The sequence below is a fragment of the Paraburkholderia ferrariae NBRC 106233 genome, from assembly GCF_000685035.1.
Classification (GTDB): Bacteria; Pseudomonadota; Gammaproteobacteria; order Burkholderiales; family Burkholderiaceae; genus Paraburkholderia; species Paraburkholderia ferrariae.
Window position 1 is genome coordinate 1 of sequence record NZ_BAYB01000036.1, and the last position, 55,175, is coordinate 55,175.

At 65.3% G+C, this 55,175-nt stretch carries 53 protein-coding genes and 1 pseudogene (1 of these 54 running past the window's edge); 19 read left to right on the plus strand and 35 right to left on the minus strand.

The window, feature by feature from the left end:
- Positions 1 to 138: 138 nt before the first annotated feature.
- Together BFE01S_RS30205 and BFE01S_RS30210 are read left to right on the plus strand one after the other, a co-directional pair.
- The gene (locus BFE01S_RS30205; RefSeq protein WP_042339073.1) at positions 139 to 1,446 is read left to right on the plus strand and encodes a chloride channel protein; all 1,308 of its coding nucleotides are present in this window, start codon (positions 139 to 141) and stop codon (positions 1,444 to 1,446) included.
- Between the two features lie 71 nt (positions 1,447 to 1,517).
- Entirely contained in the window at positions 1,518 to 2,147 is a 630-nt protein-coding gene (locus BFE01S_RS30210) for a hypothetical protein (protein WP_156967206.1), read from the plus strand.
- A 43-nt stretch (positions 2,148 to 2,190) separates the two neighbouring features.
- Here BFE01S_RS30210 and BFE01S_RS30215 read toward each other — a convergent pair whose 3' ends face one another.
- The 5 genes from BFE01S_RS30215 to BFE01S_RS30235 form a co-directional block, all read right to left on the minus strand.
- Positions 2,191 to 3,042, minus strand: coding sequence for a carbohydrate ABC transporter permease (locus BFE01S_RS30215; RefSeq protein WP_028228713.1), 852 nt, complete (start codon positions 3,040 to 3,042; stop codon positions 2,191 to 2,193).
- Between the two features lie 10 nt (positions 3,043 to 3,052).
- Positions 3,053 to 4,024: a carbohydrate ABC transporter permease gene (locus tag BFE01S_RS30220; RefSeq protein WP_028228714.1), complete on the minus strand. Its 972-nt coding sequence runs from the start codon at positions 4,022 to 4,024 to the stop codon at positions 3,053 to 3,055.
- Positions 4,025 to 4,094: 70 nt separating this feature from the next.
- Positions 4,095 to 5,348, minus strand: a complete 1,254-nt coding sequence (locus BFE01S_RS30225) for an ABC transporter substrate-binding protein (protein ID WP_028228715.1) — start codon at positions 5,346 to 5,348, stop codon at positions 4,095 to 4,097.
- A 110-nt stretch (positions 5,349 to 5,458) separates the two neighbouring features.
- Positions 5,459 to 7,462 (minus strand): beta-galactosidase, encoded by a 2,004-nt coding sequence (locus tag BFE01S_RS30230; RefSeq protein WP_028228716.1) that lies wholly within the window; start codon positions 7,460 to 7,462, stop codon positions 5,459 to 5,461.
- Positions 7,463 to 7,474: 12 nt separating this feature from the next.
- Positions 7,475 to 8,638 (minus strand): ABC transporter ATP-binding protein, encoded by a 1,164-nt coding sequence (locus BFE01S_RS30235; RefSeq protein ID WP_028228717.1) that lies wholly within the window; start codon positions 8,636 to 8,638, stop codon positions 7,475 to 7,477.
- 183 nt (positions 8,639 to 8,821) lie between these two features.
- Here BFE01S_RS30235 and BFE01S_RS30240 point away from each other — a divergent pair, with 183 nt between their 5' ends.
- Positions 8,822 to 9,856: a LacI family DNA-binding transcriptional regulator gene (locus BFE01S_RS30240; protein WP_028228718.1), complete on the plus strand. Its 1,035-nt coding sequence runs from the start codon at positions 8,822 to 8,824 to the stop codon at positions 9,854 to 9,856.
- Here BFE01S_RS30240 and BFE01S_RS30245 read toward each other — a convergent pair.
- From BFE01S_RS30245 to BFE01S_RS30255, 4 genes and pseudogenes are all read right to left on the minus strand, one after another.
- The gene (locus BFE01S_RS30245; protein ID WP_028228719.1) at positions 9,848 to 10,918 is read right to left on the minus strand and encodes an alpha/beta fold hydrolase; all 1,071 of its coding nucleotides are present in this window, start codon (positions 10,916 to 10,918) and stop codon (positions 9,848 to 9,850) included. The two genes, BFE01S_RS30240 and BFE01S_RS30245, sit on opposite strands and share 9 nt — an antisense overlap.
- Positions 10,919 to 11,137: 219 nt before the next feature.
- Complete coding sequence (locus BFE01S_RS30250; protein ID WP_028228720.1) at positions 11,138 to 12,091, minus strand: LysR family transcriptional regulator; 954 nt, start codon at positions 12,089 to 12,091, stop codon at positions 11,138 to 11,140.
- A 219-nt stretch (positions 12,092 to 12,310) separates the two neighbouring features.
- A pseudogene (locus BFE01S_RS46675) lies at positions 12,311 to 12,427 on the minus strand (MFS transporter); the annotation flags it as partial.
- 95 nt (positions 12,428 to 12,522) lie between these two features.
- Positions 12,523 to 13,455 carry a LysR family transcriptional regulator gene (locus tag BFE01S_RS30255; RefSeq protein WP_028228721.1) on the minus strand — a complete coding sequence of 311 codons (933 nt, stop codon included), beginning with the start codon at positions 13,453 to 13,455 and terminating at the stop codon, positions 12,523 to 12,525.
- Positions 13,456 to 13,699: 244 nt separating this feature from the next.
- Here BFE01S_RS30255 and BFE01S_RS30260 point away from each other — a divergent pair, with 244 nt between their 5' ends.
- Positions 13,700 to 14,131, plus strand: coding sequence for an OsmC family protein (locus tag BFE01S_RS30260; protein WP_028228722.1), 432 nt, complete (start codon positions 13,700 to 13,702; stop codon positions 14,129 to 14,131).
- Between the two features lie 99 nt (positions 14,132 to 14,230).
- Here BFE01S_RS30260 and BFE01S_RS30265 read toward each other — a convergent pair whose 3' ends face one another.
- Positions 14,231 to 15,709, minus strand: a complete 1,479-nt coding sequence (locus BFE01S_RS30265) for a cytochrome-c peroxidase (protein WP_028228723.1) — start codon at positions 15,707 to 15,709, stop codon at positions 14,231 to 14,233.
- 120 nt (positions 15,710 to 15,829) lie between these two features.
- Entirely contained in the window at positions 15,830 to 17,509 is a 1,680-nt protein-coding gene (locus BFE01S_RS30270; protein WP_028228724.1) for a phospholipase C, read from the minus strand.
- Positions 17,510 to 17,877: 368 nt separating this feature from the next.
- Here BFE01S_RS30270 and BFE01S_RS44720 point away from each other — a divergent pair, with 368 nt between their 5' ends.
- Complete coding sequence (locus tag BFE01S_RS44720; protein WP_156967207.1) at positions 17,878 to 18,045, plus strand: hypothetical protein; 168 nt, start codon at positions 17,878 to 17,880, stop codon at positions 18,043 to 18,045.
- Between the two features lie 107 nt (positions 18,046 to 18,152).
- On the opposite strand, the gene BFE01S_RS30280 is transcribed toward BFE01S_RS44720, so the two are convergent.
- From BFE01S_RS30280 to BFE01S_RS30330, 11 genes are all read right to left on the minus strand, one after another.
- Positions 18,153 to 18,557, minus strand: a complete 405-nt coding sequence (locus BFE01S_RS30280; RefSeq protein WP_028228725.1) for a DUF302 domain-containing protein — start codon at positions 18,555 to 18,557, stop codon at positions 18,153 to 18,155.
- Positions 18,558 to 18,674: 117 nt separating this feature from the next.
- Positions 18,675 to 19,214: a spermidine N1-acetyltransferase gene (speG, locus tag BFE01S_RS30285; protein WP_028228726.1), complete on the minus strand. Its 540-nt coding sequence runs from the start codon at positions 19,212 to 19,214 to the stop codon at positions 18,675 to 18,677.
- A 204-nt stretch (positions 19,215 to 19,418) separates the two neighbouring features.
- On the minus strand, positions 19,419 to 20,690 hold the full coding sequence (locus tag BFE01S_RS30290) for an ABC transporter substrate-binding protein (RefSeq protein WP_156967212.1): 1,272 nt from the start codon (positions 20,688 to 20,690) through the stop codon (positions 19,419 to 19,421).
- A gap of 226 nt (positions 20,691 to 20,916) precedes the next feature.
- Positions 20,917 to 21,675, minus strand: coding sequence for a GolD/DthD family dehydrogenase (locus tag BFE01S_RS30295; protein WP_028228728.1), 759 nt, complete (start codon positions 21,673 to 21,675; stop codon positions 20,917 to 20,919).
- An 87-nt stretch (positions 21,676 to 21,762) separates the two neighbouring features.
- Positions 21,763 to 22,539 (minus strand): L-iditol 2-dehydrogenase, encoded by a 777-nt coding sequence (locus BFE01S_RS30300; protein ID WP_028228729.1) that lies wholly within the window; start codon positions 22,537 to 22,539, stop codon positions 21,763 to 21,765.
- Positions 22,540 to 22,666: 127 nt separating this feature from the next.
- Positions 22,667 to 23,950, minus strand: a complete 1,284-nt coding sequence (locus BFE01S_RS30305) for a D-tagatose-bisphosphate aldolase, class II, non-catalytic subunit (RefSeq protein ID WP_028228730.1) — start codon at positions 23,948 to 23,950, stop codon at positions 22,667 to 22,669.
- Positions 23,943 to 24,878, minus strand: coding sequence for a tagatose kinase (locus tag BFE01S_RS30310; RefSeq protein WP_245621231.1), 936 nt, complete (start codon positions 24,876 to 24,878; stop codon positions 23,943 to 23,945). The genes BFE01S_RS30305 and BFE01S_RS30310 overlap by 8 nt, the downstream gene beginning before the upstream one ends.
- Positions 24,879 to 24,921: 43 nt before the next feature.
- Entirely contained in the window at positions 24,922 to 25,926 is a 1,005-nt protein-coding gene (locus BFE01S_RS30315) for an ABC transporter permease (protein ID WP_028228732.1), read from the minus strand.
- Positions 25,923 to 27,509 carry a sugar ABC transporter ATP-binding protein gene (locus tag BFE01S_RS30320; protein ID WP_245621232.1) on the minus strand — a complete coding sequence of 529 codons (1,587 nt, stop codon included), beginning with the start codon at positions 27,507 to 27,509 and terminating at the stop codon, positions 25,923 to 25,925. The genes BFE01S_RS30315 and BFE01S_RS30320 overlap by 4 nt, the downstream gene beginning before the upstream one ends.
- Entirely contained in the window at positions 27,506 to 28,405 is a 900-nt protein-coding gene (locus tag BFE01S_RS30325) for a substrate-binding domain-containing protein (protein WP_028228734.1), read from the minus strand. Before BFE01S_RS30325 ends, BFE01S_RS30320 begins: the two co-directional genes overlap by 4 nt.
- A gap of 21 nt (positions 28,406 to 28,426) precedes the next feature.
- Positions 28,427 to 29,242 (minus strand): DeoR/GlpR family DNA-binding transcription regulator, encoded by an 816-nt coding sequence (locus BFE01S_RS30330; RefSeq protein WP_028228735.1) that lies wholly within the window; start codon positions 29,240 to 29,242, stop codon positions 28,427 to 28,429.
- Between the two features lie 254 nt (positions 29,243 to 29,496).
- Between BFE01S_RS30330 and BFE01S_RS30335 the strand changes: the two genes are divergently transcribed.
- Positions 29,497 to 30,114, plus strand: coding sequence for a LysE family translocator (locus BFE01S_RS30335; RefSeq protein WP_028228736.1), 618 nt, complete (start codon positions 29,497 to 29,499; stop codon positions 30,112 to 30,114).
- A gap of 48 nt (positions 30,115 to 30,162) precedes the next feature.
- Here the strand turns inward: BFE01S_RS30335 and BFE01S_RS30340 are convergent, their stop codons facing one another.
- Positions 30,163 to 31,566 carry an aminotransferase-like domain-containing protein gene (locus BFE01S_RS30340; RefSeq protein WP_028228737.1) on the minus strand — a complete coding sequence of 468 codons (1,404 nt, stop codon included), beginning with the start codon at positions 31,564 to 31,566 and terminating at the stop codon, positions 30,163 to 30,165.
- A 150-nt stretch (positions 31,567 to 31,716) separates the two neighbouring features.
- Between BFE01S_RS30340 and BFE01S_RS30345 the strand changes: the two genes are divergently transcribed.
- Both BFE01S_RS30345 and BFE01S_RS30350 read left to right on the plus strand, forming a co-directional pair.
- The gene (locus BFE01S_RS30345) at positions 31,717 to 33,045 is read left to right on the plus strand and encodes an aspartate aminotransferase family protein (protein WP_028228738.1); all 1,329 of its coding nucleotides are present in this window, start codon (positions 31,717 to 31,719) and stop codon (positions 33,043 to 33,045) included.
- Positions 33,046 to 33,275: 230 nt separating this feature from the next.
- The gene (locus BFE01S_RS30350) at positions 33,276 to 33,524 is read left to right on the plus strand and encodes a hypothetical protein (RefSeq protein WP_028228739.1); all 249 of its coding nucleotides are present in this window, start codon (positions 33,276 to 33,278) and stop codon (positions 33,522 to 33,524) included.
- Between the two features lie 57 nt (positions 33,525 to 33,581).
- Here the strand turns inward: BFE01S_RS30350 and pcaC are convergent, their stop codons facing one another.
- From pcaC to BFE01S_RS30375, 5 genes are all read right to left on the minus strand, one after another.
- Entirely contained in the window at positions 33,582 to 33,974 is a 393-nt protein-coding gene (pcaC, locus tag BFE01S_RS30355) for a 4-carboxymuconolactone decarboxylase (RefSeq protein WP_028228740.1), read from the minus strand.
- Positions 33,971 to 34,762, minus strand: a complete 792-nt coding sequence (pcaD, locus tag BFE01S_RS30360) for a 3-oxoadipate enol-lactonase (protein ID WP_028228741.1) — start codon at positions 34,760 to 34,762, stop codon at positions 33,971 to 33,973. The genes pcaC and pcaD overlap by 4 nt, the downstream gene beginning before the upstream one ends.
- Positions 34,763 to 34,767: 5 nt before the next feature.
- On the minus strand, positions 34,768 to 36,147 hold the full coding sequence (locus BFE01S_RS30365) for a 3-carboxy-cis,cis-muconate cycloisomerase (RefSeq protein ID WP_042339080.1): 1,380 nt from the start codon (positions 36,145 to 36,147) through the stop codon (positions 34,768 to 34,770).
- A gap of 122 nt (positions 36,148 to 36,269) precedes the next feature.
- Positions 36,270 to 36,929 carry a 3-oxoacid CoA-transferase subunit B gene (locus tag BFE01S_RS30370; RefSeq protein WP_028228743.1) on the minus strand — a complete coding sequence of 220 codons (660 nt, stop codon included), beginning with the start codon at positions 36,927 to 36,929 and terminating at the stop codon, positions 36,270 to 36,272.
- A gap of 11 nt (positions 36,930 to 36,940) precedes the next feature.
- Positions 36,941 to 37,642: a 3-oxoacid CoA-transferase subunit A gene (locus BFE01S_RS30375; protein WP_028228744.1), complete on the minus strand. Its 702-nt coding sequence runs from the start codon at positions 37,640 to 37,642 to the stop codon at positions 36,941 to 36,943.
- Positions 37,643 to 37,968: 326 nt separating this feature from the next.
- Here BFE01S_RS30375 and BFE01S_RS30380 point away from each other — a divergent pair, with 326 nt between their 5' ends.
- Both BFE01S_RS30380 and folE read left to right on the plus strand, forming a co-directional pair.
- A complete protein-coding gene (locus BFE01S_RS30380; RefSeq protein WP_028228745.1) occupies positions 37,969 to 38,922 on the plus strand; it encodes a LysR family transcriptional regulator in 954 nt (317 codons plus the stop codon).
- Between the two features lie 67 nt (positions 38,923 to 38,989).
- Entirely contained in the window at positions 38,990 to 39,667 is a 678-nt protein-coding gene (gene folE, locus BFE01S_RS30385) for a GTP cyclohydrolase I FolE (RefSeq protein WP_028228746.1), read from the plus strand.
- Positions 39,668 to 39,739: 72 nt separating this feature from the next.
- Here folE and epsC read toward each other — a convergent pair whose 3' ends face one another.
- Positions 39,740 to 40,669 carry a serine O-acetyltransferase EpsC gene (epsC, locus tag BFE01S_RS30390; protein ID WP_028228747.1) on the minus strand — a complete coding sequence of 310 codons (930 nt, stop codon included), beginning with the start codon at positions 40,667 to 40,669 and terminating at the stop codon, positions 39,740 to 39,742.
- A gap of 194 nt (positions 40,670 to 40,863) precedes the next feature.
- Positions 40,864 to 41,097 carry a hypothetical protein gene (locus tag BFE01S_RS30395; RefSeq protein ID WP_028228748.1) on the minus strand — a complete coding sequence of 78 codons (234 nt, stop codon included), beginning with the start codon at positions 41,095 to 41,097 and terminating at the stop codon, positions 40,864 to 40,866.
- Between the two features lie 345 nt (positions 41,098 to 41,442).
- On the opposite strand from BFE01S_RS30395, the gene BFE01S_RS40770 reads away from it, so the two are divergent.
- Together BFE01S_RS40770 and BFE01S_RS30405 are read left to right on the plus strand one after the other, a co-directional pair.
- Positions 41,443 to 41,805: a DUF3005 domain-containing protein gene (locus BFE01S_RS40770; protein ID WP_052421028.1), complete on the plus strand. Its 363-nt coding sequence runs from the start codon at positions 41,443 to 41,445 to the stop codon at positions 41,803 to 41,805.
- Between the two features lie 448 nt (positions 41,806 to 42,253).
- The gene (locus BFE01S_RS30405) at positions 42,254 to 42,958 is read left to right on the plus strand and encodes a helix-turn-helix transcriptional regulator (RefSeq protein WP_028228749.1); all 705 of its coding nucleotides are present in this window, start codon (positions 42,254 to 42,256) and stop codon (positions 42,956 to 42,958) included.
- On the opposite strand, the gene BFE01S_RS40775 is transcribed toward BFE01S_RS30405, so the two are convergent.
- Positions 42,942 to 43,265: a helix-turn-helix domain-containing protein gene (locus BFE01S_RS40775; protein WP_042339084.1), complete on the minus strand. Its 324-nt coding sequence runs from the start codon at positions 43,263 to 43,265 to the stop codon at positions 42,942 to 42,944. The genes BFE01S_RS30405 and BFE01S_RS40775 overlap by 17 nt on opposite strands.
- A gap of 174 nt (positions 43,266 to 43,439) precedes the next feature.
- On the opposite strand from BFE01S_RS40775, the gene BFE01S_RS30415 reads away from it, so the two are divergent.
- A complete protein-coding gene (locus BFE01S_RS30415; RefSeq protein ID WP_028228751.1) occupies positions 43,440 to 44,030 on the plus strand; it encodes an acyl-homoserine-lactone synthase in 591 nt (196 codons plus the stop codon).
- A gap of 156 nt (positions 44,031 to 44,186) precedes the next feature.
- Here the strand turns inward: BFE01S_RS30415 and BFE01S_RS30420 are convergent, their stop codons facing one another.
- A complete protein-coding gene (locus BFE01S_RS30420) occupies positions 44,187 to 45,713 on the minus strand; it encodes an MFS transporter (RefSeq protein WP_028228752.1) in 1,527 nt (508 codons plus the stop codon).
- A gap of 315 nt (positions 45,714 to 46,028) precedes the next feature.
- On the opposite strand from BFE01S_RS30420, the gene BFE01S_RS30425 reads away from it, so the two are divergent.
- The 3 genes from BFE01S_RS30425 to BFE01S_RS30435 all read left to right on the plus strand — a co-directional run bounded on the left by BFE01S_RS30425 (position 46,029) and on the right by BFE01S_RS30435 (position 48,891).
- Positions 46,029 to 46,493 carry a universal stress protein gene (locus BFE01S_RS30425; protein ID WP_028228753.1) on the plus strand — a complete coding sequence of 155 codons (465 nt, stop codon included), beginning with the start codon at positions 46,029 to 46,031 and terminating at the stop codon, positions 46,491 to 46,493.
- 280 nt (positions 46,494 to 46,773) lie between these two features.
- A complete protein-coding gene (locus BFE01S_RS30430; protein ID WP_028228754.1) occupies positions 46,774 to 47,430 on the plus strand; it encodes a helix-turn-helix domain-containing protein in 657 nt (218 codons plus the stop codon).
- A 180-nt stretch (positions 47,431 to 47,610) separates the two neighbouring features.
- Positions 47,611 to 48,891, plus strand: a complete 1,281-nt coding sequence (locus tag BFE01S_RS30435; protein WP_028228755.1) for an SUMF1/EgtB/PvdO family nonheme iron enzyme — start codon at positions 47,611 to 47,613, stop codon at positions 48,889 to 48,891.
- A gap of 70 nt (positions 48,892 to 48,961) precedes the next feature.
- On the opposite strand, the gene BFE01S_RS30440 is transcribed toward BFE01S_RS30435, so the two are convergent.
- The gene (locus BFE01S_RS30440; RefSeq protein WP_028228756.1) at positions 48,962 to 49,168 is read right to left on the minus strand and encodes a hypothetical protein; all 207 of its coding nucleotides are present in this window, start codon (positions 49,166 to 49,168) and stop codon (positions 48,962 to 48,964) included.
- Positions 49,169 to 49,379: 211 nt separating this feature from the next.
- On the opposite strand from BFE01S_RS30440, the gene BFE01S_RS30445 reads away from it, so the two are divergent.
- Entirely contained in the window at positions 49,380 to 50,087 is a 708-nt protein-coding gene (locus tag BFE01S_RS30445; RefSeq protein WP_028228757.1) for an SDR family NAD(P)-dependent oxidoreductase, read from the plus strand.
- Between the two features lie 228 nt (positions 50,088 to 50,315).
- Positions 50,316 to 50,588, plus strand: coding sequence for a hypothetical protein (locus tag BFE01S_RS44725; RefSeq protein WP_156967209.1), 273 nt, complete (start codon positions 50,316 to 50,318; stop codon positions 50,586 to 50,588).
- Positions 50,589 to 51,099: 511 nt separating this feature from the next.
- On the opposite strand, the gene BFE01S_RS30450 is transcribed toward BFE01S_RS44725, so the two are convergent.
- Complete coding sequence (locus BFE01S_RS30450; protein WP_042339086.1) at positions 51,100 to 52,425, minus strand: MFS transporter; 1,326 nt, start codon at positions 52,423 to 52,425, stop codon at positions 51,100 to 51,102.
- 49 nt (positions 52,426 to 52,474) lie between these two features.
- Positions 52,475 to 53,359, minus strand: coding sequence for an isocitrate lyase/PEP mutase family protein (locus tag BFE01S_RS30455; RefSeq protein ID WP_028228759.1), 885 nt, complete (start codon positions 53,357 to 53,359; stop codon positions 52,475 to 52,477).
- 189 nt (positions 53,360 to 53,548) lie between these two features.
- On the opposite strand from BFE01S_RS30455, the gene prpR reads away from it, so the two are divergent.
- Positions 53,549 to 55,175, plus strand: the 5' portion of a protein-coding gene (gene prpR, locus BFE01S_RS30460; protein WP_028228760.1) for a propionate catabolism operon regulatory protein PrpR. Its footprint extends 371 nt past the window's final position; only the first 1,627 of its 1,998 coding nucleotides appear in the window; the start codon lies at positions 53,549 to 53,551; its stop codon lies beyond the right edge, outside the window.

Genomic DNA, 55,175 nt, shown 5'->3' on the forward strand with positions numbered 1-55,175 from the left:
CGCATGCTCGGGACTCGCGCTGTGCTGGCTGCTGATCGCGCTCCCCATGAAGGCGCCGGCCCCGCGTAAAACCACCCCCACGACAGCGCAACTGAAGCCCGCGGAGTAACGCGCAACGGCAGCCGGAGGAGAGAGATCGTGCGTATTCTCGCGCTGATAGAGCGCCGTGCGCCGCAGCGCGCAAGACGCCTTTGGCTCCACTACGGCGTATTCTGGCTTGGGGCCGTCGCCGTGGGCCTCGTGGCGGTGCTCTACGCGAGACTCATCGATTTCGGCTATGCACGCTTTCTGCACTATGCCAGCAAGTACGTCTGGTTGCCCTTCATTGCGGCACCCGCGATGGGCGCCATCACGGTCTGGCTCACGCGCCGCTTCTTCGACGGGGCTGAAGGCAGCGGTATTCCGCAGGTGATCGCCGCACTGCACGGCCCCGAAACACTCGGTGCGAAGCTGCTCACGCCGCGCATCCTCGCCGGCAAGATTCTGGTGTCGTTTCTCGCCATACTGGGCGGGTTCACCATCGGGCGCGAAGGGCCAACCATCCATGTCGGCGCTGCGCTCATGTTCAGTCTCCGGCGTTTCTACCCCCACCGCTTCCGGCTAATCCGCCCTGGCGTTCTGGAGCGCAGGCTTGCACTCGCCGGCGCGGCGGCGGGGCTCTCCGCCGCCTTCAATGCGCCACTGGCCGGCGTGGTGTTCGCCATCGAGGAACTGGCGCGCAGCTTCGAGCAGCGCACCAGCGGCGTTCTCATCTCGGCCATCATCTTCGCCGGGGTGGTTTCGCTCGGCATTCAGGGTAACTATGTGTATTTCGGCACGATCGAGATCAGCGCCGGGCTACCGAAGTGGCTTAGCCTGGCGGTCGTGCTGATCGGGGTTGTCGCGGGCGTGCTGGGCGGAATTTTCTGCTGGCTGCTGCTGAATACGCGGCGCTGGCTACCCGGCACGCTCCTCGATTTGCGCAGCCAAAGGCCCGTGGCCTTCGGCGCACTGTGCGGGCTGGTCATTGCGGGCGTTGGCGTGCTCACGCACGGCCACACGTTCGGCAGCGGCTATGCCGAGGCGCGCGGCATGCTGGAAGGCAGCACGCAGGTCGGTCCTGCGTATCCGCTCATGAAGATCGTTTCCATGGTGGGATCGTATCTGCCCGGCGCGCCCGGCGGCCTGTTCGCGCCATCGCTCGCGATCGGTGCCGGTATCGGCAATACGCTGCACATGGTATTTCAGCAAATGGAGCTTCCCATGCTGATCGCACTCGGCATGGTGGGCTATCTCGCGGCCGTCACGCAGAGTCCCATCACCGCCTTCGTCATCGTCATCGAAATGATCAACGGGCATGCGCTCGTCATTTCGCTCATGGCGACGGCGCTCATTGCGAGCCAGGTGTCGCGTTTCTTTGCGCCGCCGCTTTACGAAGCGCTCTCGGAGCGCTATTGGCACAAATAGCCAGGCGGTCCACACGTGTACGCTCGCACCCAGGCCGGTCCGGAACCGCGATTGAAGAGGTTGAAATGAGCATGACAGACAGGCTGGAATTGAGAATACTCAAAGCGACCCGCGTCGTGTGCCTTTGCGCCCTGCTCATCGCGATCCTGTCGATGATCGCCGTCATGCTCTCACTCGCGCTCCCCGCACAGGCCAACGTGGCTGCCGATCCCGCTGTCAACGCGAGCGCCGTGCTGGCTTCGATACCCGGCTCGGAGGCTGCAAACGACACCGATCCCATCGTGCAGCCAACCGGCTTCCCGGGGCTCGAACTCCCTCCCGCGCTTAGCAAGGCGATTGACGAAGACGACGCGCTTCGCGACTCGCTTGCGGACTGGCTGAGCAACGTGCCGGCGCCCTATCGCCAGGCGTTCGTGAACGAGCTTTCCGACGTCGTCGCGCGTGCCAACGCGCACGCCGCGTCCTGGGAATGGGACAATCGCGAACGCTATGTGGGCGCCGCCATGCGCCAGTATGCGCGCCTGAAGATCGAGCACATCGCGGCGGCCGACATTGCCATCGCTTCGGCCAATGCCCGAAGTGAAAACCTCAGAATGTCGATCGGGACGCTCCTCGGCATTGCCGGTTTCCTCACGCTCATGCTGCTTCTGCTCGCCATCGAACTCAATACCCGGGGTTTGCGCACCGGCGCGAGACCGTGAATGGCGGAGTCAGAAAGCCCGTCGCGAAACGGCAATAGACGAGTCACCCCTTGGTTGCGCCGAACGTGAGCCCTGCAACAAAGTGCCTTTGCATGGCAAAGAACATCGCGACCGAAGGCAGCGCCGCCAGCACCGACCCCGCCGACACGAGATTCCACGCCGTGGTCCACTGCCCTTGCAGCGCGGCCACGCCTACGGTAATCGGCGCGGCGTCGTCGCCCTGCGTGAGACAGAGCGCCCAGAAGTAGTCGTTCCAGACAAACGTGAAAACGAGGATCGCAAGCGCGGCGAGCGCCGGCCGTATCAGCGGCAGCACGATGCGAAAGAACACGGTCCACTCGTTGGCGCCTTCGATGCGCGCTGCCTCCACCAGTTCGAACGGCAGTTGCTTGATGAAATTGCGCAAAAAGAGCGTGCAAAACCCGGTCTGAAACGAAAGATGGAACAGGATCAGCGCGCCCACCGTGTTGTAGATCCCCAGCTTCAGCGAGAGATCGCGCACCGGGATCATCAAGACCTGGACCGGCACGAAGTTACCCGCGACAAACGTGGCGAAGAGCGCCGCATTGCCGCGAAACCGGTAGATGGCCAGCGCGAAACCCGCCATCGAGGCCAGCGCGATCGACCCCGCTACCGCCGGCACCGTGATGAGCACGCTGTTCCAGAAGTAATGCAGCATGGGCGACGTAATGAGCGCCTCGCGGTAGTTCTCCAGCATCGCGAAGTGCCTCGGCCAGCCCCAGTAGTTGCCTTCCGCGAGTTCCTCGGAGGAGCGCACTGAAGTAAGCAGCACCGCCAGCAGCGGCAGGAGCCACACAATAAGCGCCACGGGCAGCGAAAGCTTGTAGAGGCGGCGCGAAGCCGGCTTCCATTTGTCGATCGGCAGCGGGTACATTTCGCACTCCCTATTCTTCGGTACGCAGCATCCGCCGCAGGTGATACACGATGTAGATCAGCATGATCCCGAACAGCACCACCGCGATCGCCGCCGAGTAGCCGATGCGGTAGTACTTGATGGCCTGGTCGTACATGTAATAGGCCAGCACGGTCGAACTTTCGAACGGACCGCCGCCCGTCATGACCGAAATCAGGTCGAAGCTGCGCAGCGCGCCGATCACGGTCACGACGATCGCCATGAACGTGGTGGGCCGCAACTGCGGCAGGATCACGTGCCACAGCATCGTCCAGCCGCGCGCACCTTCCATCCTCGCGGCCTCGATCTGTTCCGCGTTGAGCGCCGTGAGCCCCGTCAGGTAAAGAATCATGCAGTACGCGGTCTGCGGCCACAGCGCGGCAAACACGATGCCGGGCGTCGCGTAGCGCGCATCGCCCAGCACCGGCACGCCGTGGCCGAGAATGAGCGCGAGCAACCCGAAGGTCGGGTCGTAGAACCACGAGAAGATGAGCCCGACCACCACGCCGGACAGCACGAACGGCGCAAAGAACAGCGACTTCACGAGCCGGATGCCCGCCACGGACTGGTTCAGGTACAGCGCTACCGCCAGGCCCATGGGCGGTGCGAGCAGAAACAGCAGCAGCCAGATCAGGTTGTTCTTGAGCGCCGTATAGAACGTGGGGGCATGAAAAAGCTCGATGTAGTTCGCGAGGCCGATAAAGCTCGGCGGGCTCATGCCGTCCCATTGATAGAAGCTCAGGCGCAGCGTGGAAAGAATCGGCCATACCACATACACCGCAACCATCAGGCAGGCCGGCGCGAGAAAGAGAAACGCCGCGCGACGCTGCCGGCGCACGGTGGGCGAAGGCCCCCGCGTGCGCCCCGCGCGCCCGCCGCGTCCGGTGCGCGGCGCCACGCCCGGGGGTTCGGACGCATCCCCGTCGGGGATGGCCCTGCGGGTGATGGAATCGATCACGGCCATTCTCCTGAACGAACTTCACTTCACGCTGCAAGGCGGCAAGGCACCGGCCGGGCGCCCCGCCGCGTCCGCATCACTTCTTGTAGATGCGCTGGCGATCCTGCTCGAGCTGCGCCAGGATCTGGTCGATCTTCGTGGGATCGGAGACGAACTCCTGCATGCCCTTCATGCCTTCGTCCGCCATTTCCTTCGTCATGTCGCGATCGTAGAACTGGGCAATGCCGCCGCGCGTGGTCGAAAGAATCTGGAATCCAATGCGAGAAATCGGATCGTCCGGCGGCGGCGACTTGCTGTTGGCCGAAAGCGAGCCGAGCCCTTCGGCAAGCTGCGCGCCGATCGCCGGAGTTTCGACGAACTTGAGGAACGCGTGCGCGGCGGCCTTGTTCTTCGCAGCCGAGGGAATATGCAGCGATTCGACCGGGCCGTCCTCCGCCGTCGGCACGCTGGCGTCGATGATCGGGAAGCGGAAGTAGCCCATCTCGGGCTTCACGTTGGCCGGGAATCCCGCCGAGATGAAGGTGCCCATCAGCATCATCGCGGCCTTGCCCTGGAACAGGAACGGCTGCGCCGCATCGAGGTTGTACGAAAGCGAGTTGTCGATGAAGTAGCCGTTATCGAGCAACTGCTTCCATGTGGCGTACACCTTCTTCACGCGCGGATCGGTGTAGGGAACGTCGCCCGCCATCAGCTTCTGGTGGAACGCGTTGCCGTTCAGGCGCAGGTCGAGATAGTCGAACCAGCCGGCGAGCGTCCAGGCGTCGCGGCCCGCCACGACGATCGGCGTGATGCCGGCCGCCTTCAGTTTCTTGCAGTCCTCGAGGAACGCATCCCACGTTGCCGGCTCGGACGCGATGCCGGCCTTCTGGAACAGGTCCTTGCGATAGAACATGCCCCACGAGTAGTAGACGGTGGGCGCGGCATACTGCTTGCCCTCGTACGAAGACGCTTCCTTGGTCGACGCGTACATGTCGTCCCAGCCGTTCTTCGCCCAGTCGCCGCTCAGGTCCTCGAACAGGCCGCGCTTCGCGTAGTAGGCCATGCGCTCGCCGTCGTGCCAGTTGACGATATCGGGCGCGACCGTGGTCAGCCAGCCGGGAAGCTGAACCTTGTAGGCCTCCTCATCGATGAACGAGACCTTCACGTCCGTTCCCGGATGTGCTTTCTCGAACTCGTCGATCACCTGCTGCCAGACCGCACGCTGGCTGGCGCCCTTGAACGCCACATTCATCGTCATCGTATCCGCCTGCGCGGCGCCGGCCATCAATGCCGCCGCGGTGGCCGCGCCCAGTGCGAGCGTGCTCATTGCCCTGCCGAGTCTCCAGACCATACGTCTCCTCCGTTTCACGTCGTTGTGCGTGCTGCGTGGTACTGCGTTGACCACGGCGCCTGCCAGCCGCGCCGATCCGAATGCGCGCCCGCCTGCGAGCGCGGGGGGCCTCAGGGTGTCCGGTAAGCCGCCACCCCCTGAGGTTCGACCTTGCGGGCGCCGATCACGAAGGCGTCGTCCGCGATGCCGGCAAGTTCGTGCGCCGCGTTGCCGTAGTTGAACACGTAGGTGAATCCGCCGCGCCGGCTGATGCGCACGGCGTCGCCGCACGGTTCGACCGCGAGACCCGCTTCGCGCGCAATCGCGGCGAAAAGGCGCACGCTAAGCGCGTCGTCGAAGAGGCTGGCGAAATAATGCAGCGGGCCGCGGCGCACGTACGCCGGATGACCGTCCGCAAAGCGCGCGGCCACTTCGATGTCCTGCGCCCCGTCCGTGTCCAGCAGATCGCGCCAGTGGCGCGCCTGTCCGCTTGCGCCACTACCCTCGCCCTCACCCTCACCTTGCGCGCGACTCGCGAGCGTGACCGGTTCGGTCACGTTCGGGCGCAGCGACTCCACGCGCCAGACGCGCACCGGCAAGATGCCGGCAAGCGGTCCCGGCGGCAGCGTGGCCGGAATCTGCAGATCGACGGTCTTCGAGCCCGTGCGCGGCCCGAGCACCACCTGCGCGCCCGACTTCGCGAGCCTTTCGGCGAAGCCGTCGGGCACGACCGGCAACGGCGGCACGACGATCATCCGGTAGCCGTCGAGCGGTGCATCGACCGGAACCACGTCGACATCGAGCCCGAGCGCGCGCAGCGCCGAGTAATACTCGAACGCGAAGCGCGGATAGTGGAAGTCCGCGCCCTGCGGGTGAATCTCCAGCAGCCACTTCGCTTCGTAGTCGTAGACGAGCGCAACCGACCCGCGCACGGCCGCATTCGCATCGCCGCCCGCGGCCAGCACCGTGCGGATTTCCTCCGCCACCTGCCCCGCTTCGCGGCCGCCCACGTCGAGGCGGTTGTCCGGCGTGTTGAGGCCGGCGTGCATCTGCTCCTGTGCGAACGGCGCCTGGCGCCAGCGGAAATACGACACGCAGCCTGCACCGTGCGCGAACGCTTCCCAGCTCCACAGGCGCACCATGCCCGGCAGCGGCGCCGGATTCCAGTGTGCCCAGTTGACGGGCCCCGGCTGTTGCTCCATGACCCAGAACGGCAGCTTCGACATGCCGCGATAGACGTCGTGGTTGAACGAGGCAAAGTCGGGATGCCCCGTGCGCAGCCAGCGTGCCTTCAGCGCCGGGTCAAACCACTGCTCTTCGAGGGCGCCGAGCGGGTAGCTGTCCCAACTCGCCACGTCGAGATCGGCGGCCACCTTGTAGTGGTCGAATTCCGTGAAAAGCTGCATGAAGTTGTGCGCCACCGGCCGCCCCGGCGAATGAGCGCGAATGATCTCCACCTGCATGCGGTTGTAGCGCGCCACCTCGTCGGACGCGAAGCGGCGATAGTCGAGCCGGTGCGAAGGGTGCGCCTCCGTGACCGTACCGACCGGCGCATCGACCTCGTCGAAGCTGCGGTACTCCATGCTCCAGAACACCGTGCCCCAGGCCCGGTTGAGCGCTTCGACCGTACCGTAGCGCGCCTTGAGCCACTCGCGAAAGCGCGCCACCGCGGCCGGCGAATAGCTCACCACCGTGTGGTGGCAGCCGAACTCGTTGTCGGTCTGCCAGTAAGCGACCGCGGGATGCCGGCCATAGCGCTCTGCCACTGCCGTACAGATCCGGCGCGACGCCTCGAACCAGGACGGCGAGGAAAAGTCGTAGTGACGGCGCGAACCGAACGTGCGCGCGCGGCCGTCCGCCCCCACCGGCAGAATGTCCGGATGGCGGTCGATCAGCCACTTCGGCGGCGTTGCCGTCGGGGTGCACATCACCACCTGGAGGCCCGCGGCGCCGAGTACGTCGATGGCCCGGTCGAGCCAGCCCCAGTCGTATTCGCCCGGTGACGGTTCGATGCGGCTCCACGCGAACTCCGCGATCCGCACCTGCTCGATACCGAGCGTTTTCATCCGGCGGGCGTCGTCTTCCCAGAGCGACTCCGGCCAGTGTTCAGGGTAGTAACAGACTCCAAGACGCATCCGGGGATCCTCTCAAGCGGGGTGTGCGGCGGGATGTACGGCAGATTCGAGCGGACGGACGGCAAAGCCGTCTTCGGTGAACAGGTGGCATGCGGCGGCCTGCGCGCGCAGGCGCACGCGCTCGCCTTGATGCAGACGCGCCGTGCCGGGCGCCTTCGCAATCAGCACGACGCCTTGCGGGTCGTCCAGGTGAACATAGGTGTGCTCGCCGAGTTGCTCGACCAGCGCGACGCTGCGGGCAAGCACGCTGTCTTCCGGGCCGGCCTGCGTGCCTTCCACTAGCTCCAGATGCTCCGGACGCACGCCGAACGTTACCGCCTCGCCCACCTGCAACGCCCCGCCTTCGACGCCTGCGCGCACCGTTTCGCCGCCATCGAGCGTCACGGTCACGCCGCGCGCGTCGATTGCGGTTACGCGCGCGGCGAGGAAGTTCATCCGCGGCGAGCCGATGAAGCCCGCGACGAAACGGCTGGCCGGACGGTGGTAGAGATCGAGCGGCGCGCCGATCTGCGCGATGCTGCCATACCGTTCGGTGTCCTTACCGGCATGCAGCAGCACGATCTTGTCGGCCAGGGTCATCGCTTCGATCTGGTCGTGCGTCACGTAGACCACGCTGGCCTTGGCGAACTGCTTGTGCAGACGCGCGATTTCCACGCGCGTCTGGCCGCGCAGCGTTGCGTCGAGATTCGAGAGCGGTTCGTCGAAGAGGAACACGCCCGGCTCGCGCACAATCGCGCGGCCGATGGCCACGCGCTGCCGTTGGCCGCCCGAGAGCGCCTTCGGACGCCGCTCGAGCAGCGCTTCGAGCTGCAGGATCCGCGCGGCTTCGCGCACCTTGCGATCGACTTCGTCCCTGGGCGTTTTCGCGAGCTTCAGGCCGAAGGCCATGTTCTCGTACACGGTCATGTGAGGAAAGAGCGCGTAGCTCTGAAACACCATGGCGACGCCGCGCTGCGCCGCCGGCACGTCGTTCACGAGCCGGCCGCCGATCGACAGATCGCCGTCGGTCACGTCTTCGAGCCCGGCAATCATCCGCAGCAGCGTGGACTTGCCGCAGCCGGAAGGACCGAGGAATACGCAGAACTCGTTTTCGCCGATCTCCAGATCGACGTTGCGGATGACCGGAACGCCATCGCCGTACGATTTCTGGACGCCTCTCAGGGAAATGCTCGCCATTGCGCCGTCTCCGTGATTTAATCCACACGAAACCGGAGATTAAGCGCTTAATCAACCTGGCCTGAAAACAGGCGCCCATGGGCCGCCTGCTCGTCTCCGATCTCGTTGTATTTGCAGGTCATGGTGCCGCGCCCGGCGTCACGTTGCAAATTTTGAGCACGCCTCCCAAATAATGAGCATCCCATGGCAACCCTGAGCGAAGTGGCGCGACGCGCCGGCTGCACGCCCGCTACGGTTTCGAACGTGTTGCGCAATCGCGGCCGGGTGGGCGAGCTCACGCGGCAGCGCGTGCTGGAGGCCATCGCGGCCCTGAACTACCGCCCTCACCTCGCGGCCCGCGCGCTTGCGGAAGGCCGCGCACCCACCATCGCGCTGATGGTGTCGAGCATCGCCAACCCGTTCTACCCGGAGTTCGCGCTGGCGGTCGAGCGGGCCGCGCGCATGGGCGGCCAGTTCCTGATCATCTGCAATACTAACGATGATCCGGTGGCCGGCCGCGCGTATCTGGAGCAGATCGCCGGCACGCTTTCCGAGGGGGTGCTCGTCATGAACGCCAATCTCGACTTCGCGGATCTGCAGAAAACCGAGACGCGCGGCACGCCCGTCGTGCTGTGCATGTGGGAACGGCCGCTCGAACCGCCGGGGTTGCCGTGCGTTGCCGTCGATTTCCGGCTTGCGGGCCAGTTGGCCGGACAGCATCTGCTCGAACTCGGCCATCGCCGGATTGGCGTGATCGTGGGCAGCAAGGCGTCGGGCATCCACGTCGCACGGCACAACGGTTTTTTCGACGCGCTGTGCGCGGCCGGCATCGACGCCGGCAACATACCCGTGCTGCATGCACGCGATACCACGGCGGGCGGCTATCAGGCCACGCGCGAACTGCTCGAGGCGCACCCCGACCTCACCGCCATCTTCGCGACCAACGACCTGCCGGCACTGGGCGCGCTGCACGCGGCGGCCGACCTGGGCCTCGACGTGCCGCGCGATCTCTCGGTGATCGGCATCACCGACATTCAGCTGGCACGCGAGGCGCGCCCGGCGCTGACCACGGTCGCCGTGCCCACCGTCGAGGCCGCCGAACTCGCCGTGATGCTGTTGCGCGACCTCATCGAAGCAGGCTCGCGCGATGCCGGTGTAGAACCGTGCATGCGCGTCGCGTCGGCTTCGTGCCTCGTGGTGCGGGATTCGACCGCGACGGCGCGCGCATCTTTACCCTGAACCCCAGGCCATGCGGAAGCCATCCACGTCGATCACCGCCTGGGCAAACGCCTGCGGCGCCTCTTGCGGCAGGTTGTGGCCAATGCCGCCCGTCACGGTGCGGTGCTCGTACTTTCCCGTGAACTTGCTCGCATAGGCGGCAGGCTGCGGATGAGGCGCACCGTTCGCGTCGCCCTCCATCGTGATGGTCGGCACACCGATGTTCGGCGCCGTTGCGAGTTGCTGCTCGTACGCGTCGTAACGGGATTCGCCCGCGGCCAGACCCTGCCGCCAGCGGTAGTTATGGACGGTGATCTCCACGTGGTCCGGGTTGTCGAGTGCGGCGGCGCTGCGCGCGAAGGTGGCGTCGTCGAATGGCCAGTCGGGCGACGCCTGCTTCCAGATCAGCTTCGCGAAGTCGTGCGTATGCTGCGCGTAGCCCGCCCTGCCACGATCGGTGGCGAAATAAAACTGATACCACCACTCGTGCTCGGCCTCGGGCGGCAGCGGCGCGAGCCCCGCTTTCTGGCTGCCGATCAGATAGCCGCTCACCGAAACGAGCCCCTTGCAACGCTGCGGCCAGAGTGCGGCAACGATGTCGGCCGTGCGCGCCCCCCAGTCGAAACCGGCCACGATGGCCTGCTGAATCTCCAGCGCGTCCATCAACGCGACGACATCGACCGCCAGGGCGGAAGGCTGCCCGTTGCGCAGCGTGTCGTTCGAGAGAAAGCGTGTCGATCCATAGCCGCGCAGATGCGGCACGATCACGCGGTAGCCCGCGGAAGCCAGCAACGGTGCGACGTCAACGAAACTGTGGATGTCGTAGGGCCAGCCGTGCAGCAGCACGACGGGCGTGCCGTCGCGCGGCCCGGCTTCGGCGTAGCCCACGTCCAGCACGCCCGCGCGAATCTGCTTGATGGACGTGAACGACGTATGCGTACCCGGTTTGAGCCCGGGCACGGCAGGCTTCGTGGAAGCGGTCTGCGCGTGCGCGGAACCCGCCATGCCGAACTGGGCGGCCGCGAGCAGCAGGGTTCCGCCGGCCAGCAAACCGCGTCTGCGCAAATCGATCGTTTCCGGCATTTTCTCTCTCCTGATAAGGGATGAACATTGAGCGGTAGCGCTTCAGGCACGAGAGTAGCCGAGGCTTGCGGGCGCACGCGTAGCCCGTTTGTATCGCCGTGTATCTGCGCGTTGTACGGAAACGTGGCTATACAAAAATGCCGCCGGCAGGGTTCTCGCGAGCCATTCGCGAACCGTGACGGGGGCAACGTAACGCAGATGAGCGCAGATGAGCGCGGATCAACGCGGCTTGCGGCGCGCCTCGCGCGAACGCTTGCGCTGCGATTGCACGAGGTGTTCGACGAGGAAATCGACGAACACCCTCACGCGCGAGGACAGATAGCGCCCATGCGGATACAGCAGGATGAACGGCCGCGTACTGCGCACGCAATTGCTCAGCACTTCCACCAGCCGCCCTTCGCGCAGGTCCGCTTCGACGATGAAACGGTAGGTCTGAAACAGGCCCGCGCCGCTCCTCGCGAGCGTGACGCCCGCGAGCACGTCGCCCGAGGTGCCGTAGCCGCCCTCGGTCGCGATGTCGGTTTCGCCGGTTTCGTCTTCGAAGGTCCAGGCGATATTGCGTCCGCTGCTGGGGCGTTCGAACTGGATGCATTCGTGCGAGCGCAGATCCTCCACCGTTTGCGGCACGCCCGCGTTTGCGAGGTACGCGGGCGCGGCCACCACGGCAAGCTCGGCGTCTTCCAGCTTGCGCGCGACCAGGTTCGAGTCGTCGGGGGCGCGCCCGCGGATCGCGAGGTCGTAGCCTTCCTCGGCAAAGTCGATGTTGCGGTTGCTCAGATGCGCCTCCACCCTCACCTCCGGATAGCGCGCGCGAAAGGCGGGCAAAAGCGGCAGCACGCGATAGTGCCCATAGGGCGTGGGCATGCTGATTCGCAGCACCCCGGCGGGCGTGCTCTGCTGACCCGTGGCCTCGCGCTCGGCATCGACGAGTTGCGAAAGCGCCTCGCGGCATTGTTCGAAGTAACGCTGCCCGGAATCGGTCAGGCGTATCTGCCGCGTGGTCCGCACGAACAGACGCACGCCGAGGCGCTCTTCGAGCCGCGCCACCGATCGGCTCACGGCGGCCGGCGTGACGCTCGCCGCGTTAGCCGCGAGCGTGAAGCTGCCCTGCTCGGCGGCAAGGCAAAAGAGTTCGATGCTGCCGAGCAGCAGGTCGCCGAACTTGCGTTGCATGTGCCCGCTCCCGATGCCTACGTCCTGCCATGACGCAGCCGCGCGCTCGATTTCACCACGATTCCTCCGCGATTCCTCCACGATCCGGGCATCGAGCCGTCGTGGCGACGGAAGCGCGTCAGATACGAACGTCCCGCATCTGTGCAAGGCACTCGCGCATCTCGCTTTCGAGTTGCGCGAAGAGCGCCGCCGCAGGCTGCGCCCGATCAGCGACATCACGATCGCCATGCCGATGGCGGCGCGTACGAGCATGGGCTTGCGGCCGAAGCGGTCAGCCAGGCGCCCCCAGAACGGCGCCGTGAGCGCCGTGCCGAGAAACGTCGCGCTGAACGCCACGCCCGACCACTGATCGATGGAAGCGAGTCTAGATTAACCGGTAAATAGAGAGAATCCATGGCGTGCGTAAGCCATTCTTCCGCCGGCCGATTGAATCAGCCGCCGTTCTGGTCGGTGATGCGCTGGAGCTTCGCGAAGTGGGCGCGCAGGCGCGGGGTCGCGAAATCGACGAACGCGCGCACCTTGGGGACCGAAAGCCGCCCGTGCGGCGTGAGCAGATGGATGGGCAGCGGCGCATGCTCGCTGTCGCGCAGGACGATCTTCAGCGCGCCCGCCTCCACGTGGCCGGCCACGTGATAGGAGAACACGCGCGTCACGCCGTGCCCGGCCAGCACCGAGGCGACGGCGCCGCGGATCGTATTGACCACGAAGCGCGGCGCGAACTGGACGACGAGCGGGAGCGCGGCCTTCCCGCCCGTGGGAAAGCTCCAGGAGTCGAGGCCGAAGTGCGTCATCGAAACGATGCTGTGGCGGGCGAGATCGGCGGGCTCGTTAATTGGAGGATGCGAGGCCAGATAATCGGGCGACGCCGCCACCACGCGCCGCACCTCGCCGATGGGCACCGCCACGAGCGTCGAGTCGGCGAGGTGCGCGAAGCGCAGCGCCACGTCGATGCCTTCGTCGATGAGGCTCACCGGCCGGTCCAGCAGTTGCAGGCGGATCGACACCTCCGGATGCCGGTCGATGAACTCATCGAGCAGCGGGCCCAGCACGTCTTCGCCCGCGGCCACCGGTGCCGTTACCGTGAGCAGCCCGCGCGGCGCCGAGCGTTCGTCGGCTACCAGCATGTCGGCTTCCTCCAGATCGGCGAGAATGCGCCGGCAGGCCAGCGCATAGCGCTCGCCCGCCTCGCTCAGTTTGATCGTGCGGGTGGTGCGGTAGAGCAGCGGCGTGCCCGTATGCGCTTCGAGAAACGCAATGGCCCGGCTCACGGCCGCGGGCGAGCGCCCGAGGCGGCGGCCGGCGCCGGCGAGGCTGTTTTCGTCGAGGGCGGCGATGAAGACCTTCATCGCGTCGATTCGGTCCATTTCGGGTCGTGAGTGAGTACGCGGCTCGTAGGCGTGCTGCCGCAGTCTAACGCAGGGCGGGGGCGTGCCTCGCTCGTCGCGGCACAGAGGGCCACACAGACGCAGCCCAGCCACTCGGCTTTTTCTCCATAATGCCGTGGCAAAGGACATGAAACAGGATGCGCGCAGAAACACGCGCGATGCAGCCGCCGCGGCACGCGCCTTGCGGCCTGCCTCTTTCCCCTCGACACCACGGAGACGCATTATGCAGAAGACAGCATCGGCAAAATGGCACGGCGGCATCAAGGACGGCCAGGGCACCATCTCGACGCAAACCGGCGTGCTCAAAGACGCGCCCTATGGCTTCGCCTCGCGTTTCGAAGGCGGGCCGGGCACGAACCCGGAGGAACTCGTCGGCGCGGCGCATGCGGGCTGCTTCACGATGGCGTTCTCGCTCTTTCTCACCAACGCGGGCTTCAAGGCGGACAGCATCGAAACGAAGTCCACGGTCACGCTCGACAAGGTGGGCGAAGGCTTCGCAATCACGGCGTGCCATCTGGACATGACCGCGAAGATTCCCGGCATCGACCAGGCCACCTTCGAAAAGCTCGCTACGGGCGCGAAAGAAAACTGCCCCATCTCGAAGCTCTTCGCCAACAACGCGAAGATCACGCTGAACGCCACGCTCGCGGCGTAAGCGAACCGCTCCAGAAAAAAAGCCCAAACAAAAGGCCGCATCGATGCAAACTCGATGCGGCCTTTGTCGCAATGCGCGCCAAAAAACGGCGCGCGCCCTTTACTTCGTCGTCACCGGATCGTCGTTGAGCGTCTTGAGGAACGCGATGATGTCGCGGATATCGTCGTTCGTCATCGCCGGGCGGTCGCCGAACTTGCGGTCGAACGGCGCGTCCGTGATATCGACGTTCTTCTGCAGCGACGCCGGAATGTCGTCGTACTTTTCGATCTTGCCGTCGGGGCCGCGCGGGTAGAACTTGCCCGGGTCCGTGTTGCGCTCGTTGTAGAACGCCATCACGTGATCGAGGTCGTGGTAGATGCCGTTGTGGAAGAACACGGTGCGCGTGGCCGAGTTGCGCAGCGTCGGCGTGAGGAACATCGCGCAATACTGCGTCTGGTCCTTCAGGTCCTGGCGGAACGGCCCGCACACGCCCAGATCGAAGAACTTCGGGTCCTGGTTCTGCGCGAGCTTGCGGTTGCGCGGCACCCCCAGCGCCTCGTACTGATAGTCGGTGAACATCGGCGGCAGGCCATCCTTGCCCGGCTTCGAGAGGTGGCAGCCCGCGCAGTTCGCCTTGTTGGGGTCGTTGAAGAGGCGCAGCCCGTGCAGTTCGGCCTGGCTCAAACGCGCATGCCCTTCGAGCCAGCGGTCGTACTTGCTGTTGTACGGATGGAAGGACGGATCTTCCACCTGATAGCGCGAGATCGCGAACATCGCTTCGGAAACGGCGAGTTTCCTGTCGCTGAAGATGCGCGACCCGAAGAGGTCGGTGAAGCGTTTCGCGTACGGCGCCTTTTCGAGCTTCGCCGCCACGCTGTCGACGCTCGTGTTCGCCATTTCCACCGGGTTCAGCAGCGGACCATAGGCTTGCTGCTGCAGCGTGTCCACGCGGCCGTCCCAGAAGAGGCCGCCCTGCGGCACCATTTCGACCGAGGTCGAGGGGCCGCCCGCCGTCTTCTGCGACTTGACGACGTCGGCCGACGAAGCCGCGAGCTGCGCCACCGTGGGCGCGTCGTCGCTCTCGCCGGCGTCCGGGCCGATGCTGAAGTTGGGCTGGCGGTACAGGTACATGAGCGACGGCGGCGGACGATAGCCTTCCTGGGTCATCGCGAGGCCGCCCGCCTGGACGTCGAGGCCGTTCGGCGGACCGTACGCATGACCGGGGCTGTGGCACGACGCGCACGACTGCTGGCCGGAGCCCGAGAGCGACTTGTCGTAGAAGAGTTCCTTGCCGAGCTGCGCCATGGCGGAAAGCGGCGCGACCGGCGGACGCTGGAGCACGACCGGGTGCGGATTCGCGCCCGTGAGATTTTCGACGATGAGGCCGACGGAATCGGGCACGTCGGCCGGATACGCGAGCGCGAAGGCGCCGAAGCCGAGCGCGGCCACCACCGCCACGAGCACGGCGCGCACCGCCAGGCGCGCAGCCGAGGGCGCGCGGCGCGGCGCGCCCGAGCCTGCCCCCGGCGAACCCGGAGCGGCGCCGGGGGCGGCCGAAGACGGAGAAGACGAAGAGGACGACGCGGAAAGCTCAGTCATGATGCGATCTTCTTGTGCGGAACGATATATGCAAAAAAGCCGTGCGAGCGCCGCACGGCATGAACCTTCGCGGCGAGCCGGCCGGCAGCATGGCCCGGCGGCTCGCCGTCTCCAGCGGGATCAGGTGGACGGCGGCGAGCTGACCTGCGTACCCAGGGTCGGGTCGAGGTACATCACCGGGATGTTGCCCGAGCCGGTGAAGTTGAAGAGCGCACGCATGTCGCCTGCCGTGGCGTCGAACGAACCCCCGCCAAGACGCGCGCTGCCTAGCCAGTTGTCCTCGATGAAACGCACGACCGAAGCCTGGTTGATGAACGTGTGGTCCACGTAGTTCGGCTTCGCCCACGGCGAGATCACGAGGAACGGAATCCGCGTGCCCGGGCCGCAACGGCCGTTGACCGGCGCGCCGGCAACACCCGTCGGCTGCGTGCCGCTGCCGCACACGCCGTTGCCGTTGAGCTGGTCGATCGCGTTCGACGACGACGTGACCGGCGCCATGTACTGGTGGTCGTACCAGCCGTCCGAATCGTCGTAGGTCACGACGACGGCCGTGTTCTTCCAGTCCGGCTGCTGCATCAGGAAGTTCACCACCTTGGTCACGAACTGCTGCTCGTCGAGCGGGTCCGAGTAGCCGGCGTGGGCGTCCTGGGCGGCCGGGGCCTTCAGGAAGCTGACCGACGGGAAGTTGCCCGCCTGCACGGCTGCGAAGAAGTCATTCGTGTCGTACTGGTGGTTCGCCGGTTCCGGCGTCTTGCCGTCCGTTTCGAGGCTCGAGCCGATCGCGGCCGTCGAGCTCGGGCGCGTGTGCTGCGGGTTCGCCGTGGACTTGAAGTACTGGAACCAGTTGTGGTGCGGCACGTAGTCGGCCGTCGCGGCGTTCACGGCCGTGGCGATCGTGCTGCGCTTGCAACCCGTCGTGCCGTTGCTGTTCACGGTCTGCAGGTTGAAGCCGCCCATGAAGCCGCCCCACGAGATGTTCTGCGCGTTGAGCAGGTCGCCGATGTTCTTCGCATTGATCATGCCCGTATCGGTCGTGCTCGAGCACAGGTCGTAGCCCGGATCGACGTCGCCGATCAGGCCCAGACCGCCTGCGCCGTCCTCGATGAAGTAGGACGAAGCGGCAAGCGTCGAAGCCTGCTTCGACGTATTGACGATTTCGAAGCCGTTGGTCTGACCCGAGACCACTTCGAGCGCGCCCGGCGTGGACGGGCCGTAGGTGGCCGTCCAGGCGTTGTCGCTCATGGCGAACTTCTGTGCGTAGTTCCACAGCGCCGTTACGGTGTTGCCGTCGAAGTAGCCCATCACCTGGCCCTTCGTGCCGAACGCGCCGGCGCCGCCCGAGGTGCCGCTACCCGTGTACTTCGGGAAGAGGTCGAGCGCGCCGTTGTCGCCGGCTTCCTGCTCCGGCGTGTAGGCGTGGTTCTGGTCGGCCGTGGCGGCCTGCGTGCGGTCGAGACGGAACGGATTGGCTGCGCCTGCGCCGTTGGCCGTATTGATGAAGTTCGGGTTGGACGTGAGGAGGGAACCCGAAAGACCATTGGGCGTTGCCGTGCCCGCAGCGGCCGTGAAGGCCGGCTCGCCGGACGGGTTCGTGGCGTTCGGGTAGGTGGCGAAGTAGTGGTCGAACGAGACGTTCTCGTTGTAGATCACCACGAGGTGCTTGATCGGCGTGGCGGTGTTCAGCGCATCCTGCGCGGACACCTGAGCGGTGCTCGACCCCGGGTTCGAACTGCTTCCGCACGCGAAGAGCGCGGCGGCAAGGCCAGCGCACGGCACGGCGAGTAACACACGGCGATTCATGTTAAGTGGGCTCCATCGATTCTTCGAGTTGGTTTTTAGAGTCCTGCAAGACGCGACGAAAACGCGTGATCCATGTGGCCGCGTCGATCAGGGATTGCGCCATACATCAGAGCGACCGCATTACAGCATCGCAAGATGACTACACGGCGACCGTTTAATTTCCTTTTCCTTTCTGATGTTTTCATTGCCGAAAGGAAGTGGCGGATTTTGCCGTGTCCGGTGGTCCCGGAAAGGTGCCTGCTGCCTGTCTTCTCGCGCTCCTCGCGCCCTTCCCGCCTCGCTACGCCGCGCCACCTGTTGTTGCACTCTCCGGCGCGCGAGCTATAACGAAAGTGCAGTGCGGATGTTCTCTGCGCGAGCACCAGAGCATGACCGACGACGCGAATGCGTCGGCCCAGGCCGAAACCGACATGTCGTATGGCGGGGTGGCCGATACGGGCAGCATGTCGGGCGTGTCGGGGATGTCGGGCGGGCACATGCGCACCGGCAAGATGTGCTGGCCGCGCTCGCAGTGCGAGGCGCCCGCGGGGCAGTGAGGCGGGGGGGTATCGTTGATGGTGCTACGTTGACGGTCCGCTATCCGGCCCATTCCGGCGGCTGTCGTGCGTCAGGGCACGCCACGCGGCCGCCGGACCTCGCCCGGCTACTCCAGCGCCCCTTGCAGCAACGGCGGCACGAGCCTGAGCGGCGCGAGGACGTCGGGCTCGATGCCGTAGAGCGGCCCGAGTGTCTGCGCAACGTCGCGATAGTCCACGTGCGTGCCGCCCTCGTCGTCTTCCCACACCACGAGACGCAGCGGCAATTCGAGCGCCGCATGGGGATTCGCCACCATCACCGGTGTGCCCGCCTTCGGATTGCCGAACAGGATGAGCCGCGTGCGGCGCAATTCGAGCCCGGCGAGCACGGCGGCCTCGCGCTGGTCCACGTCGGCGAACACGATGGCGCCGGCCGTGGCCAGCGCGGTCTTGAGCCTGGCGACGGTCGTGTCGAGATCGTGCGGGCTCACGAGTGTCAGCAGGGATGAGGGGTGTTGCGCATGTCCGGTCATGGCGGAGCTCCTTCGCTAGACGCTCGCGCCGGGTAGACAGCCGTCGCGTTGCGTTGGATGCGTTGAACGCGCATCCACCCCCACTTTAGTTCACGCGCGCGGCAATGCAATGCGCCGTCACCCTGCCTGGCGGCGCTCGAAGAAGTCGCGCTGGAACTGGCACATGCGCAGCGCGTTGTGATATTTGCCGTTGCCGAAAAATTCCTCGATCAGCTCGGCCTCGTGCCGGAAGCCGCACTTCTCGTAGACGTGGATCGCAGCCGCATTGGTGGAATCGACAATCAGATAGAGCTTGCGCAGATTCAGCACCGCGAACGCGTAGTCGATGGCGAGTTGCGTGGCGCTCGTCGCATAGCCGCGGCCCTGGGCGTGCGGCGCAATGATGATCTGGAATTCGCCGCGCCGGTGGATATAGTCGAGTTCGATCAGCTCGACGAGGCCGACGAGTTCATCCGCGCTGTCCACGGCCACGAAGCGGCGTTCGCGCTGGTCGTGCACATGGCGGTCGTAGAGTTGCGAGAGCTCGGTGAAGGTTTCGTACGGTTCCTCGAACCAGTAGCGCATGATCTTCGCGTCGTTGTTCAGTTCATGCACGAATTTCAGGTCTTGCCGCTCGAGCGGGCGCAGGGTGAGGCGGTTGTCGCGTTCGACGGTCATAGCGGTTTCTCCCTTTTTTATGCCGGGCCGGCTCGATACGGAGTTCGATACGGAGCCGGTCGCCGGGCGATCCTCGTTAGTCCAGCCGGACCCCGCGAAGGTTCACGCCGGCCGCGCCGCTGCGGCCCTATACCACAGCAGCGCGGAGCACGACGAAGGAGAAAGCAGGACCGGCCCCGAAAACACCGGCCGGTGCGCTGCAAACTACTTCAGGTATCCCGCCTGACGCATGGCGCGCTCCGTGGCGGATTGCCCGGCCTGCAACGCCTGATCCACCGTCAACTGCCCAGCCAGTGCACCGGCAATACTCTGCCCGACCATCGCGCCGAACGACTGGAATTCGGGTATGGCCACGAACTGGATGCCCGTGTACGGCACGGGTTTCGCAGTCGGATGCGTGGGGTCCGCGGTCTCGATCGCCTTCTGGACGAACCCGGCGAACGGTGCCGCCTGCTTGTACTCGGCGATCTGATAGGTCGAAAGCCGGGTACCCGGCGGCAGCGAAGCCCAGCCGATATCGGAACCCACCATCCTGATGTATTGCTTCGAAGTCGCCCACTCGATGAACTTCTTCGCCGCATCCTGGGATCGCGAGGTCTTGGGAACCGCGAACGCCCACGACCAGAGCCACTGCGACCCGTTGCGCGTGGCCTGGACCGGCGCCGGGGCAAAGCCCACCTTGTCGGAGACGGACGACTCCTTGGGGTTGTAGAGAATGCCCGCGGCGCTGGTGGCGTCCACCCAGATCGCGCACTTTCCGCTCGTCATCAACGAAAGGTTTTCATTGAAGCCGTTCGAGCTGGCGCCCGGAGGGCCATCCCGTTTCATCAGGTCCACGTAAAAGTCGATCGCGCTTTTCCATTCGGGCGACGTGATCTGAGGCTGCCATTTTTCGTCGAACCAGCGCCCGCCGAACGTGTTCACGAGCGTGCCGACATAGGCCATGTTCTCGCCCCAGCCCGCCTTGCCGCGCAGGCAGATGCCATAAACGCCGTTGGCCTTGTCGGTCAACTTGTCGGCAAGCTGTGCGATCTGCGCGTAGGTCGGCTGGCTCGGCATCGTGAGGCCCTTCGCCGCGAACAGGTCCTTGCGATAGAACGTCATCGAACTTTCCGCGTTGAACGGCAGCGCATATAACGTGCCGCCATAGGAGAGGCCGTCGCGGACCGTCTTGAACAGGTCGTTGGTATCGTAGTCCGCCGGCAGATTGTTGAGCGGAACGAGCCAGCCACGCTTCGCCCAAAGCGGGGCTTCGTAAAGACCAATCATCAGTACATCGAACTGTCCGCTGTTGGTCGTAATGTCAGTGGTCAGTCTCTGGCGCAGTACGTTTTCTTCGAGAATCAACCAGTTTAGTTTGATATCCGGGTTCGCTTTCTCGAACTCGGACGAAAGCTTCTTGAGTTCGATCTGATCGTTGTTGTTCGGCACCCCGATCGTCAACGTCGTCGCGTGTGCGGTGCTCGCGACCACCATGCCGAAAAGGGTCGCCAGGAGCAACCATCGCCGGCGGAGTGCGGGCAGAATCCGGCGACTGATACCAGGCTTCATCTTCATTTTCGTCTCCTCAGTTTCCATCGTGCATAGATTGCGTACCGGGCTCTCCCTTGAACGGAAAGCCGGCCACCAGACTGCATTACCCACGAAGCGGAAGATCAGGACTTCTCTTTACTTCTGCTTTCCCGCCTCACCGGACCGCGACTCATGTAATGGTGTATCCGCCGTCGACGAGCAGATTCGCGCCGTTGACCATGGCAGCCTCGCCACTCGCGAGATACAGGATCGCGGCAGCGATTTCATCCGGTCTTGCAAAGCGGCGGGTAGGGATCGTGGCACGCGCGCGTTCGCCCTTTTCTCCCGCCCATCCGCTCAACCCGAGTTCCGTTTCCACCACGGTCGGTGAAATCGCATTGACCGTGACACCGCGCGGCCCCCATTCGAGCGCCATGCAGTTCGTCAGGCCAATCACGCCGGCCTTGCTCGCGCAATAGGCCAGGTGCCCCTCGATGCCAATCACGGCCGCCTGCGAAGCCAGATTGACGATTCTTCCCTGCTTGCGTGCGAGCATCCCCGGCGCGAATGCGCGGGCCACCAGAAACGGCCCCGTGAGGTTCACGGCGATCGTCTTGTCCCACGTCGCCAGCGGAAAGCCTTCGGCAGGCGCAAGCGGACCGATGCCGGCGTTATTGACCAGCACGTCCACGCGGCCAAAACGCGCAATGACTTCGTTCGCAATGCGCCCGACCGCATCGGCATCGCTCACGTCGACCGTCCAGCCCTGGTGAGCCGGCCCCAGCGCCGAGGCCACTTCCAGCACGGCCGGGGAGCGGTCCAGGAGCGCCACGGACGCCCCCGCCCGCGCGAAGTGTTCGGCCGTCGTACGGCCGATACCCGCCGCCGCGCCGGTAATGGCGACAACCGTATTCTGGAAACGGTAGGTCGCATTCGAATGAGTGGTCATGCGCATTCCCCTTAGCGTTGGGTTGCGAAACAGTCAGACAGGAAACCGGCGAGCGGCACCGTCGCGGCGCATCGCATCGGCGTACCGCTAGCTCATCCAGTTGCCCCCATCCACGTTGAGCGTCTGCGCGGTGATGTAATCGGCCTCGGATGAAGCGAGAAACACGGCCGCACCGGTCAGATCGCCGGGACGCCCCATGCGTCCCAGCGGAACGGCCTCTCCAACCAGCCGCTTCTTCTCGCCAACGGGCCGGTTTTCGTAACGCGCGAAAAGCGCATCCACCTCTTTCCACATCGGCGTATCGATCACGCCGGGCGCAATGCCGTTGACGTTGATGCGATGCGGCGCCAGCGCCAGTGCCGCCGACTGCGTGTAGCTGATGACGGCGGCCTTGCTCGCGCAATAGTGCGAGGCGAGCGCTTCGCCCCGGCGACCGGCCTGCGAAGCCATGTTGACGATCTTCCCACCCCCGCCCTGTTCGACCATCTGCCGGGCGACACGCTGCATCAGAAAGAACATGCCCTTGACGTTGACCGCGAATATCCGCTCGAAGATCTCCCACGACTCGTCCAGCAGCGGCCGCATGTCGAATACAGCGGCGTTGTTGAAGAGAATGTCCACCCGGCCGAAGCGCGCAACAGTCGAACTGACGATAGCGTCGATGCTCTCGCGTTGGGTCACGTCGGCCTGAATGAGGTGGAGCCGGTCCTTTTCGGCATCAGCATAGACCGACTCGAGTTCGGCTTGCCGCTTGATATCGACCACCGCCACTCGCGCGCCTTCGTCGAGATAGCGGCGAACGACCGCTTCGCCGATGCCCGTGCCGCCGCCTGTCACGATGGCCACCTTGTCTTTCAGTTGCATCGCCGAACCCCTTCCATTGGAAGTATTTTCCATAAAATCAGGACACCTATAGACATTGATGCCAGGTTATCGCCATATCAACCGTCGCTGGCCTGGTCCTTCTCCACCATCCAGCCTGAAACCGGTCTCACGCGCGGCAAGCCGCAGCGTAAGCACCAATGACCCCGCGCACCTTGCTCTGGATGAGGCCCATCGGCGAGGTGTCGATCAACCCGCTGCGGAGTTGCCAGTATTGCTCCGGCAGATAGCGGCTAAGCAGGTTTTCGGGAATCGCGACCTCGCTCAGGTTGCGGACCAGCTTCTGCGCGGCCGCATCGATCTCGGGATCGGCCCAGTAGTAGCGGATCCGGTCGCTGTAGCTATAGACCCTCAGCAGCCGCTTCTCCTGCTCGTTGCCGTGGTAGTACCGCTCCCAGTTATCCGGTTTGGACACCATCACCTTCTCGACCACACCGCGGAGATCGGACCGGGCCCGCTCCGGAACGAGTTCGGCTTCGATATCGGCGAGCGCATAGAGCGCCTCGCGCAGCGCGAAGGTCACACCGGGGCCGACCTTCAGAATGGCGAAGCCATCTTCCACGAGGGCAGCGAGCGCTTCCGGCTTCTGGTAGTCGGTCGAGTGCGCCTCGAAAACCATCCCGGGCACCTTTGCGAGCACGGCGGAGAGCCCGGTTGCCAGCGCCGGCTGGTAATCCACCACCTTCGTATGATCGAATTCGACACCGGGCTGTACCACCAGGGCGATCACCCGAGCCCACGCGTCGTCGAGTCCGCGCGCGCGCCACGCCGCGCGATGAATCGCGACCGTATCCAGTGCCGCATTCGCGTGCGTCACCTCGACCGTGTCGAGGTCCTCCGCCGCGCCGCCGGGAACCGGCACCTCGGTGCCGATGATGTACGCGGGCTTGCGCGCGTTCCCCTCGCGGGCCGCCGCCGCCTCGGCGACGGCACACAGGCGCGAGGCCCGCTCCGCAACGACATCGTCCGAGAGACGATGCGGGTCGCCGCCGCAGCTCATGCTGGTATCGAGGTGGATTTTGGTGAACCCTGCCGAAACATAGGCGTCGATCAGCGCCTCCGCGCGCTGCATGGCCTCCTCGGCGAGTAGGCTGCGCCACGCATTCGGCCCCAGGTGATCGCCACCGAGAATCAGGCGCGAGCGCGGAAAGCCCACGCGGTCGGCAATGAGGTGCGTGAAACGCACGAAGTCCGCCGGCTTCATCCCGGTATAGCCGCCGAACTGATCGACCTGGTTCGAGGTGGACTCGATCAGCAGCGGCGTGTCGTCCACCAGCGCCTGCCTCATCGCCGCGCCGAGAACCCACGGATGAGCCGAGCAGATCGAATAGATGCCCTTGAGTCTGCGTGCCGCGCCCTCGTCCCCCGAGAGCCGGGCTACCACGTTAGCCATGAGATTGCTCCGAGGCGTGTGAAATGAAATCGTCGAGCTCGGCAAGCGTCGCCGTTCCCTCCATCGGGCCACGCTGGGTCACGGCTCGCGCACCGGCCGCGCAGGCATAGGTCAACGCTCGCTCGATAGCGAACCCCTGCGCACGGCAGGCAATGTACGTACCGCCAAAGCAGTCGCCCGCGCCGGTCGGATCGATCTCGTCCACGCGCAGCGCGGGCAGGTCGTGCTCTGCCGAGCCGTCGTAATAGCTGCACCCGTCCTTCCCGCGCTTGATCACGATCTCGCGAACCCCGCGCTTGAGAATTTCCTCGATCGCGCCTCGCTCGCTGCTTGCGCTGGCAAGCAGCATCACCTCGTGCCCGCTAGGCAGAAAAACATCGGTGTAGTCGAGGATGAAGTCCAGCGCCTCCCGCATCTCAGGAATGCGAAGCATCTCCTTGCGAATGTTCGGATCGAAGCTTACTGTGCCGCCATGACCCTTGACGGTCTCGATGACCTTCTTCATCGCCTCGATGATGCGAAACGAAAACAGCGACGAACCCATCACATGAAAGTGACTGCATTGCCGGAGCAAATCGTCGCGGATATTGCCGACCGAGAGATGTCCTGAAGCGCTGTTGGCGATGTTGTAAATAAAGTCGCGGTCGCCATCCTCGCGATAGGTCACGAATGCGCTTCCCGTCGTCGCGGTCTTGATCACCGAAATGCCCGAGACGTTCACGCCGTCGACACGCAGACGCTCGACGTTGAGCACGCCGAAATCGTCGTCGCCCACGCAGCCGATCATCGCGCAGGGGCTTCCGACCTTCGCGACCTGGTCGATGAAAATGGCCGGGGCGCCGCTCGCGTACGGGCCGATGAGCGTACCAGGCTCGCGGAAGGACTGCCCGCGCTCCGTGGCCATGATTTCGACCAGAATTTCGCCCATCGTCAGGATGTAGCCGGGTTTTCCGGGTTGATGGAATGCAGTGTCAGCCATGGCGTTTCTTCGTTTGAACGTCGATGCAAACGGCGACGAGAATCACGACGCCCTTTACGATCAGTTGATAGAAATACGGAACACTCAGCAAATTCATGCCGTTGTTGATCACGCCGATGATGAGGGCGCCGATGAGCGTGCCCGCGATCGTCCCGTAGCCGCCGTTCAGGCTCGTGCCGCCCAGCACCGCGGCAGCGATGGCGTCGAGCTCATAACCGAGGCCCGCGTTGGGTTGCGCCGAATACAGGCGCGAAGTTATCAGTACGCCGCCGATGCTGGCGAGCAATCCTGAGACCATGAAAATGGCAATCCTCAGACGCTTTACGTTGATGCCCGAATAGAGCGCCGCCTCGCGATTGCCGCCCGCGAGGTAGGCTTTGCGGCCGAACACCGTTTTCGACAGGACGAAATGGTTGAGGACGAGCAGGATGCCGAGGACCCAGATCGGCACGGCAACGCCAAGGACCGTGCCGTTTCCCAGCGCGGCAAAACGGTCGTCGTCGATCGAAATGGGCACGCCGCCCGAAGTGATGTAGGCCAGCCCGCGGAACACGCCCATCGTTGCCACGGTGACGATGAACGACGGAATCGTGAGGAGTGCCGTAAGGCTGCCGTTGACGAAGCCGAGTACGAGGCCCGTCGCCATGGCCAGCAAGACAGCCAGTGCGGGATGCACGCCGTGCTGCATCGCAAAGGCGGCAACGGTCCCGACGAGCGCCATGACCGCGCCGACCGAGAGGTCGATATCGCCCAGCAGCAGCACATACGTCATGCCGAAGCCGAGGATGGCGATGATGGACACCTGCATGACGATGTTCAGCAGATTGCCCAGCGTCAGGAAGTCCGACGACAACACGGCGAACAGTGCGCAAAGCAGCACCAGGCCGCACACGATCCCGCCGTAGTGGCGCAGCCATTTCGAAAGCCGGGTCGCGCCCTTCGTGCGGCCGGCCCTATCTCCGGCCACGCCATCCGGGCTGATTTCAGTGGATTTCATGCTTGTACGGCTCCTGTTGCATACGACATGACGGTCTCCTGCGTGAGCCCCGCCGTTTCGAATTCCTTGACGATGCGCTTCTCGCGCATCACCACGAGACGATCGCTCATGGCCAGCGCCTCGGGCAATTCGGAGGACACCAGAATGATCGCGGTGCCGGCGTCGGCCAGTTCGCGCATCACCCGATAGATCTCGAACTTCGCCCCGACGTCCACGCCGCGCGTCGGCTCATCGAGTATCAATACACGCGGCTTGAGCGACAGCCATTTCGAAAAGACCACTTTCTGCTGGTTGCCGCCGCTCAGGTTGCCGACTGCCTGATGCGGCCCGGCCGCGCGGATCTTCATGCGCGAAATGGCGTCGCGCGTCTCGCGCTCCTCGAACCTGCTGTCGAGAATGCCGAAGCGCGAGCCCTTTCTCTCGAAGCTCGCCATCGTGACGTTGTGGGCGATCGAGTGCATGAGCACGAGCCCCTCGTGCTTGCGGTCTTCGGTCACGAACGCAATGCCGGCCGATATGGCGCTTTCGGGCGAGCGCAAACGCAATGGCTTGCCGTTCATTACGATCTGGCCGTGCGGGCGCCCCACACCGAAGAGGGCATTCATCACATCCGAACGGCCGGCGCCGATCAGCCCGAAGAACCCGACGATCTCGCCGGGCCTCACGTCGAAGCTGATATCGTGAAACTTCCCCTCGATCGTCAGATGCCTGACTTCCAGCAGCGGCTGCCTCGTGGTGTCGAGCGGGGCGACGCGCGGGGGATACACGTCGCTCATCTCCCGCCCCACCATCAGGTTGATCAGCGCGCCGATCGTCGTGGCGCGCTTGTCCTGGGTGCAGATGTATTCCCCATCGCGCATCACCGAAATATCGTCGGAAATGCGCATGATTTCGTCCATCCGGTGCGAGATGTAGACGACCGCCGCGCCCCGGTCCTTGAGCTTGCCCACGATGTTGAAGAGCACTTCCGCTTCCCGGTCGCTCAAGGACGAAGTCGGTTCGTCCATGATGACGAGTTCGGCGTTGCGGCTCAGGCCCTTCGCGATTTCGACCAGTTGCCGTTGCGCCATCGAGAGGCGGGCAACGGGTGTGCTGGCGTCGATGTCGATGCCGAGGTCGTCCAGCAAGCCCTGCGCCCGGCGATAAAGCGACCGGAAGTCGACCACGCCGAAGCGGCGCGGCTCGTGGCCGGCAAAGATGTTTTCGCCAACGCTCAGGTTGGTCGCGAGGCTGAGCTCCTGATAGATGATCGAGATACCGGCGCCCTGCGCGTCCGAGGGACGGGCGAACGTCACCTGGCGTCCATGCAGGAGCAGTTCGCCCCGGGTGGGCGCATGCACGCCCGCCAGGATCTTCATCAACGTCGACTTGCCTGCGCCGTTTTCGCCAAGCAGGGTATGGACCCGGGCGCGATGCAGTGTGAGCGAGACGTTCTTGATGGCCTCCACCGGACCGAACGATTTCGCAATCGAGCGCAACTCGACAAAAGGGGTGCCGCCCGCTACGGCAAAGCCGGTCCCGGCCGGCATCCGGGGCACGGCGCCCGATGCCTCATGGCGCAGGCTGTTCGGGCGCGTGCTCATTTCGAGGCTTCGTGCAGATAGACGCCCGGTGTCACGGGAATCTCTTTCGGAACCGGTTGCTTCTCGGCCACCTTCACGGCCGTATCGACTGCGATCGCGCCCATTTTTTCGGGGTACTGACGGATTACGCCAACAAAATTTGGATTTTTGTCGACGGCAGCGCGAGCCTCCGGCATGCCGTCAAAACCGATCACCTTGACATGGTTGCCCGCGGACTTCCCGGCCACGGCTGCCGCCATGGCGGCGTCGTCGCCGAATCCGAAGATGCCGTCCAGGTCGGGATGCGCCTGCAGCATGTTTTGCGCCGTGGTCAGCGCCTCGGCTCGGGTAATGCCCGGCTGAACGGCCACGACCTGCACGCCGGGGCAGGCACCGAGCGCCTGCTTGAAGCCGTTCACGCGGTCGATGACCGATTGCACCGTCGGGTAGTCGATCACGCCCACCTTGCCCTTGCCGCCGAGGACCTTGCACATCAGTTGCCCGGCCATCTGTCCGCCGGCATAGTTGTCGGTCGCGATATGGGAGGCGACCTCGACGCCCTGCGCGCCGATATCCACGGTGATGACCGGAATACCGGCCTTTTCGGCAATCGTGACCGCCGCCTTGACGCCCTTCGAATCGACCGGCGACAGCACGATCACGTTGACCTTGCGCGTGACGAAATCCTGCACGTCGGCGATCTGCTTGCTCAGGTCCTGGTTCGCAATCGAAATGTCGAGTTTCGCGTTGTCCTTCTGCGCTTCCTGCTTCATCGCATCCGCCAGCGCGACGTAGAACGGATGCTGCTGGGTCAGCAGCGAGGCACCGATCGTCACCTGGTCGGCGTGAGCGAAAGGTGCAGCGGCAAAGCCCGCGGTGGCGAGAATGGCTGCAATCTGTTTGTGCATCGCCTTCATGTGTCTCTTCCTCTGGTACGGTTAGGTCGTGGATCGGCGGAATTCGAGAATTCCGCTTTCCCTTCTATGAAGTGGCAGTCCCTGGCCTGGCATGAGCTCCATGGTCGGCGGGTCGATCCCGTCGTCGATCAGGAGCGCGTCCACGTCGCCGAGCGTGGCGAAGACCTCGCCCTCGCGCTCGTTCAACTGCGGCTGGTAGGCGACAACGACGGTGCGCGCGGCCGCCTGCACGGCCGCCCGAAACACCCGCGCAACGTCCGGGTCGGCGCACAGCAGGTTGCCGTTCCGGTCGAGTCCCGATGCTTCGAGAAAGCAAAGGTCGATCGAGCGGCGAAACACCGAAGCCTCCGTGTCCGGGCCCGTCAGGGCCGATGCGCCCGGCTCCAGTTGACCGCCGGTCAGCACCAGTTCGCAGTGCAGAAAGCGCTGGGCGGTCTGGGCCATGCCGATGTCGTGAACCAGCAGCGCGAGGTTCGATCGATCGGACAGGAACGGCAGGATCTTGTGAACGATCTCGCCGGTCCCGACCATCAGCGACTCGTGATCGCCGACGGTTTCTGCTGCGAAACGCGCGATGGTTGTTTCGCATGCCTTACGGGTTGCGCCGTCCGCGACGGGAACCAGCATGTTCTCGCCGGGCTTCTGCGCGAGATAGCGGGCCTTTCCGAAAGAACGGAGAAGGTAGCGCTGCTGTTCGAGATAGGTCAGGTCCGTGCGTATCGTGACGCTCGAAACGTCGAACGCCTGGCTCAGTTCCTCGACCGAGACCTCGCCTCGCTTGCGAACCAGCTCGACGATCTGCAGCCGTCGCCTTAGAGAACTCTTGTTTGCCTGCATGTCTCCGAACTCGAAAATACGACTTTTGTTTTGAAAGATTTTAGTTTCGATTCGAAAGAAGATCAAAGCGATTTTTCGCCTGCGAAGCCAGGTGCTTTCCCTGGAAACGGGTTTTGTGCCCCGCCTCGCAGACACTTCGCACAAACCTTCCCCCAATCCGTACCGCTACACACCCAGCTATCTGTACCGGTACTGTACAGTCATCACCCGATACACTGAGCCGGCATTCAACGTCTAACCGGAGTTTTTGCGCCATGCTGCCCGAAATGTTCAGTGCCCTGCCCGCCGGCATGCTCTTCGTGGTGGTCACGACCATCACGCCCGGCCCCAACAACACCATGCTGCTCGCCTCCGGCGTCAACTTCGGCTTTCGCCGCACGGTGCCGCACATTCTCGGCATCAGCTCGGGAGTTTTCGCACTCATGCTCTGCGTGGGGTTCGGGCTTGGCGAAGCCTTCCGGCGCGTTCCGGTGCTCTTCACCGCACTGGAGGCGGCGAGCGTCGCGTATCTGCTCTACCTCGCGTGGAAGATCGGCACGTCGGGCGAACTGAAAGTGAAGAAAGGCGAGCACCGGCCCATGCGCTTTCACGAGGCCATCGCCTTCCAGTGGATCAACCCGAAAGCGTGGATGATGGTGCTCACGGCGGCCACGACCATCCGCCTTTCCGCCGATTTCGGCGTCAACACCTTGGCCATGGGCGTGCTGTTCTATGTGATCGGGCTGCCCTGCATCTGCGTGTGGGCCGCCTTCGGCACCGGCGTGCGGCGCTTTCTCTCGAATCCGCGCCGGCTGCGTGCGTTCAACATCGCCATGGCGCTCGCGCTCGTCGCTTCGATGTATCCGCTGTTCGCGCATCTGATCGCGAGCTAAGGCTAAGGCGCGCGCCCGGATACGCGATCACGCCCGCCTGGCGAGCCGCTATCGCACGCGGGCAATGAAGCGCCAGAGCGCGTCGTCGGTTGCGTACGGCGCGTTGAAGCGGAACCACGCGCTGGCCGCGTCGTCGGGCCGGAAGTAGGAGCCGGGGGCGAGCCAGATGCCGTCGGCGAGTGCCGCCGTGGCGATTTCCCCCGCGCGGGCGGCTTCGACCGGCAGTTTCGCCCAGATGAAAAGCCCCGCCCGCGGCCGGTGGAAGATTTCGAGGCCGAGCGTATCGAGCTGGTCTTCGACGAGCGCGTGCGCCGTCTTCAGGCGCTCGTTCACGAGTTCGACGTGACGCGCATAGCGCCCCTCCAGCAGCACCTTGTCGACGATGCGCTCGATCGTCTCCGACGAGGTCAGCCCCACGGCCATCTTCGCGCGCGCAAGTTCGCGCAGCACGTCGCGCTCCGCGACCACGTAGCCGCAGCGCAGCGAAGGCGTCACCGTCTTCGAGAAGCCGCCCACGTAGAGCACGCGCGAGAGCCCCTCCATCGCCGCAAAGAGCGGTGCGCCCGCGGGCGCAAGCTCGCGGCTCACGTCGTCTTCCACCACCCACATGCGCTGGCGTTCCGCGATCTGCAACAGGCGAAACGCATTGGCCATCGTGAACGTGGCGCCCGTGGGGTTCTGCAGCGTCGTGTTCACGAAAATCGCCTTCGGCTGATGCGCGGCGGCCCGCTGCTCCAGCGCGTCGATGTCGAGCCCCGCCGGCGTGCGCGGTACGCCGTGCACCGTGAGCCCTGCGAGCTTGAGGATCTGCAGCAGGTTGCAGTAGCCGGGATCCTCCACCAGCACGGCGTCGCCGGGGCGCAGCAGCGTGCGCACGATCAGGTCGAGCGCCTGGGTCGCGCCCTGCGTGAGCAGCACGTTCGACATCTCCACCGGCAGCCCCTGGCGGTCGAGTTGCGCCACGATCCGCTCGCGCAGCGGCGCAAAGCCGTACGGATGACCATAGTCGCCGAGGCGCGCGGCCGGCACCCGGCTCGTCGCGCGCAACGCGTGGTGGAGGCCGGTTTCGTTGACCCATTCGCCCGGCATCCAGCCGCAGCCTGCCTTGATCGGCACGGAGTGGTCGGCGAAAACGTCCGAGAGCAGCCAGGTGGCCGTGAGCGTAGGCGGCTGCCAGTGCGCCGGGCTCGCATTCGGCGCAGCCGCGCGCGGCGCCACGCGGTAGCCCGAACCGCGCCGCGCCACCACGAGCCCCATCGACACCAGCCGGTTATAGGCTTCCGTGACCGTATAGGTCGAAAGCGCGTGCTTCTGGGCCAGTTGCCGCACCGAGGGCAGCAGCGCGCCGGCGCGCAGCGCATGCCCTTCGATCGCCCGGGCGAAGGCGTTCACGAGCTGTTCGACGAGGGTGGACGCGGCGCGGCGGTCGCGCTCCAGTTCGAGTTCGATCATGGGAAAGAGCGGCGCCCGGGGCGCCCGTCGGCCAATACAGTTGGGGGAGATTCCCCAGCACAGTTATCAGCGCAGTATAGAGACTGTCTATGCCGCCGTTCAAGTCGCAGCGCTACAGTTGCACTCAATCATTTAAGGAGGAGAACCCTAATGACTTCGCGCCCCGTCATCGACGATCTGTCGTCGTTCTGGATGCCGTTCACGGCCAACCGTCAATTCAAGACGGCGCCGCGCCTGCTCGAATCGGCCAAGGGCATGTACTACCGCACCACCGACGGCCGCGAAGTGCTGGACGGCAGCGCGGGCCTCTGGTGCGTGAACGCGGGCCATGCGCGCGACGAAATCGTCGCCGCCATCACCCAGCAGGCCGCCACGCTCGACTTCGCGCCGACCTTCCAGATGGGCCACCCGCTCGCCTTCGAAGCGGCCGCCCGGGTGGCCGAGCTGATGCCCGCGGGCCTCGACCGCATCTTCTTCACGAACTCGGGCTCGGAGTCGGTCGATACCGCGCTCAAGATCGCCCTGGCCTACCACCGCGCGCGCGGCGAAGGCCAGCGCACCAAGCTGATCGGCCGCGAGCGCGGCTATCACGGCGTGGGCTTCGGCGGCATTTCCGTGGGCGGCATCGTCTCGAACCGCAAGGCGTTCTCGGGCCAGCTGCTGCCGGCCATCGACCACCTGCCGCACACCCACAACCTCGAACACAACGCCTTCACGAAGGGGCAGCCCGCCTGGGGCGCGCATCTGGCCGACGAACTCGAGCGCATTGTCGCGCTGCACGACGCTTCGACCATCGCCGCGGTGATCGTCGAGCCGGTGGCAGGCTCGACCGGCGTGCTGATCCCGCCGCAAGGCTATCTGCAACGCCTGCGCGAGATCTGCACGAAGCACGGCATCCTGCTGATTTTCGACGAAGTCATCACGGGCTTCGGCCGCCTCGGCAAAGCCACGGCGAGCGAGTACTTCGGCGTCACGCCCGACCTCATCACCATGGCCAAGGCAATCAACAACGCCGCCGTGCCGATGGGCGGCGTGGCCGCGAGCCGCACGATTCACGATACGGTCGTGAACAGCGGCGCGCCGGGCGCCATCGAACTGTTCCACGGCTACACCTACTCGGCCCACCCGCTTGCCGCGGCGGCCTGCGTGGCCACGCTCGACCTCTATCGCCGCGAAGGCCTGTTCGAGCGGGCGGCCAGCCTCGCGCCGAAGTTCGAAGCCGCCGCCCACGGCCTGCGCGACGCGAAGCACGTGAAGGACATCCGCAACCTCGGGCTCGTGGCCGGCGTCGAGCTCGAATCGCGCGACGGCGCGCCGGGCGCGCGCGCCTATGAAGTGTTCCTCAAGTGCTTCGAGGCCGGCGTGCTGGTGCGCTTCACGGGCGACATCCTCGCGTTCTCGCCGCCGCTCATCGTCAAGGAAGAGGAAATCGAGCGTCTCTTCGGCACCGTGCGCGACGTGCTCGCCACCGTGCAATAACGCAGGCGGCGCGCCGGCTCCGGCGCGCCACGCTCTCGCTCCGCTCACATGGCCCGGCAACGGGCCATTGTTCTTTTTGGTGCGCCTGCAAAGGGCCGGCCCTCGCGCCCGGACCGCGTGGCGAATGAACGAACAGATGAGCACAACGGGCCCCAAGGGCGTATCTTTCGTCTATCGACGGAGGCAATGTCGCCAAACGCCGCCCTCGCGCGGCTCGTGGAGAGAGTCCGATGAAAACGCCGGTTCGCGTGGGGACGCATATCGAAGGCGTCCACTGGGTAGCCGAATACTTCGAGAACACGCGTGAAATCCGCGTGTTCCGCGAAGGCCAGGAAGTCGAGACATTCGATGCGCCCGCTTCGATGTTCGGCGAGGAACGCGAAGCTGGGTCCGCCAGCGACGCCGCGCACCGCGCCGAAGAAGCCGCGCTCCTTGCCACGCTGCGCCGCTACGTCGCCGAAGGCGAGCCCGAAGAGTAAGCGGCCGCAAGCCGATGCCGATGCCCGGGCCGGGCGCGGCCCTGTGCAGGCGCTCGCTCAGCCTTGCGCCGCGCCGTCTTCCTCGCGGAAGATGCGGTCGGCCAGATGGAACGCCGAGTTTGCGGCAGGCACGCCGCAGTAGATCGCGGTCTGCAACAGCACTTCCTTGATTTCCTCGCGCGTCACGCCGTTGTTCTTCGCGGCGCGCAGATGCAGCGCGAGTTCCTCGCTACGGTTGAGCGCCACCATCATCGCGATGGTGAGGAGGCTGCGCGTATGCCGCGGCAGACCTTCGCGCGTCCAGATCTCACCCCACGCGTAGCGCGTGATGAGCGTCTGGAATTCTTCGGTGATCTCCGCGCGGTTCGCAATCGAGCGATCAACGTGCGCGTCGCCCAGCACGGCACGCCGCACGCCCATGCCGGCTTCGTAGCGTTCGTCTTCCGTCATTGCGCCTCCCGCAGAAAGTCGGTCACGGTCTGGGTGAACAGCTCCGCGAGTTCGACGTTCGAGATGTGCGAGGCATTCAGCTCCACGTAGCGCGCGCCCGGCACCGACTCCGCCAGTTCGCGGCCCTGTGCGGGCGTCGCGGCGAGATCGTGCGTGCCCGAGATCACGAGCGTCGGCGCCGTGATCGAGCCCGCTTCGCCGCGCAGGTCCGCCGCGTTGATGGCGTCGCAATTTGAGGCATAGCCTTCGTTGTCGGTGTGGACCAACACGTCGCGCGCCTGGGCGATCACGAGCGGGTTGCGCGCCATGAAGTCGGCCGTGTACCAGCGCGGCAGCACGGCGTCGGCCAGCGCGAGCATCCCTTCGCCGCGAGCCTTCGCCGCGCGCGGCACCCACACCTCGGGCGAGCCGATCTTCGCGGCGGTGTTGCAAAGCACGAGGCGCTCGATACGGCTCGCGTAGCGCGCGCCAAGGCCCACGCCGGTCAAACCGCCCATCGAAACGCCCGCGAAATGCGCGCGCGCGATGCCCAGATGATCCATCAGGCCGATCACGTCGCCCGTGAGCTGCTCGATGGTGTACGGTCCCGGCGGCACGTCCGAATGGCCGTGGCCGCGCGTGTCGTAGCGCAGCACGCGGAAATGCTTCGAAAATGCGGCGAGCTGCGGCGTCCACATCGATACGTCGCTGCCCAGCGAATTCGACAGGATCAGCCACGGCGCCGTGCTGTTCTGCGCTCCGTCGATGCGGTAGAACAGCTTCGTGTCGTTGACGGCTGCGTAGGGCATGCGGATTACTCCTCGTGAGTCTGCAATGAAGAAGGGACGGCGCGGCGCGCATACGATGCCAGCACCGCATCGACGAACGCGTGCGCCTCGCCCGCGTAGTGGGCGGGATCGAGCAGCGCGGCGAGGCGCGCGGCGTCCAGGTGGTTTGTCACGGCGGGGTTGTCGGCCAGCACGTCGTAGAGCGTGCGGCCGGTCTGCACCGCGGTTCTGGACGCGGCTTCAACGAGATGATGGGCGTCGAGCCGGCCGATGGCGTCGCCCAGCGCAAGCATGACCGCTTCGCCGAGAATCAGGCCATGGGTGGCGTCGAGATTGGCCGCGAGGCGTTCGGGCCGCACTTCGAGGCCGCCCGCGATCTGGCCGATATGCGCGAGCGCGCCGCCCGCGAGGCGCGCGAGATCGGGCAGCGCGTCCCATTCGGCCTGCCAGCCGCCGAGCGCGCGCTCGTGCTCCTGCACCATGCCGCCGAACACCGTCGCGACGAGGCCCGGCGCCCGCGCCGCTGCCGTCAGCACGGCGGCGCAGCCTACCGGGTTGCGCTTGTGCGGCATGGTCGAGGAGCCGCCCTTGCCTGCCGCCGCAGGTTCGGCCAGTTCGCCGACCTCGGTCTGCATCTGCAGCGAGATATCGCGCGCAATCTTGCCGAGCGTGCCGATCAGCATGCCGAAGAACGCCGCGGCTTCGGCAATGCGGTCGCGCTGGGTGTGCCAGGGCAAGGTAGGCTGCGCGAGTGCCAGTTCTTTGGCGAGCGAGGCGCTCACCTCCGCCGCTGCCGTGCGCAGGCTCGCGAGCGTGCCGGCCGCGCCGCCGAACTGCAGCACCAGCACGCGCTCGCGCAACGCCGCGAGCCGCTCGCGATGACGCAGCAAGGCGTCGAGCCATTGCGCGAACTTCAGGCCGAGCGTGATGGGCAGCGCCTGCTGGAGCCAAGTGCGGCCCACGGCGGGCGTCGAGCGATGGGTGCGCGCGAGATCCGCCAGCGTGGCGCACAGCGCGTCGAGTTCGGGGGCGATCAGATCCAGCGCGTCGCGCAGTTGCAGCACGGTCGCCGTATCGATGATGTCCTGGCTCGTGGCGCCCCAGTGCACGTACTTCGAAGCTTCGGGATCGAGCGCCTTCACGCGCGCCGTGAGCTGCTTCACGAGCGGGATGGCCAGATTGCCGCCCAGCGCGGCATCGCGCGCAAGCGCTTCGGCGTCGAGCTGATCGGCCTTGCACGCCGCCGCAATCGCGGACACCGCCGTTTGCGGGATCACGCCGTGGGCCGCCGAGGCGCGCGCGAGTGCGGCCTCCACGTCGAGCATCCGCTGCAGCGTCGCGCGCGGCGACCAGATGGCGTTCATCGGCTCGGTGCCGCAGATCAGGCTCGTCAGGCGTTCGGTCATGGGGCGTGGGTGAGGGAAAAAAGCATCGGGTGCGGCGGATCGCGCCGACAAAGCCTGTACGGCGCGGCGCCGGTAGCGGCTGCCGCCCGGCGTCGCGCCTTGGGGCCGCGCACCCCGCAAGCTTACGCCGCGCGGCGCGGTTGTGTCGCGTCGATCAGCGGCACGCCGGCCAGCTTCTGCAGCGCGTCGAAGTCGATGTCCGAGTAGATCTCGCGCACGGCGAGCCCTTCGGGCGTCACGTCGAACACGGCGAGGTCGGTATAGAGGCGGTCCACGCACTGCACGCCTGTGACGGGATACGAGCATTCGGCCACGAGCTTGCTTTCGCCCTGCTTGGTCAGGAGTTCCATCATCACGAACACCTGCTTCGCGCCGATGGCGAGATCCATCGCGCCGCCCACGGCGGGAATCGCATCCGGCGCACCGGTATGCCAGTTCGCGAGATCGCCCTTCGCCGAGACCTGGAACGCGCCGAGCACGCAATAGTCGAGATGGCCGCCGCGCATCATCGCGAAGGAGTCCGCGTGATGGAAGTAGGCGCCGCCCGTGAGCAGCGTGACGTGCTGCTTGCCTGCGTTGATGAGTTCGTCGTCCTCTTCGCCGGGCGCCGGCGCCGGACCCATGCCGAGCAGGCCGTTTTCGCTGTGCAGGAAGATTTCCTTCTGCGGGTCGAGGTGGTTGGCCACCAGCGTCGGCACGCCGATGCCGAGATTCACATACGCGCCTTCGGGAATGTCCGCGGCCACGCGCTGGGCCATTTCATCGCGATTCAACCGTTTCATTGCTTGTCTCCTCAGGCTGCCTGCCCGGCCTTTTGCACCACGTGCGCCGCTTGCGGCACTTCGACCACACGCTGCACGAAGATGCCCGGTGTGACGATCACCTCGGGATCGAGATCGCCGAGCGGCACCACGTTCGACACCTGCGCGATGGCGACCTTCGCCGCGCTCGCCATGATCGGGCCGAAGTTGCGCGCCGTCTTGCGATAGACCAGGTTGCCCCAGCGGTCGCCCCTGTAGGCCTTGATGAGCGCGAAATCGGCATGCAGCGGCGACTCCAGCACGTAATGGCGGCCGTCGATCAGGCGCGTTTCCTTGCCCTCGGCCAGCTTCGTGCCGTAGCCCGTGGGCGTGAAGAAGCCGCCGATGCCGGCGCCCGCCGCGCGGATGCGCTCGGCGAGGTTGCCCTGCGGCACCAGTTCGAGCTCGATCTCGCCGGCGCGGTAGAGCGCGTCGAAAACATACGAGTCGGTCTGGCGCGGGAACGAGCAGATGATCTTGCGCACGCGCTTCGCCTTGAGCAAGGCGGCGAGACCCGTGTCGCCGTTGCCGGCGTTGTTGTTGACGATGGTGAGATCGCGCGCGCCCTGCCCGATCAGCGCGTCGATCAGTTCCGCCGGCATGCCTGCCGTGCCGAAGCCGCCGATCATCACCGTGGCGCCGTCGTGCACGTCGGCTACGGCGGCTTGAAGCGAGTCGAAAATCTTGTTGATCATGCCTCTTCCTGAAGACGGTGCGTCCGGCGGCCTGTGCCTGCCACGCGATCGCGAAAAAGTTCTTTATACGAACACTGATTCGTTTAGCGAACGTATGGCGCATTATCGGAGTCGTTCCGGCCGCTTGTCAAGGCGCGAGGCCGGTCGTAGCCGCCATTCGGCGCGGCGCGCGGATTATCGTTTTCCCGTAGGCAGCGGCGCACAGGCGGCGGCGCGCGGCGCTCGCGCAATGGCAGGTATCACCGGACGCGGGTTCTGCATTACTCTTTATCCGGATTCGATATAGTTCTCGGCCCCGTTTGCCGCGCCTTCGCCACGCCTTCGCCATGCCGGACCTCGACCTCAACCTGATTCCCTATCTCGTCGCCATGGAAGACGCGCGCAACGTGAGCCGCGCCGCCGAACGGCTCGGCGTCAGCCAGCCCCGCGTGAGCACCGCGCTCGGCAAGCTGCGCGAGTATTTCGGCGACCCGCTCTTCGTGCGCACCTCGCGCGGCATGGAGCCCACGCCGCGCGCGCTCGCCCTGATCCCCGCCGCGCGCGACGCGCTCATCCGCATCGAGAAAGGCATGCTCGATGCTCAGGACTTCGATCCGGCCACCAGCACGCACACGTTCTCGATCGCGCTTTCCGACGTCGGCGAAATCGTCTTTCTGCCCCGCCTCCTGCAGCTCTTCGCCGAACGCGCGCCCCACGCCAATCTACGCTCGGTTTCGCTGCCCCCGGGCCAGGTCGAGCGCGGGCTCGAATCGGGCGACATCGATCTGGCCGTGGGGTACTTCCCCGACCTCGGCGGCAACAACTTCTTCCAGCAGCGGCTCTTCACGCACCGCTTCATCTGCATGATGCGCAGCGGGCACCCACTCGCGGGCAAGCCGATCACGCTCGAGCAGTTCCTGGCGACGGGGCACGCCGTGGTGCGCGCCGAAGGCCGCAGCCAGGAGGTACTGGAGCAGTTTCTGGAGAAAAAGCGGCTGCGCCGGCGCGCGGTGCTCGAAACACCCCACTTCATGAGCCTGCCGTTCATCCTCACGCGCACCGACCTGATCGCGACGGTGCCGCACGCGATCGGCTATGCGTATGTGGCCGAGCAGGCATCGATCACGCTCGTCGAGCCGCCGCTCGCCTTGCCGCACTTCGACCTCAGGCAGCACTGGCATCGCAAGTATCACAACGGCCCGCGCGCCGCCTGGCTGCGCGGCGTGGTGGCCGAACTCTTCAACGATGCCCTCGACGAATGGCCGAAGCCCGCCGTGCCCATGCCGCGCGGGCGCGCATGAATCATGGAACAATGCGCATTCGTGGTACGTGGCGCGCGGCGCACGACCACCTGACAGGAGCCGATGCATGAGCGACGGGAAGAACGCTGGAAAAGCGAAGAAGAGCCAATCACAACCGGCACGGGCGGGCGCGGGCAAACCGGCGCGCCTGGTGCGCCCCTCTCGCGCCGAAGCCGAAGACGCCGTGCGCGTGCTGTTGCGCTGGGCCGGCGACGACCCCTCGCGCGAAGGCCTGATCGACACGCCCGCTCGCGTGGCGCGCGCCTATGAGGAGTTCTTCGCGGGCTACGGCGTGGACCCGCGCGAGATCCTGTCGCGCACGTTTTCGGAAGTGGATGGCTACGACGAGATGATCGTGCTGAAGGACATCCGCTTCGAGAGCTACTGCGAGCACCACATGGTGCCCATCATCGGCCGTGCGCACGTAGCCTATCTGCCCGAGCATCGGGTAGTGGGCATCTCCAAGCTCGCGCGGCTCGTGGACGCCTTCGCCAAGCGCCTGCAAATCCAGGAAAAGATGACGGCGCAGATCGCCGATACGCTCAACGAGGTGCTGCAACCGAAAGGGGTTGGCGTGATCCTCGAAGCGTCGCACCAATGCATGTCCACGCGCGGGGTGCACAAGGCAGGCGTGGAGATGGTCACCTCGCGCATGCTGGGCACGTTCCGCACGGACCCGTCCACACGGCGCGAATTTCTCGCCATCGTCGGCAACCCGGTGGCGACGAGCATCGGCAATACCTGAGTGCGAGACCTGAAGCCCGAGACTTGCGTCCGAGCGCACTGACGGCGGGATGCCGCTCACGGCATCCCGCGCTTACTTCAGGCGCCCTTCGTCGCCCCGCTCGATCTCGCGGATCTTGCCCTGGCGCACGCTGCTGCCCGGCGGCACGCTGTGCGTGAGCCACACGTTGCCGCCGATCACCGAACCCCGCCCGATCGTCACGCGCCCGAGTATCGTCGCGCCCGCATAGATCACCACGTCGTCCTCGACGACCGGATGGCGCGCATTGCCCTTCACGAGCGTGCCGTCGAGATCGGCGGCGAAGCTCTTCGCGCCGAGCGTCACGGCCTGATAGACGCGCACGCGCTCGCCGATGATCGCCGTTTCGCCGATCACGACACCCGTGCCGTGGTCGATGAAGAAGCTCGACCCGATCTGCGCGCCGGGGTGAATGTCGATACCGGTTAGCGAATGGGCAATCTCGTTGATGAAGCGCGCGAGGAGCGGCACGCCCAGCCGGTGCAGCGCATGCGCGAGCCGGTGGTGCGTCATGGCCCAGACGCCGGGATAGCACAGCAGGATCTCGGTGATGTGCTGGGCGGCCGGGTCGCCGGTGAAGGCGGCCTGGATATCGCTCACGAGCAGCGCGCGGATGGCGGGCAACTGGCGGCCGAACTCGCGGGACACTTCGAATGCGCGCGCACGCAACGTTTCGTCGCTGGCTTCGGCGTTCTCCGGCAAAAAGCGCAGCGCCCGGCGTATCTGCTCCGCCAGCAGGCGCAGCGTGCTTTCGAGCGTATGGCCCACGTAGTAATCGACGCTCTCGTCGGTGAGATCGGGCGCGCCGTAATGCGTGGGGAACAGCGCGGCGCGCAGGCCCGTCACGATGCTGACGACCGCATCGCGCGACGGCAGTTCGCGGATGCCGAGCGGATGGCGCGTGCGATGCAGTTCTTCGCGCGACGCACGCAGGTCGGCAACGATTTGTTCGAGGCCCCAGTCGGGGAAAGCGGCATTGGACATGGTCGAGCGTGTGCAGCGGCTCGGGCCGCCGGTAAGATGTACAGACCCTTGGAGATTACCGCGTTTTGGCCGAGTTCGCCGAGCCCCCCCGGCAGGCGTCGCCCCGCGCGGGCATGGCGCGACGGCCGCCGGACGGCCCGGCAGCGTGGAAGCAATCGGATCAGGGAAATCGCACAGGGGAGCGGCCGCAGCCGCTAGAGAGGCACGCTGCTCGCGTCGATCCAGCGCACCGCCCAGTCGCGCGCGTGCGCGATGGCGGCCGCTTCGTCGGGAAAACGCAGGTCTGCGGGGAAAAACCGGTTGGCAACCAGCTCGCCGTCGCTCGAACGGGAAATCACCACATAAGGTTGCCAGCTGCCATCGCCCGTGCGCGCCGGCGCGCAATTGAGCAAATAGCCGCGATGCGTGAATGCAGCGTCGAAGTGCATGTGTGTCGTCCGCCCCTGACTGCCTCGTCCGTTTTTCGGTGGGCGCGTCCGGGACCGTGCGGCAAAGCCACAGCGCGGCCGCTTCTTCGGGCCGTTGATTCATAGCGCGCCAACTTGTCGAAAGAGGATCATACTCCCAGGAAAAACCGCGCTCCAAAGAAAAAAAGGTTAAATCGCTGGAGCCGTTTCCCTGGGCGTAACGCCTGGCTTTCCGGGCCGTTCTCGTGGTGGCCGGGTGGCCACCGGGCGGTGGCGAGGCACGGGCCCCGGCGGCGGAAAAAACATCGGGGCAGCGGTTTCTGCCGCACCTGCGGCGCTTGGCTCAACCTCCGAGGAGGACGCATCATGAAACGCACCGACCGAGCCCTGGAACAGCGGCGCGAACTGGCCGCACTCGTTGCCAATGCCAACATGAGCCCCGACGAGGCGACGACGACCGACGCAACGCTCGACAACAGCATGCCTGAAGCCGGCGACGGCATTGCGGGATTCGACAGCCGCCCCGGCGGACACCGGCTGCTGTTCGCGCTGCAGCCGGGCTACGAGGTGCTCGACAAGGGCATGACCAGCCCGCTCGTGCCCTACACGGCCGACTGGGAATTCGTCGATTCGGGCTCGACCGGCACGCGGCGCAGCCCCGGGCGCCTGCACTACTCGCTCAATCACCTGCGCCCCTCGCGCATTGTCGAGTTGCAGCGCAAGGGTTGAAGCGCGCGGGCGAATCACCGGATAGCCGGATTTCGGGTTGTGCAAGACAGGCAAATTCACGGGGGCCATTCTCAATTTATGGGCGAATTGACACGCCAGGCGCTTTTGCCGAAATGCCCGAAATCTGCGAATTGCCACAAGCTTTTTCCGGCAGCGCCGTTAATCACGGTATCGGCTGAACGCGAGTCCCCGCGCCCCGGAGCGGGCGCTCCCGGGAAACGTCTGCCGTATTTTCGTCGAATGCCCGATACGATTCACCCGAATTGAGCACTAATCGGTGCACACTCCCATTCTTCGATTCCTGAGAATGGTAGAGAAGAACAATCAGGGCGAGATTTAGTGATAAATTGTTACATCATAAGAAGCGGGGAAGCTCGCCCGGGCCTGGCTGCGAACTGGCCCACCGCCGACGGAGAGTGTTGACGTGCCTCTACATTTCATAGAGCAGATGTCGCCCGTCCTCGACGCGCCGGGAGAGGCTGCGTGGTTCGAGGCGGTGGCTGAGCTCGCCAGTTCGTGGGGATTCAGCCAGCTGATGATGGCGATCCTGCCGCGTCCAGGAATGCGGCTCGAAGATGCGTTCATTCGCACGAACTACTCCGCCGCCTGGCGGCAGACCTACAACGACCACAACATGGCGTATTTCGATCCGACGGTCGCGCACTGCACGACACGCTCGGCGCCGCTCATCTGGTCGCCCGAGCTGTTCGCCACGGAACAGCAGCAATCGATGTATGAGGAAGCCCGTTCCTACGGGCTGCGAGCGGGGATCACGCTGCCGATTCACGGCCCGCGCCAGGAAATCGGCATGCTGTGCTTCGTCAACGACGCCAATCCCACCGACAACTTCTGGCACGACGTCAACCGCGCCCTGCCGAATCTCGTGTTGCTGCGCGACCTCGTGCTCGACACGAGCCAGCGCCACCTGAACGATCACGTTCAGTCGCTGATCCCCAAGCTGACGCCGCGAGAGAAGGAATGCCTCAAGTGGACCGCCCTCGGCAAGTCCACCTGGGAAATTTCGCACATCCTGAACTGCTCGGAAGCTGTCGTGAACTTCCACATGAAGAACATTCGCGGGAAGTTCGGCGTCAACTCACGCCGTGCGGCGGCGGTGATCGCTACCCAGATGGGTCTTATTGACCCGGGCTGAGCATCAACGGGCCATCGGTGCGGCGCAGCACGCGCTCGGCGCGGCCGAGATCGCCGTCCGAAATCGTCTTGTTGAAGTACAGACCCAGCAGGATCGACACCGGCGGCGGAATCTCCGCGCCCGACTCGAAGCGGCTGCCGCGCGACTGGGTCACGCCGAAACGGGCCCAGAAACGGCGCTGGCTTTCCTTCTTCTTTTTGCGATACGCAATGATCAGGACGCGGTCGATTACCGACGACAGATCTCCTGACGGAAGGGATTGCGTGTGCGTTCCCGCCTGCCAATGATGATTTTCCATAAGTTCCATGGTGTTCTCGCTCTCGCTGTCCGTTATGCCTGATGAGTGACTACCGCCGTGCCATTCTCCAGAACTGCTCCTCCCTGCGCACCTACCTACGTGGATAGGTGTCTTTTTGTATTCAAAACGCATAGCTTTCGATCCGTGCTGCTGCCTTTCCTACACGCAAACGGGAGAAATGCCATGCAAGCCGTTATCCGGATTGGTCAAAGACAGGACTTCGACAACGAGGACATCAACGAGATGTATCGCCTGCGCGCCCGCGTGTTTCGGGACCGCATGGGCTGGGACATTCCCACCATCGCAGGCATGGAGGTCGATGGTTACGACGCGCTCGGACCCCATTACATGCTGATCCAGGAGACGTCGGGGCGGGTGCGCGGCTGCTGGCGCATGATGCCGACCGAGGGGCCGAACATGCTGCGCGACACCTTCGCGCAGTTGCTGCACGGCGAGAGCGCGCCGGCCGGCCGGCAGATCTGGGAATTGAGCCGCTTTGCGATCGAGTCGGACAACGAGCAGGCATTCGGCTTTGCCGAACTGACGACGCAGGCGATCCGCTCGGCCATCACCTTCGCCGACCGCATGGGCATTCAGCGCTACGTCACCGTGACGACCACGCCGATCGAGCGCATGCTGCGCCGCACCGGCATGGAGATCGCGCGCCTCGGGGCGCCGCAGCGCATTGGCGTGGAAAACGCGGTCGCACTCGATATCGCCATGAGCCAGCAGACCCATACGGCCATGTTCGGCCAGATGGCGACGGCCGCCTGAGCCATCTCCCGACTGGCTGAAATAGCCGGCCGAAGTCGCCGGCGCCGCGCCGCAAGGAGTTTACGTCATTTGTCTGATAAATGCACCGCGAGTGGCTACCGCAAGGCCACCCCGGCGCAACGGAACAATCGGACAACCCGGGACACCGCTTCTTTTTTAGCGAGGTGCCGCCGCGGTCCCTTTGCCGAAGCGGATATGTGAAATCCGCCGCACCAGCAGCGCGGCCGCCAGCGCCGCGACGCCGGTCAGCCCGATGCCGACGTGAATGGCATCGACCAGCACGTGCCGCACCGCCTCGATGAGCCCCGCGCCGTCGAGGCTCGCGGCCTTGAGCTGCGCCACGAGCGTCTCGCGCAGCGTCGGGTCCACAAGGACGCGCGGGTCCGCCAGCTGCGGCGCCCAGCGCGCCTGCATGGGGGCGCCCAGCACCGCCAGCGCGTCGCCCACGCCCGCCGCGTAGCGGTGGTTGACGATCGTCGCGACGACGCTGGTGCCGAGCATGCCGCCCACCATCCGCGTGGATTGCAGGAGTGCGGTGGTGATGCCGAAGCGCTCGCGCCCGGCAATCTCCTGGCCAAACACGTTCAGATTGTTGAGGATGAACCCAAGCCCGATGCCGACCGCCGACATGGCGAGTTCGAGCCACAGGTGCTGCGTGTCTCGCGTGGCGAACGCGAGACACGCCGAGGCGATCACGAGCAGGCCGAAGCCGACGGTGAGGATGGCGGTCGGCTTGGGCAAACGGATCACGATGCGCGTGTTGATCAGGCTGCCGAGCGCGATGCAGGCGGCTATGGGCGTGGCGAGCAGCCCCGCCTCCTGGGGCGACAGGCCAAACCCGCCTTGCAGCAGCAGCGGCGCGAAGAAAATCAGCGAGAACATCACGAAGCCCGAGAGCGTCGAGAGCGTGAACAGCGTGACGAGCTGCGGATCGCGAAAGAGATCGAGCGGGATGATGGGGTGCGTCGCGCGCCGCTCGCATATCAGGAGCGCCGCCGCGCCCGCAATCACGACGGCGGCCAGCGCGAGGCTCCCTGCCGAAAGCCCTTCCTTGGGCACCGCCTCGATCAGCGTCTGGAAACTGCCCAGCACGATCGCGACGAGCGCGGCGCCCGTCCAGTCGATGCGCACCTCGCCCGTGCGCACCGGCCGGTAAGCAGGCAGGTGCGCCCAGATGAAGTACAGCGCGAGCGCGCCGACGGGCAGATTGACGAGAAACGTGGAACGCCAGCCGAAGTGCTCGCTGAGCCACCCGCCCAGCGAGGGACCGGCCGCCGTGCCGATGCCGTAGGCCGCCGCCATGACCACCTGCCAGCGCACGCGCGCACGCGGATCGGGAAAGAGATCGGGGATCGAGGCGAACGCCGTGCCCACCATCATGCCGCCGCCGATACCCTGCAGGGCGCGCGCCACGGCAAGAAAGCGCATGCCGCTGGCGAGCCCGCACAGCACCGAGGCGACCGTGAACACGATCACCGCGGCGATCACGAAACGCTTGCGCCCGAAGTAGTCGCCGAGCCGGCCGAACACCGGCACGGTCACGATCGAGGCCAGCAGGTAGGCGCTGGCAATCCAGGCATAAAATTCGAAGCCGTGGAGTTCGGCGACGATCGACGGCAACGCGGTGCTGACGACGGTCTGGTCGAGGGCGACCAGCATGTTGACGAGGCCGATGCCGAGCATGGCAAGGAGCGCGTCGCGAAACGGCAGGGGCTTGGGGGCAGAGGTCACGGGGAAATTACGGCAGCAATCCGGCGGGAGCAGCAAGAGAAAAGAGTCGCCACAATAGCGAGATGACAGAGCGCATGCAAGCCTTGCGCCGGATGCGCGAAATTTGACCGGCCTTCGTGCCGCATCTATTTTTAATACACCGGCGCTGCATCTTTTTCAGCGATCATTTAAGCTCCCTGTCAGAGTGCGCACGACGCCCGGCCAGGCCGCTTCAGAGCGGCGGCTTCAGAGCCGTGCGCGTCCCGGTTCCATCCCAGCGGAGGTTTCATGTACAAACGCATCCTTGTGGCGGTCGATGGCAGCGATACGTCGCGCCGCGCCTTCGAAGCCGCGCTCGAGCTCGCGAAGACCATGGGCGCGATCCTGCAGCCCTATTACGTGATCGAGAACACGCCGATGTATTTCGAGGCGCCTGGTTACGACCCGTCCATCCTGCGCAACCAGATGATCGCGCAGGGCAACGAACTCGCGGCGCAGATGGACCAGATCATGCGCGAGCGCGGAGTGCAAGGCGCGATGACGACAGGCGAAGCCTCGTCGATCGACGACGTGCCGACGCTTGTGCTCAACGCAGCAAAAACGGCCGGCGCTGACCTGATCGTGATGGGCACGCATGGGCGCCGCGGGTTCCAGCGGCTCATTCTGGGCAGCGTGGCGGAGCGCTGCGTGCGTCAATCGACGCTGCCGGTCCTGCTGATCCCTTCTGCCGCCGGCGCCACCACGCCCGTATAATCAAGAGATATCAGGATCGCCCCTGAAACTTGACAAACGTCCGTTTGCGCGTGTCCCTTGACACGCGCAGCCTCTGATGCCGCGCAAAGCGGCACATCTCAAAAGCGCGTCATTTTGCCGCCGATCAAAGACGGAAACACGGTGGGACAATGCTCCAGCACAAATAAACAGGAGCAGGCAGATGTTGACCCCGACCGTCGTCTCTCATAGCACAGTGCGCCGCACCCACCGCCCTGCCGCGGCCGGCCCGCGCAGTTCGGCCCGCTGCTCCGGTTGTTCAATGCGTCACCTCTGCATGCCCCAGGGCCTCACGTCGGACGACATACCCAAGATCGAAGCGCTCATCTGCAGCGCGCGCAGCGTGCGCCGGGGCGAGGCGCTCTACCGCTCGGGCGATCCATTCGACAATCTCTACGCCGTGCGCTCCGGCTCGCTCAAGACCGTCATGGCGCATCGCGACGGCCGCGAGCAGGTAACGGGCCTGCGCCTCGCCGGCGACCCGCTCGGCCTCGACGGCATCAACACCGACACCCATACGAGCTCCGCCATTGCCCTCGAAGACAGTTCGGTGTGCATCATTCCGTACGCGGCGCTCAAGCACCTGTGCCGCGAGGCCGGCGCGATGCAGGATCGCCTGCACCGGCTGATGAGCGAGCAGTTGTACCGCGAATCGTCCCAGATGATGGTGCTCGGCTCGCTTTCCGCCGACGAACGTGTGGCGGCCTTCCTGCTCGACGTGTCCGAGCGCAATGGCCAGCGCGGCTATTCGCATGCGGAATTCAACCTGCGCATGACGCGCGAAGACATGGGCAGCTATCTCGGCATGACGCTCGAAACCGTGAGCCGGACCTTGTCGAGATTTCAAAAGCGTGGCCTGATCGACGCGCAAGGCAAGCTCATCCGCATCGTCGATTTCGAGGGTTTGCGGCAAATCTGAGCCCCGTGGCGGTCACACCGCCCATCCCCCGCGCGCCTGTCGGCCGGCGCGCGGCCGCCTCTTCGGGGCGTTCTCTCCCCTTCCTACCCTTTTCTGCTCTGGCACCTGGCCGGGCGTTGGCACAACTTCTGCGGCGGCGGTAAAGTCACGAACACTGCCCAAGCATGGAGAAATGCCGAAATGCCTCTCCCGCCTACGCCCACTTTCGCCGAGCGCCTCACCGCCGCCCGCGCAGCGAGCGACGCGCTCTTCGACATCGTCAAGCCGGAATTTCTCTACGAGCGCCCGATCCGCGAGCGGCATCGGATCGTGTTCTACATCGGCCATCTCGAAGCCTTCGACCTCAACCTCTTCGACCGGCGCCTGTTCGACCTGCCCTCCGCCGATCCGCAACTGGACCGGCTGTTCGCATTCGGCATCGATCCCGTCGATGGCGCCCTGCTGCCCACGGACGCGCCGGCCGACTGGCCCAGCCTCGCCGAAGTACGCGCTTACGGTCACAAGGGCCGCCAGCGCATCGACGAGCAGTTGGCGCGGCTCGACCTGCCCGCCGCCACGTCCCACCCCGGTTCGCCAGCCCAGTTGCTCAACGTGGCGATCGAACACCGGCTCATGCACGTCGAAACCCTCGCATACATGCTCCACCAGTTGCCGCTCGACCAGAAGCAGGCGAACGGCGCCCCGCGCAGCCTGCCCGATCATCTCTATGCCGTGACGCCTGCGATGGTCCCGGTGCCGGCCGGCCGCACCGAACTGGGCATGACCGCCGAGCGCGGCGTATTTGGTTGGGACAACGAATTCGGCGAGCAGCAGGTCGATGTGCCGGCCTTCGAGATCGACCGCTATATGGTCACGAACGGCGCGTTTCTGGACTTCATCGAGGATGGCGGATACCGGAACCCGTCGCTCTGGACCGACGCCGACTGGGCCTGGAAGGCAGCGCAAGGCGTAACGCATCCCGTGTTCTGGTCGAACACCGAGTCAGGCTGGCGGCTGCGGACCATGTTCGACGACATTCCGCTACCGCTTTCCTGGCCCGTCTACGTGAGCCATGCGGAAGCGAGCGCCTTCGCGCGCTGGCGCGGTGCGCGCCTGCCGAGCGAAGCGCAGTGGCAACGCGCCGCACACGGCGCCCTGCCGGGCCACACCGACAACTTCGACTTTCGCGACTGGAATCCCGTCGCCGTGGACGCGACGCCGGACAGCGCCAGCACGTGGGGCGTGGAAGGTCTGTACGGCAACGGCTGGGAATGGACCTCGACAGTGTTCGGGCCGCTGCCGGGCTTCACGGCATTTCCGTTCTACGAAGGTTACTCGGCCAACTTCTTCGACGGCCAGCACTATGCGATGAAGGGCGGATCGGCACGCACTGCGGCGTGCATGGTGCGGCCGACCTTTCGCAACTGGTTTCAGCCGCACTATCAATTCGTGTATGCGGGGTTCCGCTGCGTGGCCGATTGAGACGACGGCAGGCGATAGCTGACCCGAAAGGCCCGCTATCGCTCCGGTCTGACCCGCGCTTGCGGTGCCCTTAACCCGCGAACTCCGCCCCCTTGAGGGCATCGTAAATCTCGGCCATCGGCACGTCGCCCGCCTCGCTGCGGATATAGGCGTTGAACGCCCGCTCGTACAACTCGCGGCCGCGCGCGGCATCCAGCGAGAGCTCGAAACACCCGATAGCAAACTCCGCCATCCTGTCCGCGTCGACGAGCAGGCGCTCGGCTTTCTTCTGATCCATTTCCCTACCCTGCGGCGACTGCGCCGAAAAACATCAGGCGCGCATGTTACCGCAAGCATACGCTCGCCGCGCGCACTTGTTCTTGCGACGCAAGACTGTTTGTCCATGGTGGGTGTTCGAGATCCTGGGGGATACGCCTACAGTGAGTTCCCATCGGGTCCGTCGATTCGACCGGCCAGCAGGCCGAGCCACCTACACCGTGAGAAACATCATGAGCCACTCCAAAGTCATCATCGTTACCGGCGCGTCGCAAGGCATTGGCGCCGAAACCGCCAAGGCGTTCCGCGCGCAGGGCCATCGCGTCGTCGCCGTGGCGCGCTCGATCGCGCCGACCATCGAAGCCGACTACATTGCCATTGCCGGCGACATCGGCGACCCCGCCACCGCGCGCCGCGCAGTCAACGCCGCCGTCGAGCATTTCGGCCGCGTCGACACGCTCGTCAACAACGCCGGCATCTTCATCGCCAAGCCCTTCACGCAGTACACCGCGGAGGAATACGCCGCGACCCTGAACGTCAACCTGAACGGCTTCTTCTACATCACGCAGTTCGCCATCGAGCAGATGCAGAAGAACAGCAGCGGCCACATCGTCACCATCACGACGAGCCTTGTCGATCACGCGAACAGCAGCGTACCTTCGGTGCTCGCCTCGCTGACCAAGGGCGGCCTGAACTCGGCCACGAAGTCGCTCGCCATCGAATACGCAAAGGCCGGCATCCGCGCCAACGCCGTGTCGCCCGGCATCATCAAGTCGCCGATGCACGCCCCCGAAACGCACGCCAGGCTCGCAGGCATGCACCCGGTCGGCCGGATGGGCGAGATGAGCGACATCGTCAACGCGATCCTCTACCTCGATTCCGCACCGTTCGTTACCGGCGAGATTCTTCACGTCGACGGCGGCCAGAGCGCCGGCCGTTGAGCACGATCCCGTGTCGGCGATGCGCCCCGCGGCATTCGTTTGCGCGGGCGCTCGTCGCAGAGAAACCTGTCTAGAAGCATTGTGTCCTGCGGCTAATCCCCGCTCGTTTGCAGCAGTCTTTCACCGGATGAAGGGAATGCCGGGCACACGTATAAAGCAATACGCACCGCAAATCTGGCGGATAATCTCTCTTGCAATACTCGTTTGAGATCCTGATGGGGAACTGCCATGAGAGGCATCTTCGGCTTGCTCGGTGTAGCTGCATTCGGCGCCGCGCTCGGTCCGCTAGGCTGGTTAGTCTGGCTTGATTACACGCAGGCGCTGACCGCCATTCTGACCTATCAACTCGTGATTGCGATTCTTGTCGCGTTGCTGATAGGTGCGTGTTGTCTTGCAGCCAATTGCGCCTTGAACCGGCGCCCTCCTGTGGCCCGGACTGCGCAGGCGCAGGCACGGGGCGGCCAGGCCAGAAGCAGCGAGAAGACACCTCGGCCCAACTAGCGTTGCTCCAAAGAAGTCGCGCTATCGGCGCCCTCCCGCTCGCGCGTCACACGGCCTCTGCCCGGCCACTGGTGTAACGTGAACGCACGTCGCCAGATGCTCATGTATTAGCGTTCGCAAGCCGGTTCTCATGCCTTAGCAGCAGGCTTTCGCCGGCGACGTCTCTCCCGGATGCGGGCCCAGGAAATTCAACTCCATGGAGTCTGGCATGAAGCCGATCGTTGGCCGTCCGGCGACAGCCGCCATATTATCCGTAGTCCTTACTATCTGTTGCACAAACGCCGGCTTCGAACCCGCACGCCACCCGGGCCGCTGCAAGAAAAGCGAATCATTTGCTGGAGCGTCGGGTGATCGATGCCCTGTCGAAGGGCAACGGGGATATCGCCGACATTCGCGTGATTGCCAAGCACGGTGAGGTCGATCTGGCCGGCGTCATCTTCGCCGTTGTCCTTGCATTCCCGATGCCGCGCCGCAGCGCCAGAACCCTCTGGGAACGGCAACGAGATATGCCTCACACACTATCCGCCATCCGCCCCCGTGTTTCAGGCATACGCAGATAAACAACCAGCGAGATCGCCGCACACGCCGTCACGTACCAGTAAAAGTACTGCTCGTGCCCGCTCGCCTTGAAGCGCAGCGCGACGAACTCCGTCGTGCCGCCGAGGATTGCCGTGGTCAGCGCATACGGCAGGCCCACGGCGAGCGCGCGGATGCGCACGGGAAACAGCTCCGTTTTTGCGAGCATATGCACGGACGTAAAGCCGCTCAGCATGACGAGTCCCGCAAACGCGAGCAGGAACGCCACGAACGGATCGCGCGTGTGGCTCAGTGCGTTAAAGAGCGGCACCGAAAACAGCGTGGTCGAAAGCCCGAAGGCAATCAGCACGGGGCGCCGTCCGAACACGTCGGAAGCGAACCCGAACAGGGGCTGTAGCGGCATGTAGAGCAAGAGCGCAGCGGCGGAGACAAGCGTGGACATTTCCTTGGAAAGTCCCACCGTATTCACCAGATACTTCTGCATATACACCGTGAACGTGTAGAAACCCACCGTACCGCCCACGGTAATGCCGATAGCCAGCAGAATCTGGCGCCAGTGCTGGCGCAGTTGCGCGAGCACCGGCGGCCCGAACGCGCGGGCGCCGCGCTCGAATGCTTCGGTCTCCGTCACGTTGCGGCGCATGTAGAGCGCGAAGAGCGCCAACGCCCCGCCGATCAGAAACGGCACGCGCCAGCCCCAGCGCTCGATCTGCTCGGCCGTCATCAGCAGGTTCTGCATGACGAGCATGAGCGCAAGCGCGACGAGCTGCCCCGCCACCACACTCACCTGCAGGAAGCCCAGGTAGAAACCGCGCCGGTTGGCCGGGGATATCTCGCTGAGGTAGGTCGCGCTGGTGCCGTACTCTCCGCCCATGCTCAATCCCTGCAAGAGGCGTGCAGCGATCAGCACGATCGGCGCCAGCACGCCGATACTCGCGTAACCCGGCGTGAGCGCGATCATCAGCGAGCCGACGCACATGGCCGCAACGGACCACGTCAACGCCGATTTGCGCCCGTGGCGGTCGGCATAAAGACCCACCAGCCAACTACCCAGCGGCCGCGCGACGTAGCCCACTGCCGCGATCGCCGCGGTGTTCATGAGCTGCACGGTGGGCTTGTCGCCCGGAAAGAATGACTTCGCGAAATAGATCGAAAAAATGCTGTACGCGAGAAAGTCGTACCACTCGATCAGATTGCCCGCGAGCCCGCCCACAATCGAGCGGATGCGAGGCCGCGCAACCGCCTGCGCCCCCGCCGCTTCCCGGTTTCCTTGCACGCTCCACTCCGTCCCGCTCGACATTCAGGTCTCCTCGCTTTCTTGTTTCAACGCCTTGCCGACGTCTTGCCGCTCAGTCCTTCGCCGCATATTCGCGTTCGAGGTCATCGTAGAACGGCTTGTTCACGAGGCGCTGCCGCTCCGCAAACGGCGCGACGATGTTGGGGTCTTCGTCGAGGCGGCCATTCGCCCGCAACGTGCCGAGCGCGCGCTGCATGCCGACCACCGCGCCCTGCAGCGCCGCATTCGCGTACAGCACCAGCGCGTAGCCAAGGCCCGCGAGCGCTTCGCGCGACTGCACGGGCGTCTTGCCGCCGATCACGATGTTGATGAGTTGCGGCGCGTCGATGAGCTTCGGCAGGCGCTCGATGTCTTCGAGCTTCTCGGTCGCTTCGATGAAAAGAATGTCCGCACCGGCTTCGATGAAGGCGTGGCCACGCGCAATCGCTTCTTCGATGCCATGCACGCCGGCCGCATCGGTGCGCGCCATGATGAGCAGGTTGCCGTCCTCGCGCGCATCGACCGCCGCGCGGATCTTGCCGGCCATCTCGCCCTTGCCGATCACTTCCTTGTTGTTGAAGTGGCCGCACTTCTTGGGCATCACCTGGTCTTCGAACTGGATCGCGTCGGCACCGCTGCGCTCGAGCGTGCGCACGGTCTGGCGCACGTTCAGCGCGTTGCCGAAGCCGGTGTCGGCGTCCACGATCAACGGCAGGCTCACGGCGTCGCGCACGCGGGCGGTGTGTTCGGCGATGTCCGAGAGGCCGATGAAGCCCAGATCCGGCAAGCCGAACGACATGTTCGTGACCCCGGCGCCCGTGAGATACAGCGCCTCGAAGCCGGCGTCCTCGATCACGCGCGCGCTCAGGGCGTTAAACGCGCCCGGCACGAGCAGGCCGCGGCGTTCGTTGACCTTGGCACGGAAGGCGGCGCGGCGTGCAGCGGTGGAAGTTGTCATGGCAATGGCTCCTCGAATCCTGTTTTGAGATGGCACCAACTCCGCATGAAACATGCCAGAAAACAGGCCCCATCACAAAATCATATAAATCAATGATTTAGCCAGAAACCTCCAACCCAAAACGTTTCATGACACAATCTCAGAAACGTTCCGCGAAACGTTTCAATCACCGTTTGCCCGAAACCTGCCATGCCGCCCCCCAGCCTCCCCCAGCCCGCCAACCGCCCGAACATCGCGCTCGTCAGCATCAGCCGGTTGCGCAATCTCTGCGAGACAGTCGCGCCGCGCTACGCCGAAGAGGCGCGCTTCGTCTACGTGCGCGAAGGCTACGGCGACGCCGTCACGGCGCTGCAGCCCTATATCGAGGCGGGCACGGTGGACGTGGTGCTGGCCGCCGGTTCCAACGGCGCCTATCTGCGCGACAACCTGAGCGTGCCGGTCGTGATGGTGAAGGTGAACGGCTTCGACGTGCTGGCCGCCATCACCCATGCGAACACCACCTGGCCCGGTGCGCCGATCGGGCTGATCCTGCACGAAAGCGTTTCGCACGAGCTGGCCGACCTCGGCGCGTGGCTGAATCTGCGTCTCACGCAGCGCGCCTATCGTTCCGCCGATGAGGTGCGCGCCGCCGTCACGACGCTCGCGGGCGAAGGCTGCCGCGTCATCATCGGGCCCGGCATGGCGTGCGATCTGGCCCAGGCGGCCGGCCTCGAAAGCGTGTTCCTCTATTCAGTGGGTGCGGTCCATGAAGCATTCGAGCGCTCGGTCGAACTCGCACGCGTGAGCCGCCAGAAGGAATCGAAACGCGTGCGCCTGAACACGATCGTCGCGCACCTGCGCGACGGCGTGGCCGCTTTCGACGAAGCCGGCGCGCTCGAAGCCGTCAACCCCGCGATGCTCGAACTGCTCGGCCTCGACCGCACGCGCGACGTGAACACGCAACTCGCGCGCACGATAGGCCCGTTGCTGCGCGAAGTGGCCGGCAGCGATGCGCCGGTGGACGAGCGCATCGAGCAGTTCGGCGCCCGCTCGGTCATCGTGAGCTGTGTGCCTATCGTCGAGCAGGGCGCGCGCTCAGGCGCCGTCGTGACCGTGCAGGACGCGCTGGTCGCGCAGCGCATCGACCGGTCGCTGCGCACGACACAGCGGCCGCGTCATCTGGTGGCGCGCTACGAACTGGACGATCTGGTGGGAGCCGCGCCCGCAGTAGCGCGCGTGCGGCGCCTCGCGGCCATGAGCGCCGCGCACGACGCCACGGTCCTCCTCACGGGCGAAAGCGGCACGGGCAAGGAGCTCATCGCGCAAGGCATTCACAACGCGAGCCGGCGGCGCGGCAATCCGTTCGTCGCGTTCAATTGCGCGGCGTTGCCCGAAGGGTTGATCGAAAGCGAGCTGTTCGGCCACGAGGAAGGCGCGTTCACCGGCGCGCGGCGCGGCGGCAAACCGGGCCTCGTGGAAATTGCCCATACGGGCACGATCTTTCTCGACGAGATCGGCGAAATGCCGCCCGCGCTGCAAAGCCGCCTGCTGCGCGTGCTCCAGGAGCGCGAGGTCATGAAGCTCGGCGCAAGCCGCGCGACGCCCGTGGACGTGCGCGTGATTGCCGCAACGCATTGCAACCTGAGCGCGCTGGTCCAGGAAGGCGCCTTTCGCGCCGACCTGTATTTCCGTCTCAACCTGCTGCCTATTCCGCTGCCGCCGCTGCGCGAGCGCCGCGAGGACATCCCCGCGCTCGCGCGCCATCTGCTCGAACGCATGGCCGACCGATACGGCTTGCGCGCCGCCGCGATCGAGCGCGTGCTCGCACGGTTTGCGC

Excerpts from the sequence above, each read along its gene's own strand:
- BFE01S_RS30210 (WP_156967206.1), top strand. The coding sequence starts at position 1,518 with ATGACAGACAGGCTGGAATTGAGAATACTCAAAGCGACCCGCGTCGTG.
- BFE01S_RS30215 (WP_028228713.1), bottom strand. The coding sequence starts at position 3,042 with ATGTACCCGCTGCCGATCGACAAATGGAAGCCGGCTTCGCGCCGCCTC.
- BFE01S_RS30220 (WP_028228714.1), bottom strand. The coding sequence starts at position 4,024 with ATGGCCGTGATCGATTCCATCACCCGCAGGGCCATCCCCGACGGGGAT.
- BFE01S_RS30225 (WP_028228715.1), bottom strand. The coding sequence starts at position 5,348 with ATGGTCTGGAGACTCGGCAGGGCAATGAGCACGCTCGCACTGGGCGCG.
- BFE01S_RS30230 (WP_028228716.1), bottom strand. The coding sequence starts at position 7,462 with ATGCGTCTTGGAGTCTGTTACTACCCTGAACACTGGCCGGAGTCGCTC.
- BFE01S_RS30235 (WP_028228717.1), bottom strand. The coding sequence starts at position 8,638 with ATGGCGAGCATTTCCCTGAGAGGCGTCCAGAAATCGTACGGCGATGGC.
- BFE01S_RS30240 (WP_028228718.1), top strand. The coding sequence starts at position 8,822 with ATGGCAACCCTGAGCGAAGTGGCGCGACGCGCCGGCTGCACGCCCGCT.
- BFE01S_RS30245 (WP_028228719.1), bottom strand. The coding sequence starts at position 10,918 with ATGCCGGAAACGATCGATTTGCGCAGACGCGGTTTGCTGGCCGGCGGA.
- BFE01S_RS30250 (WP_028228720.1), bottom strand. The coding sequence starts at position 12,091 with ATGCAACGCAAGTTCGGCGACCTGCTGCTCGGCAGCATCGAACTCTTT.
- BFE01S_RS30255 (WP_028228721.1), bottom strand. The coding sequence starts at position 13,455 with ATGGACCGAATCGACGCGATGAAGGTCTTCATCGCCGCCCTCGACGAA.
- BFE01S_RS30260 (WP_028228722.1), top strand. The coding sequence starts at position 13,700 with ATGCAGAAGACAGCATCGGCAAAATGGCACGGCGGCATCAAGGACGGC.
- BFE01S_RS30265 (WP_028228723.1), bottom strand. The coding sequence starts at position 15,709 with ATGACTGAGCTTTCCGCGTCGTCCTCTTCGTCTTCTCCGTCTTCGGCC.
- BFE01S_RS30270 (WP_028228724.1), bottom strand. The coding sequence starts at position 17,509 with ATGAATCGCCGTGTGTTACTCGCCGTGCCGTGCGCTGGCCTTGCCGCC.
- BFE01S_RS44720 (WP_156967207.1), top strand. The coding sequence starts at position 17,878 with ATGACCGACGACGCGAATGCGTCGGCCCAGGCCGAAACCGACATGTCG.
- BFE01S_RS30280 (WP_028228725.1), bottom strand. The coding sequence starts at position 18,557 with ATGACCGGACATGCGCAACACCCCTCATCCCTGCTGACACTCGTGAGC.
- speG (WP_028228726.1), bottom strand. The coding sequence starts at position 19,214 with ATGACCGTCGAACGCGACAACCGCCTCACCCTGCGCCCGCTCGAGCGG.
- BFE01S_RS30290 (WP_156967212.1), bottom strand. The coding sequence starts at position 20,690 with ATGGTGGTCGCGAGCACCGCACACGCGACGACGTTGACGATCGGGGTG.
- BFE01S_RS30295 (WP_028228728.1), bottom strand. The coding sequence starts at position 21,675 with ATGACCACTCATTCGAATGCGACCTACCGTTTCCAGAATACGGTTGTC.
- BFE01S_RS30300 (WP_028228729.1), bottom strand. The coding sequence starts at position 22,539 with ATGCAACTGAAAGACAAGGTGGCCATCGTGACAGGCGGCGGCACGGGC.
- BFE01S_RS30305 (WP_028228730.1), bottom strand. The coding sequence starts at position 23,950 with ATGGCTAACGTGGTAGCCCGGCTCTCGGGGGACGAGGGCGCGGCACGC.
- BFE01S_RS30310 (WP_245621231.1), bottom strand. The coding sequence starts at position 24,878 with ATGGGCGAAATTCTGGTCGAAATCATGGCCACGGAGCGCGGGCAGTCC.
- BFE01S_RS30315 (WP_028228732.1), bottom strand. The coding sequence starts at position 25,926 with ATGAAATCCACTGAAATCAGCCCGGATGGCGTGGCCGGAGATAGGGCC.
- BFE01S_RS30320 (WP_245621232.1), bottom strand. The coding sequence starts at position 27,509 with ATGAGCACGCGCCCGAACAGCCTGCGCCATGAGGCATCGGGCGCCGTG.
- BFE01S_RS30325 (WP_028228734.1), bottom strand. The coding sequence starts at position 28,405 with ATGAAGGCGATGCACAAACAGATTGCAGCCATTCTCGCCACCGCGGGC.
- BFE01S_RS30330 (WP_028228735.1), bottom strand. The coding sequence starts at position 29,242 with ATGCAGGCAAACAAGAGTTCTCTAAGGCGACGGCTGCAGATCGTCGAG.
- BFE01S_RS30335 (WP_028228736.1), top strand. The coding sequence starts at position 29,497 with ATGCTGCCCGAAATGTTCAGTGCCCTGCCCGCCGGCATGCTCTTCGTG.
- BFE01S_RS30340 (WP_028228737.1), bottom strand. The coding sequence starts at position 31,566 with ATGATCGAACTCGAACTGGAGCGCGACCGCCGCGCCGCGTCCACCCTC.
- BFE01S_RS30345 (WP_028228738.1), top strand. The coding sequence starts at position 31,717 with ATGACTTCGCGCCCCGTCATCGACGATCTGTCGTCGTTCTGGATGCCG.
- BFE01S_RS30350 (WP_028228739.1), top strand. The coding sequence starts at position 33,276 with ATGAAAACGCCGGTTCGCGTGGGGACGCATATCGAAGGCGTCCACTGG.
- pcaC (WP_028228740.1), bottom strand. The coding sequence starts at position 33,974 with ATGACGGAAGACGAACGCTACGAAGCCGGCATGGGCGTGCGGCGTGCC.
- pcaD (WP_028228741.1), bottom strand. The coding sequence starts at position 34,762 with ATGCCCTACGCAGCCGTCAACGACACGAAGCTGTTCTACCGCATCGAC.
- BFE01S_RS30365 (WP_042339080.1), bottom strand. The coding sequence starts at position 36,147 with ATGACCGAACGCCTGACGAGCCTGATCTGCGGCACCGAGCCGATGAAC.
- BFE01S_RS30370 (WP_028228743.1), bottom strand. The coding sequence starts at position 36,929 with ATGAAACGGTTGAATCGCGATGAAATGGCCCAGCGCGTGGCCGCGGAC.
- BFE01S_RS30375 (WP_028228744.1), bottom strand. The coding sequence starts at position 37,642 with ATGATCAACAAGATTTTCGACTCGCTTCAAGCCGCCGTAGCCGACGTG.
- BFE01S_RS30380 (WP_028228745.1), top strand. The coding sequence starts at position 37,969 with ATGCCGGACCTCGACCTCAACCTGATTCCCTATCTCGTCGCCATGGAA.
- folE (WP_028228746.1), top strand. The coding sequence starts at position 38,990 with ATGAGCGACGGGAAGAACGCTGGAAAAGCGAAGAAGAGCCAATCACAA.
- epsC (WP_028228747.1), bottom strand. The coding sequence starts at position 40,669 with ATGTCCAATGCCGCTTTCCCCGACTGGGGCCTCGAACAAATCGTTGCC.
- BFE01S_RS30395 (WP_028228748.1), bottom strand. The coding sequence starts at position 41,097 with ATGCACTTCGACGCTGCATTCACGCATCGCGGCTATTTGCTCAATTGC.
- BFE01S_RS40770 (WP_052421028.1), top strand. The coding sequence starts at position 41,443 with ATGAAACGCACCGACCGAGCCCTGGAACAGCGGCGCGAACTGGCCGCA.
- BFE01S_RS30405 (WP_028228749.1), top strand. The coding sequence starts at position 42,254 with ATGTCGCCCGTCCTCGACGCGCCGGGAGAGGCTGCGTGGTTCGAGGCG.
- BFE01S_RS40775 (WP_042339084.1), bottom strand. The coding sequence starts at position 43,265 with ATGGAACTTATGGAAAATCATCATTGGCAGGCGGGAACGCACACGCAA.
- BFE01S_RS30415 (WP_028228751.1), top strand. The coding sequence starts at position 43,440 with ATGCAAGCCGTTATCCGGATTGGTCAAAGACAGGACTTCGACAACGAG.
- BFE01S_RS30420 (WP_028228752.1), bottom strand. The coding sequence starts at position 45,713 with ATGCTCGGCATCGGCCTCGTCAACATGCTGGTCGCCCTCGACCAGACC.
- BFE01S_RS30425 (WP_028228753.1), top strand. The coding sequence starts at position 46,029 with ATGTACAAACGCATCCTTGTGGCGGTCGATGGCAGCGATACGTCGCGC.
- BFE01S_RS30430 (WP_028228754.1), top strand. The coding sequence starts at position 46,774 with ATGCGTCACCTCTGCATGCCCCAGGGCCTCACGTCGGACGACATACCC.
- BFE01S_RS30435 (WP_028228755.1), top strand. The coding sequence starts at position 47,611 with ATGCCTCTCCCGCCTACGCCCACTTTCGCCGAGCGCCTCACCGCCGCC.
- BFE01S_RS30440 (WP_028228756.1), bottom strand. The coding sequence starts at position 49,168 with ATGGATCAGAAGAAAGCCGAGCGCCTGCTCGTCGACGCGGACAGGATG.
- BFE01S_RS30445 (WP_028228757.1), top strand. The coding sequence starts at position 49,380 with ATGAGCCACTCCAAAGTCATCATCGTTACCGGCGCGTCGCAAGGCATT.
- BFE01S_RS44725 (WP_156967209.1), top strand. The coding sequence starts at position 50,316 with ATGAGAGGCATCTTCGGCTTGCTCGGTGTAGCTGCATTCGGCGCCGCG.
- BFE01S_RS30450 (WP_042339086.1), bottom strand. The coding sequence starts at position 52,425 with ATGTCGAGCGGGACGGAGTGGAGCGTGCAAGGAAACCGGGAAGCGGCG.
- BFE01S_RS30455 (WP_028228759.1), bottom strand. The coding sequence starts at position 53,359 with ATGACAACTTCCACCGCTGCACGCCGCGCCGCCTTCCGTGCCAAGGTC.